Genomic DNA, 57,671 nt, shown 5'->3' on the forward strand with positions numbered 1-57,671 from the left:
TAAACACGGCAGACTGTAAATCTGCTCTCTCCGAGTTCGGTGGTTCGAATCCATCAGCCTCCATTTCTTACCTTTTTTTAGGGGCATAGTTTAAAGGTAGAACAAAGGTCTCCAAAACCTTTGGTGTGGGTTCAATTCCTGCTGCCCCTGCCAATTAAATAGTTGTGGCGGTCGTGGCGAAGGGGTTAACGCACTGGTTTGTGGATCCAGCATTCGCGGGTTCAAGTCCCGTCGTCCGCCCATTATTTTCAAACATCTTGTTGGGGATTAGCCAAGCGGTAAGGCAACGGACTTTGACTCCGTCATGCCAAGGTTCAAATCCTTGATCCCCAGTTTTATATGCGGAAGTGGCTCAGGGGTAGAGCATCGCCTTGCCAAGGCGAGGGTCGCGGGTTCGAATCCCGTCTTCCGCTCCATTTTTACTAAGGCGCCATAGCCAAGTGGTAAGGCAGAGCTCTGCAAAAGCTTTACCCCCAGTTCGAGTCTGGGTGGCGCCTCCACAAACAAGCCGGAGTGGCGGAATCGGCAGACGCACAGGACTTAAAATCCTGCGGTAGGTGACTACCGTACCAGTTCAAGTCTGGTCTTCGGCACCATTTTTACAAAATTTCATATGCCGGCATGGCGGAATGGCAGACGCGCTCGACTCAAAATCGAGTCCGAAAGGGTGGAGGTTCGAGTCCTCTTGCCGGTATTACGAAAAGAAAAGACCTATGAAATGTTATATTTCATAGGTCTTTTCTTTTTCCTACGTATATATTCATACTTTTATTATTCAATTGAAACATTCATCTTGACGTTGTTAACATACAAGGTTACCCTAAAGGGACAATTCTTAATTTGTTAAAAAAGGGTGAGGTATCTTTTGAATTGGCGTAAATCTTTAACCTTTAAATTTGTTGCCGGGTTCGTCATTATAATATCTCCACTGATTATCTTTTTATTATATAACAATTTATATGCGATTAGTGTTGTTCGTGAGAAAGTGTCAGGAGCTAATCGTAACTTTCTAGCTGACTATGTCAAGCAAGTGGATAAGCAAATGAAAGAGACGAACAACTATTTGAATATGGTGAATGAACGGGAACCTGATGTGAATTTGCTGCATTTTATGGAATACGGTACGGATGATTATATGTTGACGAAGCAAAAAATATTTACAAGATTCCAGGTCGATTTGGGCTACTTCCAAGTGATTGATACGATTTTCTTGTATAATATCAAGGACAAGGATATCGTATTGAATACACGATCTGATTACTATTTGAATGAAAAGGTGATTGCCGATTATATTGAAGCTCATCCGAATGATGGGACACAAGCGATTGGATCCTGGCAATTAATTAAGGTTGGCGATGAAACCGCATTCATAAAATTAATTAGAAACAATAATCTAGTCGTAGGGTGTTGGATCAAAGCGAATACCGTGGCGGAACCATTAGCGGTTTTGGATGTTGATAATGGTGGTGGGGCAGCTCTCATGACTTACGAGGGGAATGCCGCGTCTAAAACGAGTCTGACTGCATCGCAAATATCTATGGTGTCGCATTTGCCAGAGCGGTCAGAGGATCCATTTCAAACGGTAACGGATTCGACAAATAATAGTTCTTATCTTGTTGTTGATATTCCCTCGACAATGGTCCCTATCAAATATGTAGTGCTTTTACCCGAAGCCAATATGCTTAAGAATCTGCCTTTTTTTCGTTTGGCCATCTATGTCATTCCATTGGGCGGTTTGCTTATATTATTCTTTTATTTCATTTTCGTCCGCAAGGTTCTCCTTACTCCGATGAAGAAATTGATTCGAGGCATGCAGAGTATTACACGAGGGGATCTGGATGTTAGACTCTTAGGAGATAATACGACGGAGTTTGCTTTTGTTATTCGAACGTTTAATAATATGGCAGGTGAAATCAGCAATCTGAAAATAGACGTTTACGAGCAGCAGCTGTTAACGAAAGAAGCCGAATTTAAACATTTGCAGGTACAAATTAAACCTCATTTCTATTTAAATTCATTGAACATTATTACTAGTCTTGCTGCAACGAAACAGTATGATCTTATTCAAAAAATGGCCAGATACTTGGCTGAGTATTTCAGATTCAATATTTCAACGTCCCAACGGACGGTAACTTTGAATGCAGAGCTCAATCATATTCGTAATTATCTAGAAATCCAAAAGCTTCGCTTCCCGGGCAAACTGACCTATGATATTCATATTTCTGATCAATTGGCCGAGTGCTCCATCTTACCGCTCACGATCCAAACATTAGTTGAAAATTCAATTATACATGGTTTTATGAATCGCCGTGAGCTTTTCGTGATTGAAATTGAAGTTCATGAAGAGATGATGGCAAGAGCAGGCGACTATGGAAAAATCGTTTGGGTGCAAGTGAAGGACAATGGAGTTGGGTTCGCCCCTGAGATGTTGAATAAGCTGCAGAGCGGCAAATTTAATGAAAAATCCAGTGATGGACACTTGGGCCTTCACAATGTTCTTTTACGATTGCAAATGCGTTATGGGGATCAGGCAAAATTATTGTTCAGTAATGGGGAAACGGGCGGTGCAATTGTGACAATCGGTATTCCCGCAATATATGTGGAAGAAGAGGTTGATGAGAACGATGACCTATAATTTATTGGTTGTAGACGATGAGTTCTACGCCGTACAGGGTGTCACTCAAGGTATAGATTGGACAGAGCTGGGGATAGAGCAGGTATACGAGGCTTTTGATGCGGAGGAGGCGAAAGAAAGATTCTCTCAATCGCAAATTGATGTAATGATTTGTGATATAGAAATGCCGAATACGAACGGTCTTGAATTGATTAAATGGGTGAAAGTCAATTCACCAGGGACAGAGACGATCTTTCTCACCGGCCATGCAGATTTTACATATACACGAACTGCGTTGCAATCGGGTTCATTCGATTATATGTTGAAGCCATTCGACTACGATGAGCTTAGGACGGTTGTGGCTCGAGCACTTGAGAAAATTGTAGAATCTCGCGAAGCGAAAAAGTTTAGTGAAGTCCATCAACGGTATTATTCGTTATTTCAGACGCATAAACCATTATTGGAAGAGAAATTTTGGCAGGATTTACTTGCGAGGCGCATACCGCCTTCCCGTTCGTCGCTAGAGTCGCTAATCGCTTCGTATGAGCTGAATTTTTCTTCAGAGAGTGATGTATTACCGGTGTTGATCTCTGTCGAACTGTGGAAAAAAGAGCTGAGCGCCCGGGATGAGGATATTATGGAGTATGCGCTCCGGAATGCGGCTGCTGAAGTGATTTTGGCCGAGGAAACGGGCGCAGTTCTGCAAGATCGTGGCGGGAATAACCTTGTATTATTTTATGTGCAGCGGGATCGTCCGTTGGATATGCAGGGGCTCATTTCACGTTGCGAACGCTATATTCAATTGTGTAATCAGTATTTTTATTGTAATTTGAGCTGTTATATCGGTGAAGCGGCGGAGTTTGGCGGTTTTCTGGAAATGTATGTCCATTTACTGGAAACCGAGAGGAACAACGTGACGCAGACGAACAGGGTGATCCCATTCGGTATGCAGCGGGAAGCATCAGGACAACCACTTTCCATTCCTTGGGTATCCGGTATTTCCGTATTGTTCGATCTCGGCAGTAAGGAAGATGTTGTGAATAAGTTGGATGAGATTTTTGCGATGCTGGAGGCTGAACCAAGCCTAACGATCGAAACGCTGGAATCTTCTTATCATGCACTGGTGCATATGATATTTCAAGTGTTTCATAAACGGGGCTTTACAATACAAGATGTGTTCCCAGCTCGTGATTTATCAGACAGCGCATCGGTTACACGTTCCTTGCTGCAATTCAAAGCTTGGTGTTATCGCGTTGTATTAGGCTGCATTGATTATGTAATCGTCAAAGAAAAGGGAGAAGCATCAGTCATACAAAAAATCTCTTCCTATATTGACGACCATTTACGTGAAGATATTACGCGTGAGCAGATCGCGGATTACGTCCATTTTAATCCAGCCTATTTGTCCCGGTTATTCAAAAAAGAAACGGGTACGTCCTTAACCGATTACATGTTGGTTAGACGTATCGATAAGTCAAAGGATTTGCTAGCTTCGTCCCAGATCAAAATAGGAGATATTGCGGATATGGTAGGGTACGGTAATATTCCATATTTCACAAAAATGTTCAAAAAATCGACGGGACGTACGCCTAGAGAGTATCGAAAAGAACAGCAGCGTGGTTCATAATGTAAGAGCCGTTCCGACAGGAGCGGCTCTTTTTATTGCGCAGGATGGATGCAATGTAGATAAAAAGTAACAAAAGTAGAAGAAATGAGGTCACAATAAGCTATAGAGCGCAAAGGTAAGGCATCCTATAATGAGGATATAAAAGAGAAAAAGAAAAAGAGAAGAAATCGGAGCAGATTGGAGGAAGATCAATGAGCAGCGCAGATACGCAGCAGTTACCTGCACAAATTCGCGATCAATTAACCGTTAGGCCCAAAAAAAAGGTGAGCTATTTTTGGCAGAAGAAAGCGTTGTATTTTATGCTGATACCAGGGGTTCTTTATTTATTACTGAATAACTACCTTCCTATGTTCGGTATCATTATTGCATTTAAAAAAATCAATTACACGGATGGCATCTTCGGTAGTCCATGGTCAGGGTTCGATAATTTCAAATATTTATTCGCAACCTCAGACGCATGGCTAATTACCCGGAACACGCTGCTCTATAATGCGGTGTTCATCGTATTAAATCTTGTTTTCGGGGTAGCAATCGCTATTCTGTTAAATGAAGTAAAACAAAAGCTATTATCGAAGTTTTACCAGTCAGTTGTATTTTTACCATACTTTCTATCCATGGTTGTTGTGGGCTATGTTGTACTCGGGTTCCTTAGTATAGAGACCGGATTTATTAATAAATCGATTCTGGAGCCTCTCGGGCTGGAAGGAATCGATTGGTATTCGGAGTCCAGCTATTGGACGATGATTCTTCCGATTGTAAATACGTGGAAATATGTTGGCTACTCATCCGTTATTTACTTGGCGGCTATCGTCGGCTTCGATCAAGAATTGTATGAAGCAGCGACACTTGATGGCGCAAGTAAAATGCAGCAGTTCCGGTATATTACGATTCCGCTTCTGACACCGCTTATCATTATTACCACGCTGCTTGCCATAGGACGGATTTTCTACTCGGACTTTGGACTTTTCTATCAGGTTCCGTTGAATTCAGGTCCGTTATTCCCTACTACAAATGTTATTGACACCTATGTGTATCGGACTTTCCTTATCAATGGAGATATCGGGATGTCGTCTGCAGCTGGTTTATATCAAGCGGTTGTAGGATTTATTCTAATCCTTGCCAGCAATATTGTCGTGAGAAGGGTAAGTAAAGAAAATGCATTGTTCTAATTCGGAAAGTGGTACGAAGTCAGAATCTTTGGAGGTTAAAAGATGTCAAATACATCTGTATTGAATAAAAAGGTAACTGGACTCGATGTATTCGTCCATATCCTCTTTATTGTCATAGCCATTCTATGTATTGCTCCGCTAATTCTAGTTATTTCGGTCTCGTTTTCAGATGAAACGTCGATTATAGCAAATGGGTTCAAATTTTTCCCTGAACAGTTTAGTTTGAAGGCTTACGATATTTTGTTCAAGGACTTGAGTCAGATCATTCGTTCCTACGGGATATCGCTATTTGTAACGGTTGTTGGCTCCGCGCTTAGTTTGATCCTGATTGCTCTCTATGCGTATCCGCTATCGAGGGAGGACCTGAAGTATCGTAATGCTTTCGCCTTCTTTATCTTCTTTACAATGCTCTTCAATGGCGGTCTTGTTCCTTGGTATCTGGTGTATGTAAATATTCTGCATTTGAAAAATACCGTATGGTCGCTTATCTTGCCGTTATTAATGACACCCTTCTTCGTAATCGTGATGCGGACCTTTTTCTCTACAACAATTCCAACCGCATTGCTGGAATCTGCTAAAATTGACGGAGCTAGCGAATTGAAAACATTTATAAGAATTGTTCTTCCACTCTCGTTGCCTGTCCTTGGTACAGTTGCATTGTTTAACACGGTAAACTACTGGAATGATTGGTTCCTCAGCTTGGTGTTCATATCTGATAGCCATAACATTAGCTTACAATATTTGATGTATAAGACTTTGTTGAACATTCAGTACATTACCTCGAACTCGGCCGTTCTAAACGGGATTTCAAGCGGAGGCGGTCAAATCGACTTGCCATCCAGAACGCTTCAAATGGCAATGGCAGTCGTGGGAATTGGACCTGTCGTGGTCGCCTATCCGTTCTTTCAACGGTACTTCGTAAGAGGGCTCACGATTGGCGCAGTAAAAGGCTAGCCCCGGGTTTTTCCCGGTTTTCATACAGGTTAGTACTAAAAATTATAAACAATTTTTGAGGAGGGTTTTACATGAAGAAAGGCAACAAAACGCTGTTAACCACGTTATCTGGGATGATGGCCGTTAGTATGGTTCTAGCAGGTTGTGCAAAATCAAACGAAACAACGGCTTCGCCAGCAGCAACTGCGGCTGCTACAGCTGCGGCAACCACTGCACCGACAGCTAGCGGTAAAACAGAGCTTGTAACGCTTTACTATCCGGGTGCGGAGCAAAAAGATGTGAAATCCGTTGAGGAAGAAGCCAATAAATATTTGAAAGACAAATTAAATGCAACGATCAAAATTAATGCAATCGATTTTGGTCAATGGAATGATAAACTAAACCTGATGATCGCTTCCGGCGAAGAAGCAGATATCATTTTCACAGCTGCATGGCAAAATTACACAGTTAACGTTGCCAAAGGCGCATTCCTGCCGCTTAACGATTTGTTAACTAAAAATGGTCCTGATATTATTAAGAATTTGGATCCTGCTTTCCTGGAAGGTTCCAAAATTAATGGCAAAAACTACGGCATACCGACAAATAAAGAGCTGGCAGCCACACGCGGTGTTCTCTTACGTAAAGATCTTGTAGATAAATATAAAATTGATCTTTCAACGATCAAAACTTGGAAAGACCTTGAGCCAGCTCTGAAAACAATTAAAGAAAATGAGCCGGGAATTACCCCATGGTTTATCGCTAATCAAGGTAATGGCGGCAGCAGCGGTATTTTGGATAACCTTGACTGGGATTATCTGGGCGATGCTTCGGTACCAGGTGTCATTTCTAAAACTGGAAAAGATACAAAAGTGTTAAATGCTCTGGAAACGCCAGAATACAAAGAAGCAGCTAAGCTAGTTCGTGCTTACTACAAAGCTGGCTATATCAATAAAGATGCAGCAACAACGACTGTATTCCCTAAAGATCAAGCTAAAGCAGGTAAAGTGTTCATGTGGACAGACGGCTTGAAGCCTGGTAAAGACGCAGAAACAGAAGGTTATGTTGGCTCGAAATTGACGCAAATTGATTTGACTGCACCAACGATTTCGACAGGCGATGCATCCGGTGCGATGCTGGCTATTTCCAAAACGTCCAAACATCCTGACCTCGCTATGAAAGTGATTAACCTACTGCACTCCGACAAAACGTTCAATAACTTGATTAACTTCGGTATTGAAGGCAAGCACTATGTGAAAAAATCAGAGAATATTATTGAACTGCCAGCAGGTAAAACGGCTCAAGACACAGGCTACAACCCAGGCGCACAATGGGAATTAGGCAACCAATTCCTTAACTATCTCTGGACGAATGAAGATCCAAACAAATGGCAAAAATTCAAAGACTTTAACGCTAAAGGCGTAAAATCCCCTGCGCTGGGCTTTGCTTTCAACAGTGAGCCAGTTAAAAATGAAATTGCTGCTTGCGCGAACATCGGCAACCAATATGGACCGGCGCTTTCCGCAGGAACGGTTGATCCGGATGAAGTGATTCCTAAATATCTTGAAAAATTGAAAGCAGCAGGCGTTGACAAAATCATAGCTGAAAAACAAAAACAATTGGATGCTTTCTTAGCAGCAAACAAAAAGTAAGGATTTCGTTGCAAAAGAGTTGGGGCCCTTCGCTCCAGCTCTTTTGTGTGATTATCGTAGAACAAGATTCGAAAGGGGCAACTAAGATGTCAACCGTACAATTTCCTTCAGATTTCAAGTGGGGGGCAGCCACTGCGTCATATCAAGTAGAAGGCGCCTATAAAGAGGACGGCAGAGGGCTGTCCATCTGGGATACCTTCTCCCGCATACCGGGCAAAGTATCGAATGGGGATAATGGAGATGTCGCTTGCGACAGTTACCATCGTTATGAAGAAGATATTCAAATGATGAAGGATCTCGGTATCACGGAGTATCGCTTCTCGATGGCATGGCCGCGTATCGTCCCCGATGGCAGTGGGGAGATCAATGCAAAAGGTCTTGATTTCTATCATCGTTTTGTAGATGAATTGCTTAGAAACGGAATTAAACCGGTCTGCACATTGTATCACTGGGATTTGCCGCAAGCTTTGCAGGATAAAGGTGGATGGGCGAATCGAGCAACCATTGATGCTTTCGTTCGGTATGCTGAGATTGCGTTCAAAGAATTTCATGGAAAGATCAAGGATTGGATTACCTTAAATGAGCCATGGTGCATCTCCTTTTTATCCAATTATTTAGGCTTGCATGCGCCAGGCTTCAAAGATCTTCAACTTGCTGTCGATATCTCACATCACTTATTGGTCGCACATGGCAGGACTGTCCGGAGATTCCGTGAGCTTGGTTTCGGTGGAACGATTGGGTATGCGCCGAATGTGACATGGATTGAGCCTTACAGCCCGCTTGATGAAGATGTGCAAGCAAGCAGGAGAGCGACCGGCTGGTTCACGGACTGGTTTTTCGAGCCAGTATTCAAGGGAACCTATCCGGAGTATCTGGTACAGTGGTTCAAAAGCAAAGGAGCCGAACTTCACTTAGAACCAGGCGATTTAGCTGAAATTCATCAGCCGATTGATTTTCTAGGCATCAACTACTACACAGGCAATGTCGGCCGGAATAAAGAAGGCGAAGGTCTCTTTGATTGTGAGGATATCGACATGGGTTATGAGCGAACTGATATCGACTGGCCTATTTATTCAGACGGCTTCTACAATGTATTGCTGTATCTGCAAAATACTTACGGCAACACGCCAATCTACATAACGGAGAACGGCGCTTGCTATAATGACGAACCGGTAGAAGGCAGGGTTCGGGATGATAGGCGGATTGCTTATTTGAGCAAGCATTTGACGCAGTTGAATCGCGTTATAGCTGCAGGTGTCCCGGTGAAGGGCTATTTCGTATGGTCGTTGATGGATAATTTCGAGTGGGCGGAGGGCTACAGTAAAAGATTCGGGATTGTCCACGTGGATTACCGGACATTGAAGCGCACGAAGAAAGATAGTTTCTACTGGTATCAGAAGGCAGCCACAAACGGTTGGTTTACGATTTAATGGAGATGTAAAAGGAGCTGGGTTCGAGTTGAACCCCAGCTCCTTTATTTTTGGCTATGCGCTTCACAGCTTTGTAATTACCAAGCAAACATAGTCATGGTTATGATAACAAGCAGAATAAACAGCACGAGAACAGCCGCGGAAGAAGTATGTCCATGGCCATATCCAACAGCACCAGTAGCAACACCCATTTCATGTCACCCCCCATCTCCCTAGGATGCTCTCTGTCGAATCGGATGAGAGACTGTATATCCTATGGGGCGGATGTGCATTTTGCTTGGGTTTTTCGCCTATATGGTTTTGAAAAATAACGGATTAGGCATATGCCTTTTTTTATGAAAATGCCAGATGTATTGAACATGAGGCAGCAGCCCTCCATATGGTAGAAAAGAGGTTATTTTGCCATTTGGAGGTGCAGGGACTATCGAGTACTTAGATATGTTGGCTAAGCTTGGGGTGGGGAATGCGCATCCCGGAGGATTCGGGGAGACAATCGAACAGCTGCGAAAATATCCGATTGCAAAAGGTCAGCGCGTCCTGGAAGTTGGCTGTGGCACGGGAAGAACGGCTTGCTATTTGGCGGAGCAAGGGCTGGATGTAACGGCTATCGATATTCGTCCGGAAATGATTGCGAAAGCTAAGATTCGGGCAGAAAAGTTGGGGATGCAGGTACGATTTATGGAAGGCGATGTGTGCCAGCTGCCTTGTGAGGCGAACAGCTTCGATGTCGTGATGGTCGAATCTGTAACTAACTTTGCCGACGCACAAAAAGCTGTAGCGGAATATTATAGAGTTTTGAAGCCTGGAGGAAAGCTCTATGACCGGGAAGTGATCCGAATTAAGGAGATGACACCGGTTATACATGGTGCCTTGTGCGGCTTCTATGGAGTTAACAAACTATTCAGCATAAATGAGTGGGCGAATCTGTTGGAGATCAGTGGGTTTACCCAAGTAGACTCCTCAGGCATACATCCTTTCCCTCAGACGATGTTCGAGGATCAAGTGCAGTATCCGGATCCCGTGCATCTATCCGATAAGCAATCGTTCCTGGATCCGCGTATTTGGCAAATTACGGCGGAGTACGATGAATTGGTGAACAAGTATCACGACTACTTGGGATATACGCTGATTTTGGGCACAAAGTAGCCGAACTGTCAGCAGGCAGGAATTTGCCCCCTCTATGGCGAACTTTTTGAGAAAGATTTATCATTGGGGGCTGCTTCTTGTGGACTTGATAGCACTAACTGAACGCATTCCGAACCGGAAGGCAAAAGAAATATATGAGTGGATTTGTCGTCAAACGAACGTATCCAAAACGGATTTGCTTGATCAGAGCGGCATGACGGTCAGTACGCTGACCCGGTTGTTAGATGAATTAGTAAGCCAAGGTCTCATCTTGGAATCTGGGTTTGGGGCGTCAACAGGCGGCCGCAGACCTATTTTGTATGAGAAAAATCCGCATTACGGCTATGTATTCGGTCTGGAGATATCAAGGACACTCTCTAAGCTTGTCTTGGTGGATCTAGGGATGAATAAGCTGGATGCGCGGAGTTGGAACATGAGCGCCGAGCTGACGCCAGAAGTTCTCATCAGCCTTATTACTGAGGAAGTTGAGCATATGCTCGCGGCGCACAAGCTGGATAAATCAGTGGTGCTAGGTCTAGGCATTGGTGCGGTTGGGCCCATAGACCGTTTATCAGGCATTATACTGGAGCCTGCCTACTTCCCGGCAAGTGGGTGGAAGAACATTGAAATCTGCAGGAGGCTCTCAGAAAGCATCGGGATTCCTGTTCTGCTTGATAATGGAGCCAACACGGCCGTCTTGGCGGAATCGTGGATTCAACGCACGCAGAGCTTCAAACATCTCCTATATATTCATGCGGGCATTGGCTTGCGTTCTTCCGTAGTGTCGGAAGGGAAAGTGCTCTATGGGGCTGTTGATATGGAAGGCTCCGTCGGTCAGATGATTATTCAGACTGACGGAGTGGCTCATAGGAATGTGTCCGGCAACTATGGAGCCTTAGAGTCATATGCCTCCCTATATGCCATTGAGAAAGCTGCGCGCTCAGCGCTAAAGCAAGGGAGAGCGACCCTATTGACGCATTTCGTCGATGATCCTGATCAATTGAAGTATTCGCATGTCTTAGAAGCGCTCAAAAAAAATGATCCCCTGGCTGTGGAGATCATTACGGAAGCTGCAACTTATTTTGGCATTGGATTGGCCAATTTGTTAAATATTTTGCACCCGGAGAAAGTCATTCTCGGAGGTCCGCTCATTGCGGGAGGCGACTTGTTTTTCCAGACGGCTACGCAGGTAGCAATTAGAAAGACATACTATTATCCAGCCTATCAGGTTGTATTCAGCAAAGGCCAACTAGGCGAAGAAGCGCTTGCGATCGGCGCGGCCGTGATGGTCATGGATCAATTAGTCAGGCAGTAACGTTACGGAGGAAATTCAAAAGTACCGTATTAAAGGCCTCGGGCTGCTCCTGTGGTGTCAAATGAGAGGCAGCCGGTATGACCTGGAAGTTGGCGCCTTTAATTCGGTCGGCCATTGCTTTCATCACATCGATCGGCGTAATCGGGTCTTGTTCGCCTGCGATTACGAGCGTCGGGATGGTGATCGAATCGAGCAGCTCGACAGAGTCGCCACGGAATGCCATCGCTAGGCTAGCGTGGACAAGCCCTTCCGGATGCATCGAGCCCATGATGCTGTTTAGCTCATCAACGAGCTGGGGTTGGCTTTGCCTAGTTGACTCCGTTAGCAGTTTCGGCAGCATCGCATCCCTTGCTGCTGCAGCGCCTTTCTCATAGAGGGAGGCGGCCATGTTCATCCGATTTTTGCGTCCTTCCTGTCCATCTGCCTCAGGACGTGTATTCGCAAGTACGAGCGCTGAAAACCGTTCGGGTGCTTTGCGCAGTAAAATAAATGCAATATAGCCTCCCATGGAGAAGCCGCCTAGAGTGGCTTTTTGTATGTTCAATTTATCCATAAGCGCTAAGATATCATCGGCATATTGGTCCAACGATACATTCGTCACTGGCACATCGGATTGCCCCATACCTCGCAAATCGGGGGTAATGACGCGAAAAGAGGGGGATAATGCTTGTACCTGCAGGTTCCACATCCGGTGATCCAGAGGGAAGCCATGCAGCAAAATAACAGGTGCCCCCTGACCCTGCTCTTCTACATATATATGTGTGTCGTTAATGTTCACTTTCATCTCATCCATCTCCTTCATTTTCCATTTTCTTAGTTTTCTTTATTTTACACCAATCCTATTCGGGTATCCAAAGTTATGTCATAACATTTTCATTATGGTTAACACATACTTCTCTAACAATTGTTTGGTATTCTCAAATTATCCCGAATCTTTACAATAAATTACATGACATAGAGATCAAGAAATGGGGTCATTTAGATGACAAAGAAGCCATGGTCCACGCAAGAATTAGATAAGTTGATTCGCCTTTCTGCCGAATGTCCGCCCGTCGTAATTGCCAGAGAATTATCCCGTCCGGTGACTTCAGTGCGCAAGAAAATGCGTGAAATCGGCGTGAGTTATGTAAGCGGTGAACAATGGAAAAAGCGACAAGTGCAGTACCTCATTTCTGATGAAGGCGGATCTTATCATAACTTAACGTTATCATCTAAAGAAAATGAGTTTGATTCTCCTGTTTTGGATGAGTTCTGGGCCACGTTGGTCACCATGGCTAGAGTAGCAAAAAAGAGAGGAAAGCGCGTGGATGTGCTTTCTTTCATTGATACGTACCGTAAAATTAGAATTGGCGGGTAACAACTTGTCAATAGGATAAAAGGTGAAATCTCATGTAAAGAGATTTTACCTTTTTCTTTTAAGAGGTTCCCCCTACAATGAGTAGAGATTAACAACAGGGGGATACCACATGACCAGAATTCCAATTATATCTCTAATTCTTAAGTATGATACAGCGATTTGGGTCAGAGTCATTGGCACAATTCTAACCTCGTTAGCCGGATTTATGATGAGGCCTTATCTGGTGTACTATTTGTACGATAAGCTGGATGGCTCCATTTTATTATCTATGCTATTAGTAGGTTTGCAACCTCTCTGCGGGATTTTCGTGAATATGTATGCGGGCGGCTTAAGCGACCGCTACGGGCGTAAGCCCTTATTGCTTGCGGCTTTAATCATTCAGGCCTGCGCGATAGGCGGATACATATTCGCTAATAATGTTTGGGAGTTCGCGGTAATTTCCATTATCAATGGGATTGGGCATGCCATGTTTGGACCGGCTGCAAATGCACAAATTTCAGATGTTGTTCCTCAGGAGAAGCGGGCAGAAGTGTTTGCGCTGCTGCATACCGCACTCAATATGGGCTCTGCGTTTGGACCGCTTATCGGGCTTTTGCTATTTACTTGGAATCCGACAATCATTTTCTTGACTTGTTCGGTTGCACTATTTGCTTATGCGTTGCTTGTGTTTATGAAGGTTCCGGAAACAATGCCGGAGAAGAGTGCCGAACAGAAGGCTGCTTCGAGACAAAAGCAGAAAATCAAATGGATGGATCACAAGCCGTTGTTATGGATCACCCTGCTGGGAGTGCCGGTTTCGATGTTGTACGCGCAGACGGAATCAACGTTCCCCCTTCACCTGCAAAACCATTTTGAGAATTATAAAACCGTGTTTGCTTCCATCGTGACGTTCAATGGTCTTATTGTCATCGCCCTTCAGCTATGGATTGCCAAGCGAACGGAACATGTTTCGGCTTTTATCGTTATCGCGGTGTCTTACCTGTTATTCGCCATTGTTGCGCTAGGTTATGGACTTGTTCCTGCCTTTGCCATTCTTCTTTTTGTTGAATTTTTATTTACCATTGGTGAAATGTTGTATGGCCCACATATTCAAAAAGTGATCTCGATTATTGCGCCGGAGGAACAAAGAGGCTGGTATTTCTCTGTGCACGGGATGAACTGGCAAGTGTCGCGCGCAGTCGGACCCGTGCTAGGCGGGCTTATTTTCAGCCATTTCGGCGGTAACATCATGTTCGCAGCCTTAAGCGTGATCATTGTCATCGCAGGCGTTGCACAGACGATATACATCCGTAATTTGCACAAGAAGAAAGCCGTGTCTAGTGTAGATGTGACTTTGCAAACATAGTGATAAGGCTCCTCCATAAATCGGGGGAGCTTTCTGTTTTGACATACATCCGTAAGCTTCAGCCTCGAATTCTGCGGTATACTAAGTCCAAAGCTAAAACGGAATTGAATTTGTAAAATTGTAAGCTTCTTTTAAGGTTTATGCGTTATGCTTATAAAAAAAGCGTGATTGAAGAAGGAAGTGGCGAGGGTGGATTCAAAAAGAGGCTGGTTAAAGCAATCTTTTGGCAAACGATTGGCAAGCATTCATAGCTGGAATGCTTGGATTCTGCTGCTTTTGACGGTTACCGGTCTTGTACTTAGCCTAGGTGCAATCCGGGGAGATTTGGGAGCTTTCCGTGTGACCCTCAAGCAGCTCCACATTTATCTTGGCGTCGCTTCGCTCTTGCTTCTTGTATTATATGCACCGATGCTGCGCAAGCACTGGCGCCAGATTCGCACGCGCACCAATCAACGCGCGAATTTGGTGTTCGTGCTCGCACTGCTGATCGGTTGGGGCGCGTCTGGAGTGATCTTGTGGCAGTTCCGCCATCTGCCGCCGCTCTGGAATAATACAGCACTCCTCATCCATGATATTCTGACCTGGGTCGGAGTGCCGTATGCCCTGTACCACGCCATCTCGCGCAGCCGATGGCTGAAGCGCCAACAGCGGCCCCAGCAAGCCGCTGTAGCCCCAAGTCCGCCCGCTGCGCAGGCGGTCGAACCCATAGCCGCCGCCAGCTTCGCAGAGGCGGCGGAGCCCAGCCGCGCGGCGTCAGACGCCGCGGCAGCGCGCTCGGCAGCGCAGGCGGTTATCGCCGCGCTGAAGGCATCGTCGATCGCACGCGCATCGTTCCTGCGGCTTGCCGCAGGGCTGCTGCTAGTGATCGCGGTCGGTCCCGCCTTTTACCGGTGGGTAAAAGGCGCGCTCGACACCGGCGGCAAGACGACCGCCGAGGTTGCCGCGTCAGACGGCAACCGGATGCTCCCGCCGCCGGAGCCGCTGCCAGACTCCTCCGCTGTGATCGGCGGAGGAGCTCAGGGGAATTTCCGTATCTACACCGTTACGGAAATTCCGGCCTTTTCTTCGGATACGTGGCAGTTCGCCGTATCCGGGCTTGTCGATCATCCCAGCGTATGGAGCTGGGAACAGTTCCTTACCCTGAAGCGTTCGGTTCAGGTGAGCGATTTTCACTGTGTCACAGGGTGGTCGGTTTACAAATGCACATGGGAAGGTATTCCGCTGAAGCAGCTGCTGGCTGCAGCAGGGGTTCAATCCTCTGCAAAATTCGTGAAGTTTTATTCAGGCGATAAGGTGTATACGGACGCGTTATCGCTGGATCAGGCAGATATGGAAGATGTTATGGTCGCTGTTCTGTTGGATGGCAAACCGATCCCACAGAAGCTGGGAGGTCCAGTCAGACTCATCGTTCCCAAGATGTATGCGTATAAGTCCGTTAAATGGCTTCAGGGCATTGAACTGATCGATAAGGAGCACATCGGATACTGGGAAGTCAGAGGCTATAGCAATGATGCTTGGACAACGGGTTGATCAAGAGCATGTATGAATAGATGCAAGTCCCTGACTTTCCCAGCGTTTTTTGGTATAGTAAATACTAATTGTGCAGATGGGAAATGAGGGATCGCCGGATGGAAATTATGTCAATTAACGTTGGTTTGCCGAAAACGATGATTTACCATGGAAAAGAGCTGGTTACGGGGATTTATAAGTCGCCGGTCAGCTCCTCTTTGTATGTGTCGAAGGTGCAATTGGATGGCGATGGTCAAGCGGATTTAATCAATCATGGGGGCGAGGATAAAGCACTCTGCGTTTATTGTGAGGAGCATTACCTTTACTGGGAGACTGCCATGGATAAAAAACTGGAATTCGGGGCGTTTGGAGAAAATCTTACGGTGCGCGGCTTATCGGAGCAAGAGGTCTGCATCGGCGATACGTTCGAAATTGGCGAAGTTGTTGTCCAGGTATCTCAGCCTCGCCAACCTTGTTTTAAGCTGGCAAAGCGTTATGATGTGGCGGATCTTGCTGTACAAGTCCAGGATACTGGCTATACGGGGTACTATTTTAGAGTGCTTAAAGAAGGGATTATCCCTGTAAATCCCCCGATTAAGCTGCTTGAGAAGGATGAAGCGGGTGTAACAATAGCTTATGCTAATGGCATCAAATATCATGATAAAGCGAATGTCGCGGGTGTAGAACGCATTTTGGCTGTGGAAGCCTTGTCTAAGAGCTGGAGAGAATCCTTCGCTAAGCGTTTGCTTGAACTGCGAGCATGACAATGACGGGGGTAATTTTAGCGGGGGGCTCCAATCGCAGAATGGGCGGAAGGCTGAAAGCGCTCCTGCCGGTTGACGGAGAACCGCTGCTTGTGAGGCAGTTGGCAGAGATGGGCTCGATTTGCAAGCAAGTTCTTATTATTACCAATGCGCCCGAAGCATTGGCAGAACCCCTCTCTACAGTCTCTAATGTGGATGTCCAATGTTTCAGCGACCGTTATGTGCAAACGGGACCTTTGGGAGGACTTCACGCAGCATGTCTGGCTGCAAATGAGCCTTTGTTGTGGGTTGTTGGCTGCGACATGCCTTATATTTCAGCTGCAGCAGCAAAAGCGATGGAACGGCAATGTGTCGAAGCTGGCTGCGATGCCGTGGTACCTGTCATTGATGGACGCGTACATCCGCTTCATGGCATTTACTCCCGAAATATCGGGGAAAGCGCTGAGACTTTGTTGGTGCAAGAACGATACCGATTGATGGGTCTGCTCGAGCAGATTGCATGGACGGCAGCAGACCAAGATTTTTTTAGAGAAAGAGGCATTCCGACTCACTTTGTGATGAACGTGAATACACCTGAAGATTACCAGAAAATATCACATTGAATGTGATGAGTGGGTGAAGACATCCCTTTTTTAGCTGGAAATTAAATGTGCATGCTATGTTTTTGTTAGAAAATATGCCATAATGGACAAAGAGAGAAGGTGAACTCTTATGCCGCAGCTGTTAGTGGATCGGTTTGGAAGGATGCACGATTACTTGCGCATTTCTGTAACGGATCGTTGCAATCTACGTTGTGTATACTGTATGCCTGAAGAGGGGATGGAGTTCGAACCCGAAGACAGGCTTTTATCATTTGAAGAAATAACCGAGGTTGTCCGTGTATTAGCTGGACTTGGTGTGCGTAAGTTGAGATTAACAGGTGGGGAGCCGCTTGTACGCAAAAATCTGGAGCAGTTGATCGGTATGCTGTCGCAAATTCCCGGCATTGAGGATATTGCTTTAACGACAAACGGGATCTTTTTTGCATCGCGGGCTGAGAAGCTTCGTGCCGCGGGGCTTACCCGTGTAAATATTAGCTTGGACTCGTTAAAAGCGGACCGATTCTCGCTCATTACAAGAGGCGGCGATATTCGTCGCGTGCTTGAAAGTATTGAAGCCGCGTATCGTGTAGGTATAACGCCGATTAAGCTCAATGTTGTTCTCATGAAAGGCATTAATGATGACGAAATCGAAGATTTCTTACAAATGACTATCGATCGTGCCATTCAGGTTCGATTTATCGAATATATGCCAATTGGCCATCAAGACGAGAATTGGAAAGCGCGTTATTTACCGCTGACAACCGTACTGGATCGCTGTGCAGAAAAGGGCTGGCTTGCAGTTCCATCCGAAGCTGTCTATGGCAACGGCCCGGCTCAGAGCTTCAAGATTGAGGGTGCTTTAGGCTCGTTCGGATTGATACATCCGATTAGCGACCACTTTTGTGAAACATGCAATCGCTTGAGAATTACTGCAGACGGCAACGTAAAGCCTTGTCTTTATTGGTCTGATGAATTCAACGTTCGGAAATACATTGGCGATGACAAGGCCGTCGAGGATCTGTTCTTCCGCGCGCTTGACATCAAACCGCAAAATCATGAGATGGCTCAGGCGCTCATGAATCAAGAGCAGTCGCATACCCCGACGCTGCGCAGGATGTCGCAGATCGGCGGTTAAGCGTCAGCTGAACCACAGGAGGGGCAGAAGCTTGTGAGCAGCGATTTGAAATTCGGGCGTAAAGTAATCTCTGTCGATGAAGGCAGAGCCATCTTGCGCACACATACTACGCTAATGGAAATAGAGCAGGTTCCATTAGCCTCCGCTTTCAGCAGAAGGTTGGCAGTCGATGTAAGAGCGGATCATCCTGTACCTCATTTTAGAAGATCAGGCGTGGATGGTTATGCTGTCTGCTCAGCGGATATTCGGCAGGCGACTCCTGAAGCTCCTGTCCAGCTCAAGGTCATTGAGCGCATCCCTAGCGGCACGGTACCACAGCTATTTGTTCAGGCTGGCTGCGCTTCACGTGTAATGACGGGAGCTCCTGTCCCGGAGGGCGCTGATACGGTTGTGATGTTAGAGATGACGGATTCCATGCAGGATGAGGGACAAGCAGCGTTAGTTTGTATAAAAAAAGATGTTCCTGCTGGAAGCAACATAACTCCCATCGCTGGCGAGGTTGCCGTGGGGGAGCTTTTGCTGCAGCGAGGAAGTGAGATTGGTCCTGGTGAGGCAGCGATATTGGCTACTTTCGGTTACAGTGAAGTCCCTGTATACCGCAAGCCTGTTGTCGCTATTTTCTCAACGGGCTCAGAGCTTCTAAACGTTCAGGCCCCCATGGAGCCTGGGCGTATACGCAACAGCAACAGTTACATGTTGGCTGCACAAGTAGAGGCTGCTGGCGGCCTACCGATGATCATGCCCGTGTTATCGGACGATGTGCTGCAAGTGCAGGCTGCGCTAGAGGCTGTTATTCCGCAAGCGGATCTTATCGTCACCTCAGGCGGAGTGTCCGTTGGCGATTACGATGTGCTTGTCGATATATTCGGCCGTTTTGATGGCCAACTGCTTTTTAATAAAATTGCTATGCGGCCTGGAACTCCGACAAGCGCAGCTTTGTGGAGGAATAAGCTATTGCTCGCTCTTTCCGGGAATCCGGGCGCTTCATTTGTCGGGTTTGAACTCTTCGTGAAACCGCTGATCCTGCATATGCTGGGCTGTGCTGAGCCTTATCCTGTGGCGATAAGCGCATTTTTGGAAGTTGATTATGACAAACCCTCAGCTTATCCAAGATATGTGAGGGGAACGAAGCGCGTAGAGAACGGCAGTCTATGGGTGAAACCCGCTGGTATAGATAAATCGAGCATTATGGTGTCTATTAAGGATGCGGATTGTTTGATTAGGCTGCCGGCTGGAGGAAAAGGCTTTCAAAAAGGCGACCCTGTTGTCGTAACTAATATCTAGCACTATATAAATAACGACCAATTGGCCTGCTTAGCGCTGCTTCAAAAGAAGCATGCGTTGGCAGGCCAATTGGTTGTTGAGAGAAGAAAATAACATTAGATAAAAGTACGTAGAATGATAACGAGCAGGACATAGAGGACGAGAATTGTTCCTGCGGAAGTCCATAGTCCACCTCCGCCTACAGGCGTTTCACAACCGCAACCAGCTGCATATGACATCGTATTCCCTCCCTCTTTTGCATGCTTTTAAGTGTCGTACCCATTAGTAAGGGAAGATTCCGCGTGTAATGATGACTAACAATAGGTACAGAACAAGAATGGCGCCTGCAGATGTCATGCCGTAACCAACTGCATCACTCATGTGCCATCCCCTTTCCGACTGTCCTGAGATAGCATATGTCCATAGGGCATTCGTTGATTGGACGCATGCCCTGTTACTTCTTCACCCTTGAAATCAGATCTGTCACAGTCAAAAATTGATATCCTTGTTTTTTAAGCTCAGGGAGTACAATTTTCAGTGCTTCAACGGTTTGGGAACAGTCTCCTTCTAAATCATGGAATAAAATAATATCGCCGTTATGAATGTTGGACAGCACGGATTTAACAATTTTATCGACTCCGGGCTTCCTCCAATCCTTCGTGTCTTGGTACCATGACCACATCACGACCGTAAAGCGATCCTGCTTCGCCAGTTCGATCAGAGATTGGTCGTAGAACCCTCCGGGCGGGCGGAAAACATGAGGTATTTGTTCGGTAATGTCGAAAATGATTTCCTGTGTCTGCTCAATCTCTTCCCTTAATTTAAGAGGGCTCACGTGTTTGAGAAAATGATGATCGTACGTATGGTTGGCAATTTCATGGCCTTCATTGACTTCGCGAATAGCAATTTGCGGATACATTTGAACACGCCGACCCAATACGAAAAATGTTGCTTTAGCGTCGTACTGTTTCAGTACATCAAGCACTTGGGGAGTGAATGTAGGGTTGGGGCCGTCATCAAAGGTGAGTGCGACAAGCTTCTGATCAGTTTCTACATTCCAGACAACCTTACTTTGCGGAATCGGCATTGCCGCTGTCGTGATGGACATCATGGTGAGAAGTTGAAGGAATGTGAAAAATCCCTGTAAAGGTTTGCGCATAGCCGTGTCCTCCTGATTCATGCTGAATGAGGATAGTTTCCGGCTTGCCATGCGAACCTATGCAGAGAATGGATATGCTAATAATGGGAAGTGTTTTTGGTGGGTATTATTATCGGAAAAACCGACCGGATTAATAGGTATAATAAGAATAAAATTTAATAATATCACAGATGATGCGAAATTAGCAAGAAAAAGATTGATTACTAGAGTGAAATATAGTACTCTATGAAAGAGGAAAAAAAAGGAGGAATAAAAAATGGAAAAAATGTGTATGCAAATGATGATGAACATGTGTATGGAAGACATGATGAGCCGCATGAAATCAATGAAAATGATGATGGGGAACATGATGGAAATGAAGATGATGGACTGCATGGATATGGATCAAATGATGATGAACATGCAAGAATGCGATGAAATGATGACGATGATGATGAACATGATGCGTGAAATGAAACAAACAACGGCATAATTCATTCTACTAAATGAAACATCGCCTATAAGAATCTCCCAAATTCTTATGGCCACTCGCGGCAGAGCAGTAAACTGCATGCCCACGTAAACATCTGCCTACCAGTCAACTGGTGCAGTTCGTATTAACACTTCATGGCAAAGCAGTCGTCTGCATGCCATACTACTCTTCTTAGCACTTAGCCTCTATTAAAGCTACCTTTTAAAATCCCTTACACTTGATTCGCTTTAATCATTCTTACAATTTCGATACGCTGCAGTTTTAGCTGCCATACCTTTTCTCTTAATTGTTGCTCCTCTATGGTGTCTTGTTTCTTATCTTTAAGTTGTTGAAATATTTTTAGCATATTCCGGTTGATGGCATCGAACATTTGCCATAATTGAAATTCGAATTGGCGTGGAAGATGGAGTTCATATTGAGACAAAGTTTGTAAAATCTGTTGTTGCCAGTCGGAATCGCCGATCTGACTTGCATAATTATATAGATCAAGATGATCATTGATCCAGTTTTGGGCAATGGGGTGTTGATAGGCTATCATCTTGAACAGCTCCTTTTTTTTAATCTTATACCTAGTATTATACTCGGAATTATAAGGAATGCAATAGGCAAATAAAAAAACTGATGCTTTCGAGAAAAAATCTCAAAGTCATCAGTTTTTTTTATTAATTGGACAGTCTGTAAACCTTAATGGTTTGGATACCAAATGTCTTTAACGATTGCTTGGATCCAGGGATGTAAATATCAAGACGATTGCCTTTGATAGACCCGCCTGTGTCTGTTGCGTAAGCGTACATCCCTCCAGCTGGGAGCCCGTTAAAGTCATAGCCTTCAATATACAGCTTGGAGCCAAGAGGAATCACGGATGGATCTACCGCGACGGTTCCGAGCATTAATGAATTTCCCATAAAGTCTGTAGCGCCATAACCGCCATTTTCGGAAGAATCAGCTGAATAGGCTGTAGCTTTAAATTCTTCGTAATCAGGTGAATGATAATTGCCGTCTTTGCTCAGGATAGCAAGTTTGCTGCTGTCATCCCACTGTACGGGGATATCGGCTGCTTCCGAGAGAAAACGTAGTGGCACATAGACGCGGCCATCCTGGTACTCTGCATGTGTATCCATCTCAACGCTTTTATTATCGATGAGTACTTTTTTCTGACCCGAGATCAAAGTGATCGTATGTTGTTCATTATTCAATGTAACTTTAATTTGATCTCCGTCTTTTTGCCAGTTGAGCGCATAGCCAAGTTTCTCCGTGACAAAGCGGATGGGAACTTGTGTTGCATGATTGTTGTCCAGAAACGGCTGCGCATCCGGAAAATTAACGAGATCATCGTTAACTTGCACTTTAACGTCCATTTCGGCAGCTTGTGCGGAATAGGGAGAAATAAAGCCACTTGCTAAGATTGTCATCGACAAAGCAAGGCTCGTTAACCCCTTAGTAATCATATTCAATTGGTAATCCTCCTTCAAATGAGCCTCCGAGGTTAGTTGACGGGTTCGGGAAGAAGGTTCTCCCTAGTCTGCTTCAAGAAACAGCAAATATTCACCCCATGTAAATCGTCCCCCGTACCGGCACTTTGTCTGTGCACCGGACTCGGCTTCAAATATTTTAGCACTAGCGTGCTTCATGAAACAACGGCCAAATAGTGGAAGGTCTTAGATGATACTAGACCTAGGTCTAGGTTGAAAAACAGTCGCGGGTCCGTTTTTGGGGCATTCGCTTTGCTATACGCTAGTAACATAAGAAGAAAACGAAGGGCGGCTCTACGGATGAACATGAACGGAACACGAGGACTGGCTTTATTACTTATCGCTGCAGGTTTTATCATTTGTGTAAGTAAATTAGGCTTTCATTTGCATGTAATGGGCATTCTTTTCCCGCTTGCAATGGTTGGACTAGGTTATGTAGGCATCAAGAACGGTAAAAAGATTGGATGGCTGATTGGCGGTGTGGGTGCCTTGGTGTTGATGGGGAAATTATCAGGTCTCATCGCTTTTGTTTTTGCTGTAGCTTTGATTGCTTACGGCGTTCATTTATTGAGAAAACGTACGAATTCGCCAGGCAGCGAATTTTAAATCATAGGAATACGGGGTGGGGACGATGAAAGTATTGAATCGGATCGGTAAAATGGCAGAAGCTGCTGCGAATGAAGCAGCGGAATATATGGATGCACGCGGGAGTGGTGGTTCTACTGCTGCCTCGCAAGGGATGATTTCCGCTAAAGAGCGGTGCTATGAGGAGGCGTTGCAGCGGGCATTCGAGCTACGCGAGCAAAGCGTGAACGCGGAGGAGATGGCGCAGCTGCGCGGCGAGCAGGCCGAGCTGGCGATGCGCGCCGGCGACGAGGAGCTTGCTCGTATTGCGCTGCAAGAGAGGCTGAACCAAGAGGCGGCGGCAGTGCGCTACCGTCAGCAATACGCGAGCTGCCAGGACGAAGTCCTTGCCCTCGCGGAGGAGCTGCAGCAGCTCCGAGGTGCAAGAGCTGCAAAGGCGCAGACTGGCGGCTTCACAGCGCCGCCTAAAGCTGGTGAGCAGCCGCGGAGCGGGCCGCATGAGCACGGCGCTCGCGACTCCCTGCGCGAGCTGGAAGTCGCCGGCCGCGAGCTCGGCCGCGAAGCGCTGCTCGGGCTCCGCGAAGCGGGGCGCCTGTCGCGCGATACGCTGAAGGAGGCCGGCGGCAACATTCAGCAGGAGGTGCGCGCGCTGCGCGGCAAGCTCCAGCATGAATGGCAACAGCGGCGGTTCAGCGACGATAAGGACGCGCGCGGGAAGAAATAGCCCGCGCGCCCGGAGCGAACCGCGCCGGCGCCGCAAGGCGCGGGATCAAGCAGCGCAAGCATTTGCTGCTTGGAGGCCGTCCATTCTTGTGGTATGCTAGGAAGGGTTTATTTCCATCTATTTAGATGAACAAGATTGATAAGGCGCAGCAAGAGGAGGTGCAACTATGGGAGAAGAAACCAAAAATCATCGTAACCGGAATACAGCGCTTTTGCTGATTGGAGCCGGTCTTTTTTTGCTTCTGGATCATACCTTTGGCTTTTTTCCCATTCTTGCGATTGTCCTGATTCTGCTTGGGATTCATCGCCTCCGCTCGCGCAGAGAACGCAAGGGCTATGTACTAATTGGAGTGGGAGCCGTAATTTTGTTCGGGGACCACATCATGATCGTTTTATCTGTCGTTCTCATTTCGCTTGGTTTGTTTTTCATCCGTTCAAAGCAAGTGCATCGGGATGAGACGTATATTCAAAAGCAGAAGCTGGTGGACAGCGTCAGACTTGGCAGGGAACCTTGGATTTTACGCAATAGCAGCACGTGGTACATTATCGGAGAAACCTATATCGATCTGTCTCTAGCCATTTTGGAGCAAAAAGAGACGACGCTTATTTTACAAGGCGTTATTGGAGATGTGGACGTTAAAGTGCCGGATGATATTGGCATTTCCGTTACATCATCGGTGACCATGGGCCAAATACAAGTTTCCGGCGAACGGGAAACTGGTGTGATGAACAAGCTGGAGTGGCAGTCGGCTAATTATGAGTATTGCGATCATCGTGTGAAACTTGTTCTCTCTTATATCGTAGGAGATATTAATATCAAAGTTTTGTAAGACATGTATGTTTGTGGAACAAGTTTTCTTACAGAAAACTCAGCCTATGCTTACGAAGAAAGTTTTCTTACAGAAAACTCTTAGGAGGGTCATCGCGCATTGGACGGCTATAAACGAAGATTAACGAATATGATATGGCGCAGCATGGGCGAATCGATCCTCTTTAGCTTAATTGTTCTGGGCGTCATTATTTATTTTCTTAACTCTAAACATATGATCGAGCCTTTTAAGACATGGCAGGAGGGCGTGCAGTTTTCTCTTATGCTGATTGGTGTTGTTGCTGGTATTGGCGCGATTAGCGGCTTTTGGAACAGTTCCCGCATCACGCGGCGGCTTGAACCGTTGATGGAGACAATGATCCTGCTTGAAAAAGGGACATTTACTCGCGGCGGGTTCCAGAATGGAGAAGACGAAATCGGCCGGCTCGGCGAACAGCTCGCTCGCATCATGAAAAGGTGGGAGGAGCAGGTAACTTCCCTGCAGCGCCTCTCTAACGACAATGCGGAGCTTGCCGAGAAGGCGAAGTTCTCAGCGGTCATTGAAGAGCGTCAGCGCTTGGCGCGGGAGCTTCACGATGCGGTTAGCCAACAATTGTTTGCTATTTCGATGACGGCGACTGCTGTTGGCCGCACGCTGGACAAGGATTTTGAAAAAGCGCAAAGGCAAATTCATCTGATCGAAGAAATGGCTTCTGTTGCGCAGTCGGAAATGAGAGCGCTATTGCTGCATTTAAGACCCGTTCATTTGGAAGGCAAGCGACTCTCTGAGGGCTTGGTCGAGCTGTTAAAGGAGCTGGCCGCTAAGGTCCCGATGGCGATATCTTGGGATATGGATGAAGAAATCCGTCTGCAGAAGGGAATTGAAGATCATCTGTTCCGCATTGTGCAGGAAGCGTTATCTAATGCGCTGCGCCACTCCAAGGCAAATAAACTGGAAGTGAAGCTGCAGCATCGTTCGGATGGCGTCCGCTTGGCGATTCGGGATGATGGCGTCGGTTTTGAACTGGATGCGAAGAAACATACATCGTACGGAATCGTATCGATGAAAGAACGCGTCAATGAGATTGGCGGTTCTCTACATATCATTACTGCACCGGATCGGGGGACACGCATTGAAATCCGCGTACCGATTTTGGGCGCTGATTATACTTCCGATGCCAGTTCTTCTGGAGAAAAACTCAGCTAATGAGCATCCCTTCCGAAAACATGGTACATGCCTATGACGCAAGTTTTACTAAAGATAAACTCTTTAGGAGGAGAAGCGAATGGATTCGAATATTAAGGTGCTGCTAGTCGACGATCACGAAATGGTAAGGATCGGACTGGCAGCTGTGCTTGGAACAGAAGATGGAATTGAAGTGGTCGGCGAAGCAAGCAATGGGCAAGATGGCATCCGGCTAGCTCAGGAGTATCGACCCGACGTCGTATTGATGGATCTTGTGATGGAAGGTATGGACGGAATCGAGACGACTCGTAAACTGCTGCAGCTGTATCCGGAGTGCAAAGTAATTGTGCTTACTAGCTTTTTGGATGATGAGAAAATGTACCCTGTAATTGAGGCAGGTGCATTCAGTTATTTGTTGAAAACATCCCGAGCCTCGGAAATTGCACAGGCAATAAGAGCCGCGGCCAAAGGCCAATCTATTCTGGAGTCGCAGGTTGCCTCCAAAATCATGAACAGGTTTCGTCAGCCTAAAGCGGCTGCGGAGCCTCATGAAGAGCTGACGGATCGCGAGATGGAAGTGCTTCGGCTGATCGCCAAAGGGAAATCGAATCAGGAGTTAGCCGATGAGCTGTTTATCGGTATCAAAACCGTCAAGTTTCATGTGACGAATGTACTAGCCAAATTAGGCGTAGAAGATCGAACGCAAGCGGCCATTTATGCTTTCAAGCATGGATTGGCTGAATAATGAATAGATAAGGGAGCAGGAACGATGAATCTGTTAAAGCAAATATGGAGCTGGTTTGGTTCTATTGCCATTTCATTTGTAATTGTCGTATTTCTGGGTGTATTCGTGTTTCAATCGACGAAGGTTATGGGACATTCCATGGATCCCACGCTGCACGATCAGCAAAGAGTCTACGTGTCCAAGCTGTCTCATACGTTCAAATATGAACCAAACTACGGAGACATTGTCATTATCGACAGCAGAGTCGAGCTCAAACGGACGTTCAAAAACGATTTGCTGGACAGCCCGCTGCTTAGTTTGTTCACTAAGGGTGACGATAAGCATGTATGGATCAAACGTGTGATCGGCAAGCCGGGAGATCAACTTGAAATCAAGGATGAGAAGATGTACCGCAACGGTGAGCTTCTGGATGAACCGTACATTAATGAGGTCATGAGAGGCAATGGGAACAAAAAGTGGACGGTTCCGGATGATCATGTTTTCGTCATGGGAGATAATCGGAACAATAGCATGGACAGCAGGGTGATTGGAGCTGTGCCGCTGGATCATGTGCTGGGCAAAAAATTATTTTAAGTCGTTTGTGGGAAGCGTCCGTAGAGGAACGCTTCTTTTTTTTGACCAATAAAGTATATGTCGTCAGGCATGTGTGTGACGAGCTCGCAGAGCGGAGAGATTCCGCACGCATCGTGTGGTACGAGCATTTGAGAGGATGGACGTAGAAGATCCGGAAGTGCGACAGCGGCTTGGAGTGTTGAAATACCGCCTCGATCTGCGAGAGATCGTCTGGTTTGCATGGGTGGGCGGAACATAGATGCCTTATGAGGCGATATTTTCGGTTGTAGGGACATTTCGCAGAACTACCGTGCGTTATTTGCAGGAAATGCTGGGTTTTAGTAGGGGTGTAGGCACGGTTTCGCTCATTTAACGCACTCTAGTTCCTCTTCAATGAGGAGAAGGGGGACGTTACCGTGGAATAAGGCTTCGTAGTTCCGTCGATATCGCTGTGCATGAGGAATTGGCGGTCCGGCAGTACCTCCTCGGCTTTCCTGCGAAGCTTGCGAGACGAAATGGACCTGGGATCACAAGTTGAAGATGAAGCGCACACATGTTATTGTAAGTATTACCAACTATTTCAATGGGAATAGCAGAATTATGGAGGGATTGTATGAGCAAGACGAACATCTCAAAGAATTTAACAGAATTAATCGGAAATACTCCGATGTTGGAGTTAGTTGCTTTTAATAATAGCCATGGGCTGGAGGCGGAACTGGTGGCCAAGCTGGAGTCGTTTAATCCTGCTGGAAGTGTGAAGGACCGCATCGGCTTTGCCATTATTAAAGATGCCGAAGAAAAGGGGCTGCTTCATAAGGATTCCGTCATTATCGAAGCGACAAGCGGCAATACGGGCATAGCGCTTGCTTTTGTGGCAGCAGCTAAAGGGTATAGACTTATTATTGTGTTGCCGGAGACGTTTAGTATAGAGCGGAGGAACCTCCTCCAGGCGCTTGGAGCGGAGCTGCTGCTGACTCCGGGATCAGAGGGGATGCCGGGCGCTCTGCGTAAAGCGGAAGAGTTGGCTTCGCAGATTCCTCATGCTTTTGTTGCAAATCAGTTTGATAATCCCGCTAATCCTGATATTCATCGTCACACCACAGCAGAAGAAATCTGGAGAGATACGGGTGGAAACATCGATATATTCGTAAGCGGTGTCGGTACTGGCGGCACGATTACAGGTGTGGGCGAAGTATTGAAGCAACGAAATCCGTCTGTTCAAATAATTGCGGTTGAACCCTTCGAGTCACCTGTATTGTCCGGCGGCAGTCGAGGCGTGCATCAGATTCAAGGACTAGGGCCGGGGTTCGTGCCAGGTAATTTCAAAAGATCCGTGGTCGATGAGATTTATTTGGTGAAAAACGAAGAAGCCTTCGAGGCGACGCGTCAATTGGCGCGCACGGAGGGCTTGTTGGTTGGCGTTTCCTCTGGTGCAGCGATCCATGCGGCGACTCAATTAGCGAAAAGGCCCGAAAATAAGGGGAAGCGCATTGTGGCGCTGCTGCCTGATACGGGTGAGAGGTACTTGTCCACACCATTGTTTCAGGTTGTTGAGTAGGCGACCGTTTAAAGCCGCCTATCCAGCAGCAGTCCGCTCATGGGTACCGGCAGGTAGGACTGAAGTTTGGAGCGATACTGACGATAAGGTTTTAAGGGCGAGTTAGCAAGTTGGAACAAGGCTTCCGATGGAAGCTGCGTTAGCTGCCCCAAGCTGGTTGATAGGGATGCAGCCAAGTTCTTTATGTTTCCAAGGCTAGTTTGAATAGGATTGTTGCGTTCGGCTGCCTGTTTCTGAAGTTGGCCTTCTTGCAGCTGAAGGGTGCCATCGGCCTGTTCGGAGATGCCTAAATCGGTTAGCGAGTAGGGTTTTGCCGCTTGCTCAAGCCCTTTTAGAAGAGAACGATTGAGGTATTCAGGGGTTTCCCGTAAGTTGTCTTGAAATGTGTTGTAGGCGTCGATGAAGTCGCGAATGGCAGTGTTTTCACCCTCTGCACCCTCGGTAAAGGAAGAATCCCTGTCTTGCATGAAAGCCGCTCGTGAATAGACTAGTGATTGCGCGGATTGTTTGACAGTAGAAGCAGACTGTACAAGTCCGGCAAGACCTTCAGCTGCAGATTGTACCAGTTGCTTATAGGCTGAACGATCGTACGGCAGGTCAAGAGGCTGTCGCGTTGTATTCGATCTGCTGCCGGAGACGCCACGCACAGCACTAACATTGTAGTAGTCTTTGTGTGTTTTATAGCTTTTTATTGCTGTAATGGGATAGGCATTAATCATAGGAATCACCTCACTTTTGCATATCATTACTATAGCATTCGTAGCGACTGGGGTAAATTGGTACTTGCTTTTATAGTTTTCATTGAAGAATGGGGATCAAGCGGAGTCAAGCGGGGGTTCACCTACATAAGATAGCATTATTGCTTCTTGTGGAGGCGGTGTCTTATGATACGCAAACGAGTGGCTTCCGTTGACGATCCGGTTATACACAGACTAGTTGTTGAGCAGTTAGTGCCCTATTCCAGAATAATTGACGCAAGCGCTTCAGCTACATTCACAGAAATCCGCAAACGGTTGAACCGGAATGTAACCTTCGTCGCATCCAAAGGCACGCGGCATCCATTCGGTTTCATCACGATGATTCGCAAATCGCGCGTTTTATATGTGGATATGCTTGCGGTTGATCCGCGGGAACAAAGCAGAGGCTGGGGCCGACAGTTAATGATGGTTGCAGAGTCATATGGGAAGGCAGAGAGATGTCGATCGGTAGAACTGCTGGTTGATGATAGCAATGCACGAGCCTATCAGTTCTATCTGCGTAGAGGCTACTCGGTGAAACAGTTTTTGCCTGAACTCGGATGTATGATGATGACGAAGCCAATCCGATAAAAAAGGGAAGGGCCATGGATTAGGATATCCATGGCTTCGTTCTATCAAGAGAACAATGCGACCACGCTCTCTATGTCGAATGTCAGTGCGCCTTGACGATAATCGAATCCACCGAAAGGGGGGATTCCGAAGACGGGATATTCGCCGGAAGCGGGGGGTTGTTCCAGGACTTGTGATTTTGCTTTGCTTTGTTTGTTCTTAACTTTTGCTGTTTTTTTAGTTGTTTTTTTGACGGTTTTGCTGGCAACCGCAGCGGGCGGTTCATTTAGAATAAGCTTGCCTTTTTCTACACGGCTTAACACGCCGTAAATTTCTGTTCCATCATTTAAGAACATCAGAACAGGCTTATTGTAATGAGCAAAGCAGGATTTTTCTGTAATCGGATAAATGGGCTGCATCATGATCTTGCACCTCCGCGTTTGTAGACTACGATTAGCCTATTCAGCGGTGCCCGTTTCGGTATAGACAAATGTCTACTTTTGCATAAGAAAAAGTTATCAGACAAATTGCACAGAAAAGTTGAATACCAGTCCTATTTTAGGTATGCTAAGCATAATACCCAATCCAATAGAGAAAGAATGATGCATAGATGAGTGGAGCTGTGTTTTATATTTTCGGTGCAACAGGAGACCTTGCAAAAAGAAAGTTATTTCCGGCATTTTATAGTTTATACCGTGAAGGCAAGCTAGGGGACAATTTTGCGGTAGTTGGCCTTGCTCGCAGACCGCGCACGAACGACCAGTTTCGTGAGGATGTGAAGCAATCCATTCATGATTTTGCCCGTTACAAAATTACGAATGATGCAGAGTGGGATAGCTTCGCAAAACGATTTGAATATATGTCTTTGGATATTAACAATGTGGCTGGGTTTCGTGAGCTGAACACATTGACCGCGAAGCTGGATGAAACGTATCAAACAGGCGGTAATCGGTTGTTCTATTTAGCGCTGGCGCCTGAGCTTTTTGGCAATGTGTCTTACAATTTGAAAGAAGGCGGCTTGCTGGAGACAAAAGGCTGGCATCGTCTTGTTATCGAGAAGCCATTCGGCTATGATTTGCCATCCGCGGAGCGCCTGAATGGACAGCTTCGTCAAGTTTTCGAGGAGAAAGATATTTACCGTATTGACCATTACCTCGGGAAGGAAATGGTGCAGAACATTGAATTCGTTCGTTTCGCGAATGCTTTCTTCGAGCCGCTTTGGAACAATAAATACATAGCTAATATTCAAATCACACTAAGTGAAACAGTCGGTGTTGAAGAACGCGGCGGGTATTACGATCATTCGGGCGCACTGCGCGATATGGGGCAAAACCATATGCTGCAGATGCTGATGATGATGGCGATGGAACCGCCAAGCCGTTTGCATCCGGAAGATATCCGAGATGAGAAGGTGAAGGTGCTGCGTTCTCTACGCCTGTTTGAATCCGGAGACGAGGTACGGGCCAATGTTGTCCGCGGCCAGTATGCCAAAGGCACTTCGAAAGGCAAAACGCTGCCGGCTTATCGCGAAGAGGATTCCGTGAATCCGCAATCGACGACAGAGACGTATTTCTCTGCACGCGTGCACGTGGATAATTTCCGCTGGGCTGGCGTACCTTTCTACATTCGGACCGGTAAAAGGCTGCCTGTGAAAACGACGGAGGTTGTCGTTGAGTTCAAAAACATCCCCAATAACGTATATTTGGCGAAAAAGCACGATTTGCAGCCGAACTTGCTCGTGTTCCGCGTCAATCCGATGGAAGGCATTTACTTGAAAATGAATGCCAAGCAGCCAGGATCAGAAGGTGTGATCGTACCGGTTGCGATGGATTTCTGCCAAAGCTGCCAAATCGGCATCAACACGCCGGAAGCTTATGAGCGTCTGCTGCATGATGCGACGCGCGGCGATTCAACGTACTTTACCCGTTGGGATGAGGTAGCACTTGCTTGGTCCTATGTAGACCGTATTGCTGCTGCATGGGCAGAGACTTCGGATGATCTGAAGCAATATCCTGCTGGTTCCTGGGGGCCTGCCGAAGCGAGTGACTTGCTGGCTCAGGATGGCTTCAAGTGGTGGCCGATCAATGGCCAAAATGAAGGCGAAGTCGATTGGGAAACAGAGATGCAGAAAGCATCCGTGTTGACCTAACAGATAGGCAAGACATGCCAGCGGGCTAAACTGTCCGTTGGTTTTTTTTATGTTATAATAGAGTTTACGGAGTAAGGATTTTAACAAAATTTGAGGTGCAGCATGTCGCGAAGAGCTTTTATCAGATGGTTGATGATGATTGGAGCCGTCCTGGTCGGATTAAGCGCATTATTTAGTCAATTGGTGAAAAAAGTGTTCATGACTGGTGATGAGGCTCCCGTATCTTCCATTCATTCGGAGGATGCTGCAGCAACTGCGCAACCTTCTGTCGAGCCATTGTCAACGGAGCCGCTGATGTCGTATTTTATTTTAAGCGATCTACATGTGAGCGCTGGAGATCCGCAAACTGTCAAAAAGCTAAGGCAAGCATTCGATGACATTAAGAATTTCGATGCCCCTGTTGATGCCATTATGATGACGGGCGATCTGACCGATACGGGTACAGAACGCGATTATAAAGAGCTGCATAAAATTGTAAGCGAATATAAACTTCCGCCTGTTCATGCGAATATGGGCAATCATGACTATTATTCCATTTGGATTAATAAAGCGAATAGCTGGGATCAGGATGCCGTTCCAAACGGGAAGACGGATGCCATGGCGAGAGAGCAGTTCAAGAAATTTTTTGGATATGAGAAAACCTATAACGAGTATACAGCGAATGGGCATTCGATCTTGCTCCTCTCTCAAGAGGCCTATGTGCAGGAGAAGCCCGAGGTCGGGGAAGGCGCTTGGTATTCAGATGAACAGTTGTCTTGGTTCAAAGAGAGGATGAAAGCCGTCTATCGGCCGGGCAAACCTGTTTTCGTCATGACGCATCAGCCTCTGCCTCCTAGCGGTACTGACGGGGCGACGCATCAACTGATTCGCGCGATTCAGTTCCGCGACATTCTTAAACCGTATAAGAATGTGTTCGTTTTCTGCGGACACCGCCATCAGGATTTTCAAAACGGCACCCCGCATTATGTAAAGGAAACGTTCCACTATTTCCATAATTCCTCGGTTGGCCGTACGTTGAACCGTGCGTATCAACAGGAAGCTAAAAATAAAGCACAAGGTCTTTATGTGCAGGTGTACGCCAATAAAGTGGTTATTCGAGGCAGAGAATTCAGCAACCGCACATTTATTGACGAAGCCAATTGGAGCATTGATCTGAAAAAAGCCTAGATGAAGAAGGGACTAAACTGATGACAACGCAATTAAGTAAACAACTCGAGACGGAAGTCGCCAAGCGACGCACGTTCGCGATTATTTCTCACCCGGATGCGGGGAAAACGACTTTGACCGAAAAGCTGCTCTTATTCGGGGGCGCGATTCGTTTGGCGGGAACGGTTAAAGGCCGTAAGGCTAGTAAACACGCCACTTCGGACTGGATGGAGATCGAGAAGCAGCGTGGAATTTCGGTAACGTCAAGCGTTATGCAATTCGATTATGAAGGGCATCGCGTTAACATTCTGGATACGCCTGGCCACCAGGATTTTAGCGAGGACACCTACCGTACGCTTACTGCTGCCGACAGCGCAGTGATGTTGATTGACGTAGCCAAAGGGGTCGAGGCGCAGACGAAGAAGCTGTTCCAAGTGTGCCGGATGCGGGGCATTCCTATTTTCACCTTTATCAATAAACTAGATCGTGAAGGCCGCGATCCGTTCGAGCTGCTTGAAGAGCTTGAAGAGGTACTCGGTATCCGTTCTTACCCGATGAACTGGCCAATCGGTTCCGGGAAGCAGCTGTGCGGCGTATATGACCGTGAGAAGACACAGTTGGAGCTGTTCCAAGGCGATGATCATAAGCAGATTGAAGTCCGTAAAGTAAGCGGCGTTGACGACCCCCTTGTGAAGCAGATAGCCGGTGAGTTTCTGCATAAGCAATTAAGTCAGGATATCGAGCTGCTTGACGTGGCAGGCGATCCTTTTGATATGGAAAAAGTGTTAAAGGGCGAGCTGACGCCGGTTTTCTTCGGCAGTGCGGTTAACAATTTCGGGGTACAAACGTTTCTGGAGAACTTCCTGCAGTTAGCGCCGAAACCGGAGCCACGCAAAAGCTCAGCAGGCATAATCGAGCCTACGAAGGAAAAGTTTTCCGGCTATGTATTCAAAATTCAAGCGAATATGAACCCCGCACACCGTGACCGTGTGGCATTTCTTCGCATCGTATCGGGGAAATTCGAGCGCGGGATGTCCGTGAAGCATGTGCGTGCAGGTAAGGATATTAAGCTCTCCCAGCCTCAGCAATTTCTTGCGCAGGATCGCGATATTGTTGAAGAGGCTTTTCCAGGCGACATTATCGGGTTGTTTGATCCGGGTATTTTCCGGATTGGCGATTCGCTTAGCCAAGGCGAGGAGATTACGTTCGATGAGCTGCCGACGTTCTCGCCGGAGCTGTTCAGCAGAGTTTCGATTAAGAATGCTTTGAAGCAAAAGCAATTTCTAAAAGGCATTGATCAACTGACCGAAGAGGGAATGATTCAAATCTTCACCACGATTGGTTTCGAGGACATGATTCTCGGCGTCGTTGGCCAACTGCAATTCGAGGTTCTTGAACATCGGATGAAGTCTGAGTATGGCGTCGATATCCAGTTGCAACGGCAAAACTACCAATTCGCGCGGTGGATCGTGGATGAGAAAGTGGATCCCGGCAAATTCCGCATCAACTCGCAGCTGGTGAAAGATAAGAAAGGCAACTACGTTGGTTTGTTCGAGAGTGAGTACGCTTTACGTTCAGCAGTGGAGAAAAATCCTACAGCGCAGTTTTTAACAAGCGCGCCATAAGCGCCATCATGGAGAGGTTGTTCCTTGGAGTTCTGGGGAACAGCCTCTTCTTTGTTTTTAGTAGCCAACCTGCGTTTTGCTTCATACAATAGGTACGGGTTAATTACTGAGCCAACAAACGATTCCCGAAGGAAGTGACTTGCCACTTGCATATTTTGATTGTTGCTCCTGAACAAATTCCGGTTCCACCAATTGTTGGCGGTTCAGTTGAAATATGTATTCATTCGATCGCACGCAAGCTGGCAGAAGAGCATCAGGTAACCATCATTAGCAGAAGGCATAAGCGCTACCAGCATGTTACGAAGCGAGGCTCGCTCACCATAATCAGAGTACCTGCCGGAAATAAAGGCAAGTACTTGAAAAACGTTCTTACCGCGATCAAAGGGCGAGTCTTTGATTGGATCCAAGTCGATAACAGACCCCGGTATGCTGCTGCTATTAAGAAGCATTTTCCTAATAAACCCGTATCTTTGTTTCTGCATTCGTTAACGTTCGTGAAGCCGCCTTACGCTTCGCGCGCTGTGACTTCCCGGCATATGATGAAGGCAGATTGGATTATTGCAAACAGCAACTCATTAGCAGAGGAACTTGCTGCTCTGTTTCCAGGCCAGAAAGACAAAATCCAAACGGTTCATCTTGGCACGGATGTGTCTCGGTTTCGCCCGGTTTCCCCTCAGAAATCTGCACGCTGGAGGAAGCAATATCGTTTAAGCAAGGGCTTTCATGTGCTGTATTCAGGGCGTTTGATTAAGCGAAAAGGAATCTCAGTGCTGATTAAAGCAGTGCACATAGCAAGAAAGAGAGTTCCAGAAGTAAGATTACTCATTGTAGGCGGCGAGCTGGCGTCAGGATTTAGGGATATGTTGAAAAAGCGAGCCAGATTACTCGGGGTGCCTACAAAGTTTCTTGGCAGAGTTCCGTATAGCAAGATTCATAAGGTTTATGGAATCGCGGATTGCTTCGTCTGCCCGTCTCAAAAGCATGAAGCCTTCGGCCTTGTAAACGTGGAGGCGATGTCATCGGGGTTGCCGGTTATTGCGTCGGCAAATGGCGGTATTAAAGAAGTGATTCAGGATGGGCACAACGGCATTCTGGTTCATTCGTATCGCAAGCCGCAGGAATTCGCGGAAAGTATCGTGGACGTTGCCCAGCGTAGAACCTGGGCCCAAGATCTAGGCAAGCAGGCGCGTATCGATGCCGTGAAGCGATTCAGCTGGCAGGCTACAGCGCGGTCACTGGCCGACTTCTACAAATTGAAGCTGGAGGCTAACAATGAAAAAGACCCCGAGGAAAAAAATAAGCATCAACAGATCTAGATATATACACAGCAAATGGGCAAAAACAAAAGCGATTGAAGCGGTAAAAGAATTGCGCCAATACGTGCCGGTGACTAGAAAGATGTCCAAAGAGACACTGTTAGACATGTTGAATGAATATAGGATGGTCTACATTAAACCGAATTCCGGCATGTTTGGCAATGGCGTGATCAGGGTTGAATGGGCAGAAGGCGCAGCGGAGAAACCATACTCTTTTCAGTCGGGGGTTCGATTAAAGAGTTTCGATAGCTTTGAGGAGATGTATACAGCTATTCTCAAGGTAACGAAAAAAAAGTATTATTTGGCTCAAAAAGGTATTCATTTGTTGAAATACAGAGGAAATCGCTTTGATTTGCGGGTGATGGTGCAGCAATCGCCGCTGCGGAAGTGGGAAACGACAGGCATCATTGGAAGGGTCGCCCACCCAAGTAAAATTGTAACGAATTTCCACAGCGGCGGGACGCTGAAGCCAGTAGAACAGCTGCTTGCCAAGTATTTGTCTGTAAATGAGCAAAAAAGATATGTGAAAAAGCTGCGTGTCCTAGGCGTGCAGGTGGCTAAAGCGGTGCATGCCCGATACCAAGGGGTTAAAGAGATCGGTGTAGACGTTGCCCTGGACAAAGAACTGCACCCTTGGGTTCTCGAGGTGAATACGAGTCCAGATCCTTTTATTTTCAACAGATTGAAGGATAAGCGGATATTTTCAAAAATCAGGCGATATGGCAGGGCGTACGACCGGTTATAACACATAACCGGTTTATTCCTGTTGAAGCCGAATACATAATGGTGAAACGATATTGACAAAAAGGAGAGTACAATGAGAAAATGTACGCGTGTACATTGCTTATGCAAGTTATTGGCAGCAAATGGGCATACTTCGTTATATCTCAGCTCTATTATGGTCCTCAGCGCTTCAATCAGTTGCGAAGAAATGCGGATAACATCAGCATCAAATCGTTAACGGATATCCTTCGACATTTGGAGCATTATCAAGTCGTAAATCGTCAAGTATTCCCAACCATTCCTGTAAGAGTCGAATATTCTTTAACGGAAAAAGGTAAGGAATATCGAGCAATCCTCTTTCAAATGCGCCAGTGGGGAGAAAAATGGATGACACATCCACATGAATAAAAGCCAGTCGTTCTCCCCAGAGAATCGGCTGGCTTTATCTATGGAATGTTGCGGTACGGGTATTTGACAGGATGGAGGTAAAAGATCCGGAAGTGCTACAGCGGTTTGGATCGCCCGATATCGCCTCGATCTGCGAGAGATTGTCTTTTTACACGGATGAGCGGAACGTGAGTGCGTTATGAGGCGGTATTTTCGGTTGTGGGGACATTTCGCGGAACTACCGTGCGTTATGAGTAGGAAATGCTGGGCTGTAGGCACGTTTTCGCTTATTTAACGCACCCTAGTTCCGCTTCAGTGGGAGAAAAGGGACATTACCGTGAAATAAGGCATCGTAGTTCCGTCGACATTGCTACGCATGGCGAATAGGCGGTCCGGCAGCACCTCCTCCGTTTCTTGCGAAGATTCGGAGACGAAATGTCCCCGGAATCTTACAAAGTGTCATGTGTAGGAATACCGGGTGACCGGGTTGAAGACAGGTTAGGGAAAAGAGAAGAAAGCAGCACAATGCAGAACAGAACAGGGAATGGGTGTGGCGTGGAAAAGAAATAGCGCGGTTGAAACTCGATACCCAATTCCCTCCCCATTCCTGGACGTATGGGTTTAGACAAGGACCTGAGACTGTGCGGCACAGCCTCAGGTTTTTCTTGTTGAATGCTTATTGCAAATGGCCCTTGAGCGTTTCTACAAGCTCGTTTTGAGTATTCTCTTCACTATGCTGCCAAATAATTTCGAAAAGCACGCCAAGTCCGGGCAGCACACGTTCTTCTCCGCCGATGGATTCTTCAATAATTTCCTGAAGTTCATCATTCGATTTATTTTGGACGCGCTGCAAGATGGCCTGTCTCAAATTAATGTTCATTATGGAACCTCGCTTCCATTTCGTTATCCCTTCTAATATGCGCAAGTATCAGCGGCTTCATGCTACCACACTTCTCCACTGCTTGCTCACGAAGGGGCTTGATGGCATGAGGGATGAGGTGTGTTATAATTGTTAGATGTCGACATGACTGAGGAGGAGAAGTCACGAATGAGAAAACAATTTGCTATCATCGGAATGGGAAGATTCGGTTCGAGTATTGCAAAAACGTTGTCGCAACTTGGCTTTGAAGTGCTCGCGATTGATCATAGAGAACAAACCGTTCAGGATATATCTTCTATAGTTACCCACGCGGTTCAAGCAGATTCCACAGACGAAGAAGCGCTGCGGGCTCTGGGCATTCGTAATTTTGACGTTGTCGTTGTTGCGATTGGTGAGGATATTCAGGCGAGTATTCTGACTACATTGATTTTGAAAGAAATGGGGATTGCCACAATTGTGGTGAAAGCTGTTAACGATCTGCACGGTAAAGTGCTTAAGAAAATCGGCGCAGACAAAGTCGTGTATCCTGAAAGGGATATGGGACAGCGCGTTGCCCATCATTTGATTTCATCTAATATCATAGATTATATAGAGCTGTCTGCCGAGTATAGTATCGTTGAAATTAAGGCCTCTAAGCATATCGTTGGAAAAAACCTGAGACAGCTCGATATTCGCGCTAAATTCGGCTGTAACGTAATTGCGATTAAGCAAGACGAGAAGCTGATCATCCCGCCTAGTGCGGAGGAACCATTGAGCCACAATGACATATTGGTCATCGTAGGGAAAAATATTGATTTAAAAAATTTCGAAGTGTCGTTCGCGGGGTAGAATCGAGATGAGTATCATGCATGCAGAAATTAGCTCGGTACAAAATAGCAGAGTGAAAGATTGGTCCCAACTATTAGAACGCCGTGGTCGGGATAAACAAGGGAAGTACCTCATCGAGGGTTATCATCTTGTGGAAGAAGCGCTCAAAACTGGGGCGCCTGTAGAGACAATTGTTTATAGTCTGGACAAGGGGCTGCCTCACGACTTATCAGAGCTTGCGCCAGAGGGTGTGGAATGGGTCGGCGTTAGCCAAGCTGTGCTGGAGAAATGCTCCGATACGCAGACGCCGCAGGGTGTTTTCGGCGTTGTGGCGAAAAGTAGCCTTGGTTCGGACGAACTCCTGTCCGGCGCATTCGATTTGGTTGTCGTGCTGGACGGGGTTCAGGACCCCGGCAACCTTGGCACGATCATCCGCAGCGCCGATGCAGTCGGCGCAAGTGCGGTCGTGCTCGGCCGCGGCACGGTCGATCTGTACAATCCCAAGACGATCCGCTCGACGATGGGATCGATGTATCATCTGCCGATTGTGGAGGCAGATTTGCTCCAGCTGCTGCCGCGCGCGCGCGAACGCGGCGTGCGGCTGGTGACCACGAGCCTGCAGGCGCAGCGCTCGTGCTATGACACGGACCTGCGGCAGCCGTCGTGGCTGATCCTCGGCAACGAAGCCAAGGGCGTGTCCGCTGAGGTTGCCGCGCAGTCGGATGTGCAGGTGATCATCCCGATGCAGGGCAAGGCGGAATCGCTGAATGTGGCGATGGCGGCGACGGTGCTGCTGTTTGAGGCTTCTCGGCAGCGGCTAGTTTACACCCCATAAATAAACGCTTATCAGCCCCAACCAATCCCCCAATTATCTCCTCACTCAAAGCAGGAGATAATTGGGGGGGGGGACTACTGGGATAGCGAATGAAAAACAGAAGTAAGCGCAGGGGGAAGCTAAAAAAAAGCAGTTGTAATCAATTGTTCCCACCCTTCAATTTACCTCTCTTTTTCCTCAAACCCACCAAAGGACTGGAAGTTAATCGGGCAATTCCCCCCGACTGACCTCCCGATTAAATGTGATTAGAATGGTTTCGAATTTGAAGTATCTTTGAGTATGTAATCGATCTCCATAACCACTCAAATGGGCCGTAAAGGAAGTATTTGAGCCACAGACGGCTTGCTGCCATTTGCGTAATAATTAATGCAATGGCGATTAGATAACAGAATACCATATTAAATTTATCAAATAGACCCAATCCGTAGCCATAGAAAAGTGTGGTAAGAAGTATCGACTGCATCAAATAATTTGTAAAAGCCATTTTTCCCATATATTCAAATGGTTTTATCAATTTCTTCCACCATGCATGTCGAGTGAGTAAAACAAAGCCACTGATGTAAAAAAAACAAATGGCTGGATCGGAAATGTATTGTCTCGCACGTCGAATGATATAATATAACCCCTGTGTAACCTCTTGTCCCCTATACAATTCCAAAGCCAAATAATGATTCATGACCAGGAGTGGCACGCCAGTAAGAAAACTTCCCAAACAGACTTTTTTCCAAAAACGGACGTGACTTTCGGAATCGTGTAAAACCCCCGACTTCGCAAAGGCAATTCCAAATAGGAACATAGCCAGAGTGCCAGCCAATACACTGGTTCCAGATAACTCCCAGTTTGAGACTCTCGCCTCAGTGATCTCCTTATATGAGCCAGAAGTGTACAATAATTTAGTCTTCTCATATTTTTCTTTTCCTGACAGTTCCGCCTTAAATGTGCTCTGAGCAGGAGGGGGGTTCAGTTCAGGTATAATAGCAAGAGATCCAAAAATAAAAAGTAGTAAAAATGCCATGCTTATTAAGAACTTAACGGATCGGTTTCGAAAAAATAACATTACAAACCCGACGACTGCGTACTCGACTAAAATATCACCATCCCAAATGAGAACAGCATGGGCAAAACCCAAGATTGCCAATGTTGATAGACGTTTGATATAAAACGGCAAAAACGGCTGGTTCTTTGCTTGGATTCTATTCATCATGATCACCATGCTGAAGCCAAATAAAAATGAAAAAATCGTGCGGAAATGTCCAAGAAATATCAAATCCAGCATATGGAATGCTCCTAGATTCCACGCATTATGCAAGATCATCCAGGTGCTATAGTGTCCCAGCATAGGATGAGAGAACTCCCAGATATTGTTGGCGAATAGGATTCCACAAACAGCGATGCCTCTTAATGCATCAATGTTAGTTAACCGTTGTTCCTTCGCTATAGGAAGAAGCGTACTGTTCAAAGGATTCTCCTCCTGTAATTTCTATGTGTAATTATATTGACAATCATTGCTGTTAGGATTCCTGCAGTTATAGGTATGACAGCGATCGTTGTATACAATTCGTTTTGGAGAAAGATGTCCCAATGATTCTTGAGTGCTATTGGGTGAAATAACAATTGCTTAACAAAGGTAGTCACAGGCATACAAGTTCCAAGTAAGTATACAATCCTAGACTTCGGGGTTTTTGAATTCGTCGCTACTAGAAAGAAAGAAGCTGAGAACAATAGCATAGAGGAGAAATAGTCGTTTCTTATGATAATGTCAATAAAGGAGATGCAGGTGGCTAATGTTAACAGTCGATACCAGGATAATCGTACTCTTTGCCGACTTTGATTGAAATATTGGTTGAGCTCGCTAGCTATTTGGTCCCGATCTCCAAAATTAGCTATCGCAATTCGAGTGGCTTCTCCGCTTGAATAACCTTGGGAGACAAAATGTTCCACTGCGTCTTCTAAATGACCAATTATCTCTTCTCTGGCAACTAGCGATGGAGTATTTTCTGTCAAAAGTAAGGAATTCACATACTGTTCCAACTCTTTATTCATGACCAAGGACCCTTCCAATTGAGAATATGAACATTTGCCACTTCTTTTCTTTCTGATCTAGGGCTTTTAAACCTTCAGGGGTAATTTGATAGTATCGTCTTTTTCTTCCATTGATCTCCATCCAATGACTTGAGACCAATTCTTCCTCTTCAAGCTTGTATAAAACGGGATACAATGTCCCCTCTTTTAATAGCAAGACATCTCCACTTTTCTCTTGAAGGAGCTGAATAATTTGGTAGCCGTACAGATTCCCTTCTTGTTTCAAAAGTGATAGAACTAACATGGCGCTGCTTCCCCTAAGTAGATCCGATTCAATACTCAAGTGAATTCCTCCTATACATAGTCTGACTAAGTATAAGTGTATACCTAGGCAGACTATGTGTCAATAATTCCCAATTTAACATTTATCTGTACCTCAAAATCTGTTAGTTGCTCAATAAAACTCAAAACCGAGCCGACCGATTTTCAGGTTTTATTCGAGTATCTTCGCTCGGTTGATGTTAAACTTACTATTATTGATTTTCTACGCAAATGAGAAAGGTGGCATTCGCATGAAACTAAGAGTTCTTGGCAGATGGGGCGCTTATCCAAAAGCAGGGGAAGCAACCGCGGGTTACCTATTAGAAGTAGGTAGCCACAAAATTTTACTTGATTGCGGAAGTGGCGTATTGGCTGTCCTACAGAATTTTATTGAACTAAGTGAATTGACATCTGTATTTCTCTCACACCAACATCATGATCATATGGCAGACTTGGGATGTCTTCAGTATGCATGTCTAATTGATATGGATCTGCAACGTAGAGATAAGCCGCTAAGGCTCCTGATTTCAGAAAAGAATGAAGAAGATTGGTCAATTCCTGCTATGAAGGGCACGTATGCAATAGGAGTAAACGAAAGTGCTGCTGTATCCATGGAGGATGGTGTAAAGCTATCTTTTTTCCGAACGAACCATGATGCTTATTGCTTAGGAGTGAGGGTAGAAGCTGAAGGAAAAGTATTGGTATATACCGCGGATACTCGTTATGACGAATCGCTTATTCCTCACCTCAGAGATGCGAATTTATTGATTACGGAAGCTTCATTTTATGCCGGCTTCGATGCAGGCCAGTACGGTCATATGAATGCTCATGAAGCGGGGAAGCTAGCGGAAGCGGCTGGTGTAAAGAAATTGCTGTTATCACATTTACCTCATTTTGGTCATATTCAGTTATTGAAGGAAGAAGCTGCTGCTAAGTTTAATGGAGAAGTATTGTTGGCGGATTTTGGCTTGCAAGTTGTCGTCTAATTTTGTTGATTCCTATATAATGTCGAATTTCTTGACCCTCCCGCTTATAGCAAACCAAAGTTTGCAGCTATAGGTGAGGAGGGTGATTTTTTTGCAATTCTATTGTAATTACTTTATATGTTAAACATTATTTTGAAGAAAAATACAGATTCAGTCACCCTCTTTAAATTACTACTAAGATATCATGTAAAGGAAGCGATTACATCAATTGTAGATCTAATAATCTCTGTAGGGGTTGACGATATATACAAAGAATTATCTTGCGTAAGCCCGCAATTTTGTAAATAACACGATTGTGGCAAGGTAATTACACACATCATTAGACGACCGGAGGGGAACTAGTTGGCTTTCAAACTTCGCACTAGACTGTTGATCAGCTTTTTTTCGATCATCGTACTGTTCTTGATAACAGTGAGTGTTACTACCACAATGAATCAGCGTATCGCTAAGCTGACTGATGAGATTCTCGCTTCCCAACAGCGCATGGAAGTCATTCATCGGTTGAATTTGTTTGCTAGGACGGCTAACGATAATGGCGCGCACTTCATGCTTGCGCCTAGCCATTTGAAAGGCGGATACAAATCACGTTTTGAAGAAACCGTGCGCTTTCTCGATAAGGAACTGGTCCGTCTGAAAGATATGACAACAGATCCGAACAGCCTTCAACAAATCGAAGCATTCCAGGCCAAATGGACTGCGAGTAAAGAAGACAAGCTGAAACTTATGGGCAAGCTGGAGCAAGGGGATTTTGTGACGGCTCAAGAGCAATATACGAAGGATTCATTCGACCCTATCGCGTTCGCTTTGCTTTCCTTTCTTAAAGACGAGCAAAATCAGATCGAACGGTATAAGAGTGAAATCCACAGCATGAACGAAAAAGTGCAGCTTTTGAACTATGTTCTTGTTGGGGTCGCAATCTTACTATCGGTTGGCATTGCCGTCCTGCTGTCGAACTATTTGATCTCGCGTACCCGACGCTTAATCCAATTGGCCGGTTCCGTTGCTGAGGGCAACCTGCAAATACAGGATCTGCGTTTTAAAGGGAAGGACGAGCTAACGGAATTGGCTAATGCCTTTAACACGATGACCCAGTCCTTGCGGTCGGTTATAGGCAGCGCGGATCAAGTCTCGATGCAGGTTGCGGCCTCCTCTGCTGAGCTTCAAGCTAGCGCAGAGCAAACCAGCCATGCTACGGAACATATCGCCACCATCACGGGGGAGATCAATGAAGGAACTGAGCGCCAAGCTTCGCTTGTTGGCGGTAACTTGTTGACGATCACCTCACTGTCGGAGAAAGTGAATCAGATCGCAACCAATGGTCATGCGGTGCTCAGAACCGTTAACAATACAACGAATACAGCGCTTCAGGGTAAGAACGATCTTAACAATGCGATGGAACAGGTGCGTGTCATTGAAGGCAGCAACGGAAAGCTCTCTCAAGTAATTGAAGGCTTGCATCGACAGGCCGTCCAGATCGGCGACGTTACGCAAATTATCATGGACATCTCCAATCAGACCGACTTGCTTGCACTTAATGCTGCCATAGAGGCTGCTAGAGCTGGGGAACAAGGACGTGGATTCTCGGTCGTAGCGCAAGAGGTAAGAAAGCTTGCCGAGCAATCCCGCGTGTCTGCTGATCAAATTAGAAGCCTGATCGCAGGCATTCAGCAGGAATCAAGATCAGCCGCAGTGGAGATGGAACACGGCACTTTGGAAGTGCAGAAGGGAATCCAGCTCATTGAAGTGGCAGGCGAATCTTTCGAAGGCATACTACAGATGATCCGGCAAGTGGAATCCGACATTCAGGGAGTAACAGACTCAACGAACACTATCATGGAGGACACTGAGAAAGTGGTCTCAGGCATTTCGGTTATCTCCCAAATTGCCAAAGAGAATTCTGCAGGTACACAGGGCGTCGCGGCTTCTACCGAGCAACAATTGGCCTCCATGGAGGAAATTACCTCTTCATCGAGCTATCTGGCTGCGCTTGCTGATGAGTTGAAGACATTAATCGGCAAGTTCCGTTTATAAACTTATAAGGATCGAAGGTGAGTACATCATGAAAAAGCTTCCTATTTTGTTTATCCTTTGTCTCTCATTAGGGATGATATGTACGGCCTGTTCCAGCCAGCCCAAGGTGGGGCCTATTTCTTTGACCTTCATGAGTACTTATGAGGGGAAAGAAGCGGAATTCGTCAAAGCGCGTATTGCTCGTTTCGAAGAGTCGCATCCGAATATCAAAGTGAATGTAACCGACGTGAATTTTGGGGCGGCCTCGAATGTTTTCAAAACGGCTCTGCTTGGCGACCAGCCGCTTGATGCTATGCGGTCGGATAATTCCTGGGTTCCAGAATTTGCGGATTTAAATTTATTGCATCCGCTAGATGATATGATCACGGAGTCCGATCGAACTGATTTCAATGCAACGGTCATGCGTTCGGTTCAGAGCGGAGGAAAAGTTTACGGCATGCCTTCCGTCATGGAAGCGCCGGCCTTGCTGTATAACAAACGGATTTTGCAGGAAGGCGGTTTCTCGAACCCGCCGCAAACGATGGACGAACTGCTCGCGATGGCCAAGAAACTGACGAATAAGAACCGATACGGCATCTTCCTCTCTGATGATTCTTATTTTGCCCTGCCATATATTTGGGCTTTCGGCGGCGGGACAATTACTGATGACAAGCAGGTACAGATCACCTCTGCGGATTCTCTGCAAGGACTCCAGTTCATGTTGACATTGAAACAAGAAAAAGTAACTCAGCCGTATCCTGATTTCAACGATGCTTATAACAAGATGATGCTAGATTTTAAGGAAGGCCGTTCGGCCATGATTATTAACGGCCCCTGGGCGGTTGCCGACCTGTTGTCTGGCAGTGAATTCAAGGACGCAGGCAATCTCGGAATTGCCGCGATCCCGAAGGGGCCAAAGGGACAAGGCTCACCGGCCGGTGGGCACAGTCTCGTAATTTCTAAATACAGCAAATATCCGAAAGAGACGTATGAACTCATTTCTTATCTCACCAGTACAGAAACTCAGATTCTACAGGCCAAAGAGGTCAAAGCGCTCCCGACCAGAACGAGCGCTTATCAAGATGCAACGCTGGCTGCGGATCCGATCTTTCAAGGGTTCAAAAAGCAGCTCGACGCTGCAAAGGCCCGTCCTCTGATCCCGGAAGGCGCTCAAATGTTCTCGGATTTCACGCCTAATCTGGGTCAAATTCTTCTCGGGAAGCAGTCGGTTCAAGCGGGTGCCCAGAAAATTGAAGCCTCCTGGAAGAGTCTTTTGAAGCTGAGCCAATAGACCGTTTGAGCAGCATACATAACAAAAAAGGAGCGGGACTGCTTAAACAGTTCTGGCTCCTTTTTTGTTTAAATCCTTTACGAAACTAAAGCGTTAGGGATACCCTTTTCTAACACGGCAGAAAGCATATGCCGTCAGGTATGTGTGCGTGACGAGCTCGCAGAAGAGAGAGACTCCGTACGCATCGTGTGGTACGAGCATTTGACAGGATAAACGTAGAAGATTCGGAGGTGCCGCAGCTGTTTGGATCGCCCCATACCGCCTCGATCTGCGATAGTGCGTCTATTTGCACGGGTGAGCGGAACGTAGGTGCGTTAAGAGGCGGTATTTTCGGTTGTAGGGGTATTTCGCGGAACTACTGTGCGTTATGAGCAGGAAATGCTGGGTGGTAGGCACGTTTTCGCTCATTTAACGCACCCTAGTTCCTCTTCAGGGGGAGAAAAGGGACGGTTACCGTGGAATAAGGCTCCGTAGTTCCGTGGATATCGCTGTGCATGGGGCATGGGAGGTCCGGCAGTGCCTCCTCCCGTTTTCTTGCGAAGCTTGCTGAAGCGAAATGTACCCGGAATCTTACAGAGGTATTCATGGGCAGGAATACCGGATGGAAGACAGGTTAGGGAAAAGAGAAGAAGGCAGCACAAAGTAGAACAGAGGGAAGAGGGAATGGATCTGGGGTGGAAACACGACTTTAAAGGCGGTTGGAAGCCCATACCCTATTCCCTCCTCAACCCACAAACGTATCGCATAGCACAGCAAGATGATAAGTAACATTGGAATGATGAGGATCGATCTGCGCTATACGCAGCCGCACGATCCGAATTCGGAGATCGACGTGTATTTCTCTATGGGCCCCTAAATAGAAATTATTGAAAATTTCCAAGCTATCCATTATGCTGTAAACAGTTGAGATGAGAACAGGTTAGCTGAGCTGAGATAAGATGAGACTAGTCGAGAGATGTGAAGTGTATTTGTGTTGGATTATTTGTTCATACAAACCTTCTCTGCGGTTGCTCCTGTTCTCCTCTAATTTAGAGGAGGTCATTCATATGAGTATTTTGTTATCATTCAACGCTATTCCCCGCCAAAAAGCCTACACCACCCAAGGCAACATTGAAGTATTCCGCAATTTGGAACCGGTTGAAATTGCAACTGCCACTCAAGCCATACTCAAAGAAATCGACTTTAAAAAAGGTGCGTTATTTTCCAGCGGCTATGAATACCCAGGGCGTTATTCGCGCTGGGATATTGGTTTTATTAACCCTGCTTTAGAGCTGAAAGCAAGTGGAAATAGCTTCTGTATTTCGGCTGAAAATCAGAGAGGAGATATACTATTAAGTGCCATTTTCCTCCATTTGAAGAATCATGCCGATATTGAAAATCTCATGTATGCTGAAAACCAAATTTCAGGAAACATAAGGAGACGTGCAGAGCTTTTCCATGAGGAGGAAAGAACAAAACAGCCCTCTATTTTTTCTATCATTCGCTCGGTTAAGGAACTCTTTTACTCTCCGGATGATTCTTTTCTCGGTTTGTATGGCGCTTTCGGCTATGATTTGGTGTTTCAATTTGAACCTATGGAGCTCAAGCATAACAGGGACGCGACGGAATCAGATGTCATCCTGTATTTCCCTGATGAAATCATTATCGTTGACCATCATTTGAATGCCGCGTATCAGCTGAGCTACGAGTTTAGCTTCAATGGTCAAAAAACGGATGGCCTCGAAAGAAGCGGAGAGCTCCTGCAGCCGAAATTAAGCGGGCAAGTGCCCTTAGAAGGATATGTCCAAGGCAATTACGCAAATGTAGTGCGGGAAGCAATTAAATCGTTCAAAGTAGGGGATATGTTTGAAGCTGTCCCCACCCATACGTTCTATGAAACATGTTCCAGTCTTCCGTCAAGTGTATTTTCCCGACTACAGGTAATTAATCCAAGCCCCTATGGATTCATTATTAATTTGGGAGGCGAATATCTGGTCGGCTCTTCCCCCGAGATGTACGTGAGGGTAGAAGGCAGAAGGATGGAAACTTGCCCGATATCAGGCACCATAAAACGCGGGAATAACGCGATAGAAGATTCAGATCGCATTAGAGAATTGCTAAATTCGGCTAAAGATGAATCCGAGCTGACGATGTGTACCGATGTGGATCGAAACGATAAATCACGGATTTGCGAACCTGGTTCCGTTCAAGTCATCGGGAGAAGGCAAATTGAAATGTACTCTCACCTCATTCATACCGTTGATCATGTGGAGGGGACCCTTCGTCCTGAGTTTGACGCATTGGATGCGTTTATGACCCACATGTGGGCAGTTACAGTCACAGGCGCACCTAAGCGCGCGGCTATTCAGTGGATTGAGAACCACGAAAACTCGCAAAGGAACTGGTATGGCGGGGCTGTCGGTTACTTTTCATTCAATGGGGATCTGAACACGGGGTTGACCTTACGGACCATCCGAATCAAAGAAGGTGTAGCCCAAATTCGTGTTGGTGCAACACTGCTCTACGACTCTGTACCTGAGGATGAGGAACAAGAGACTATCACAAAAGCGGCTGCCCTCGTTCAAGCTGTGCGTGAATCAAGTACATGGGGGACTGAGAAATCGAAGCCGATTCCACCGGATAGGGGGCATGGCAAAAGCATACTGCTTGTAGATCATGAAGATTCTTTTGTCCATACGCTGTCAAACTATATGAAGCAAACCGGCGCGAACGTAACGACTCTGCGAGCACCCTATGCGCGGGATATGCTAAAGGAAAAGCCGTTCGATATGGTCGTGCTTTCGCCTGGCCCCGGTCAACCATCGCAGTTTTCCTTAAACGAGACAATCGCTCTTTGTCTGGAGAAGGAAATACCTATTTTCGGAGTCTGCTTGGGACTGCAAGGAATTGTTGAATACTTTGGGGGAACCTTGGATATTTTAGATTATCCTCAGCATGGTAAATCCAGTTTAGTCAAGACGAACGGAACGAGCCCCATGTGGCAGGGATTGCCACAAGAGTTTCATGTTGGCCGGTACCATTCTTTGTACGCCAAAGAAGTGCCAAGCTGTTTAAGTGTCAGTGCGATTTCAGAGGATGGAATTGTCATGGCCGTCGAGCATAAAACGTTGCCAATTGCAGCTGTACAGTTTCATCCCGAATCCATCGCCACCTTGCGCGGAGAAGTAGGACTGCGATTAATTGAAAATGTACTATCTGAGCGGCTTATTCAGAATTAGGAACTACGATGCAATTGTTGAAAAGAGGGTATCACTTTGAGGTTAATCGGTGAATTAAGTGAAATTAATCGCTATCCGATAAAATCGTTTGCAGGAGAGCGGTTGGAGACTTGCCGCATCGAGCCTTATGGCTTATATGGCGATCGCTGCCATGCGTTTATTGATGAAACTAAGGAAGGTTGGGAGAGCTTTATCACGGCTAGAAATATCCCCAATATGCTTACTTATAAGGCGAAGCTCGATAATGAAGATGTTCAAAATGGGCTTGATCCTTTTAAAGTGAGCATAACCTCACCGGATGGGCGTACCTATCATTGGAATGACGAGCTGCTAGCTGAAATGCAAAAGCATTCGAACGTCCACATGTCGATGATGAGTTATAGCCCGCAAGTGACCGAGCTCATGGCCGTTGATACGGGGAGTATTTTGATCATCACAGATACAACGCTGCGGAGACTTGAAATGTTATGGGGGAAGAGCTTGGACCATCGCCGCTTTAGAGCAAACTTGTTGGTTTCAGTAAATGAAAATGCTGGCAATGAAGGAGAATGGTTAGGAAAGCGCTTGTCCATTGGCAGTGCGGAATTACAAGTCGACAGTTATTGCGAGCGTTGTTCCATGATTATGCTTGACCCTGATACGCTTGAGCGTGACGCTTCTCTGTTAAGGAAAGTGAATGAGGAGATGGGTTTACATTTCGGCGTGTACGCTTCGGTTAAAAAGACAGGCCAAGTACACATTGGCGAGAAGGTATATGTAGTGGATTGAACTTGAACGAAAACTGGATGGAATGAGAATCCTCGCTAGCTGAGTCGTTTTGCCTAAGTGCAGGCAGGATAGGCTTGGCTTTTTTTGTCATGTTAAATCATATTATGCATAAATATAATAATTTACATGAAAACCATTTACAGGAAATGGGACAAGGTCTATATTAGAGGTGTAAGGAAACTGGTTTCCTTGCTATCGAAATCTTTACTATTTTCTGAGGAGGGGGTGGCTACAGGCGGACATTGTAAATAGGGTTGCAACGTCGCTGGTGCAGAGTTTTATCGGTAGGTATTTCTAAATAATAGACAGGAGTGAATGAAAAATGAATGCTGTAAAAAAAATGTTATCTGTTGTACTTGCTTTTACCTTTTTCTTAAGTGTGGCAGTAGTAGGATTTAGTGGTGAAGCTAAAGCTTCGGATCCGAATGTTCAGCTCGCGTATGCAAATACCAGTATTGATTACAGCGGAGGAAGCAGCGTCTACAGTCTGACAGGCGGAGTGGAAGTGAAAAATCTTGCGTACACCAAACAAGTCAGCGTCGCCTATACAACAGGCAATGGGCAATGGAATGAGCAACCTGCTTCTTATGCAGCGTCAAATGGCAATGGCTATGAAACGTGGACGTTCAATATCGTTGCTCCTGCATCTTCTGCCTTTGAATTCTCCTTTAAATATGTAGTCAACGGCCAAACGTACTGGGATAACAACGGAGGCAGCAATTACAAGGTTGGAGGGACCGGACAACCGGATCGTATTCTCGGTACATCGGCTCTGCAACTGTCCGAAAAACATTATTATTCGAATCGCTCAGGACTCTATATATACGGAAAAGTGTATTTGAAAAATCTGGCTCCGACCAAAACAGTCAACGTGGTGTATTCGTATGATAACTGGGCAACGACACAAACGGCCACAGCTACTTACGACAGCGCGGTCGCCGGATCGAATAATGCTTTTGAGAACTGGACATTCTCGTTTACTGCCAACGGACAACCCGTACAGTTTGCCATTTCATATACAGTCAATGGTGTGACCTATTGGGATAACAATCATGGTGCTAATTATTCCCTACATTTTAATTAATAGAGATCTTATATAAAAATAGAGAGATTGAAATCGGATAAATGTGATAAAAAGGAGAGATATCCATGAAGATTGTTAAAAGAATGTTCGCAGCTTTATTCGCGTTTGCGTTGATTCTAGGGTCTACATGGTTAAATGCGCCTGTTTCTGCTGCGGGAGGTCCTGTTGAACTGATTAAAGCATCGATTTATTCCTACAAATTCGGGTTTACTTCCTTCAGCGGCGATATCGAGGTTCAGAATCTTGCCTACCAAAAAAATGTAACGATTCATTACTCCCCGGGTGATGGCCAATGGTATGATACTAGCGCATCGTATGCAAGGCCTGCGGATGCATCGCATGAGATTTGGCATTTTGACATCTCGACGCATCAAATGACGGATGAGCATCCGGAGCTGAAAAACGCCGATACGATACAGTTTGCCATTAAGTATGAAGTCAACGGCCAAACGTATTGGGACAACAACGGCAATCAGAATTATTCCGTGAGCCGGTATAACATGGAATCCGTCATTTTGGGTGCTCCTCAGGTGCTGCGCTTGAATGAACTATTGACTAATGGCATTTTCAACGGCAATCTGTTCGTGAAAAATGAGGGATACGCCAAAACGGTTAAAATCGTATACACGACAGATAACTGGCAAACAACGCATGAAGGCCAAGCCTATTACTATGGGGCAGCGAACGGCAGCAATAGTGTAGAGAGTTGGAGCTTTGGCATTTATGTGGATCCGAACGCGGCACAAATCAAGTATGCGATCTCTTATAGCGTCAATGGTCAAACCTACTGGGATAACAATTATGGCAATAATTACACGGTAAACAAATAAGAAAGAAGCCGAACAGGCACGAATGCGGGAAGCTCGCTTCGTGTCTGTTTTGTTGTTTGTTCAGAATTTGGATTGTTTACATTGTTAAGCAAGAGGAATAAACTTAGATAATCTAGCCATTTCTACAACAAGACTTAGGAGGCAAGTGGTGACTTTTTTCAAAAAGAGCATGTGGAGTTTGATGATTGTTTTTGGCGCGGTCGTTGTGTATACCGTCCTGCCAGTTGATCACAAATATACAATGGTGACTGACGTGAACTCTCAAAGCAAAGAGCCTCAGGAACGCGTTCTTCCCGGCGAGCAATTTATTCGATCGAACATGATGAATGAGAACGGGACGCTAAGAACGAATTTGGTTGCCAAAGTTACGACAGATCCGCAGACGGCCATGGGTCAGGACGCTTTATCCGAATCTATGGGATTATGGCTGCAATATGCGTATGAAAAGGGCGACGTTTCTTTATTTCGCCATGCTGCGGATGTCATTCAACAAAAATTTATGAAGTCGGACGGCTGGATTGCTTGGAAGATCAGTTCGAGCGGCAAGCCGGTTACAACCAATGCCCTTGTCGATGATTTGCGAATCGCTTATTCCTTCTACAACGCCTCGGTTAAATGGAAGGATGCTGATTTCAAGAAAACAGCGGATACGATTACGAAGAGCGTGACGAAAAGGCAGGTTGTTAACGGCACCTTCCGGGATTTCTATGATAATGAGAAAAAGTGGCCAAGCAATGTGATTACACTGCCCTATCTGGATGCTTACGCCATTGTCAATTTATATGAACAAAGCAAGATTACGGAAGACCTGTATCAGAAAACGAAAACATTCATGATCGATCTTCCAGTGAAAAACGGTTTCTATCCCATTAACTATCATGTGGACGAAAAACGCTTTGAATACCAAGATGAGGTTAATCTGTTAGATCAGCTGTTTGTTGAATATTCCCGTGCGAAGTTTGGAGAAAAGGACTCGGAGTTGTGGTCGTTCCTCAAGGAATCTTTTCAAAACGATCATGTTCTATACGGAAAATATGACTTGGCCACAAAACAAAGAGCTGTAGATTATGAATCCCCTTCTGTATACGGCCTAGCCATTTTGTGTGCCTTGGAGCGGGGGGAAAGCGAGCTTGCGAAAGATCTGTATTATCGAATGATTCGCTTCCAAACCTTGAATCCGACCAGTGAATATTACGGCGGCTATATGAATTACGGGCCGACGACGGATACGCACATTTTTGACAACTTGGTTCCCTTGCTCGCAGAAAGGAAGCTTTATAATGCAAGGATTTTACAATAAAACGCGTACTTTTTCCATTGTTCAGAGCTGCTTCTTGCTCTTTGTAGTTGCTTTGTGTTTATATGTGACCGGGTTTCAGGGAATTTCATGGACAACAACTGCGCTATTTGCAAGTGTGCTTCTCATTGCTTTCGTAAGCTTGCTCGGCGGACTGCTGTTCGGTCTGGGCATCTCCCTCGCCGCGATGTTTCTGCTTGGGTCTGTGCTCATTTGGAATGTGTATGTTTCCTCCACTGCTATCTTATCCGTCAGAGAAACGGTGATTTGGATGATTGCCATTGGCGTTTCCGCTTTCATGGGGGGCATTCTCCACAGGTGGGCTACCACGGTAACTCATGAGAACGAGGAGATGGCCAGTAAATTCGATGAGCTCGTCACGATTGATGAAACGACCGGTTTCGATAATAAAAAGAGATTCTATTTTGAGCTAGAGGAAGAATTTAAGCGTTCGATACGCACGGGTACCCCGTTCACGCTTCTGCTAATCCAGTTTAAGTATGTGAAAGAATATGAACGTATATATGGGAGCGAAGAGAAGAAGCATTTGATCAAGTCGCTCTCTGATGTGCTGTGGAAGCAAACGCGGATCAGTGACCGCAAGTTTAGGATAGAGGATGACACCTTTGCCATTATTTTATTTAATACGGGGGCAGAGAGTGTTCATTATGTGCTCGATAAAATTGAGGATCCGCTGAAGGTTCATCAATTGGCGAACCGGAAAAAAGAAGTGACCATTACCGTTTCCTTCGGCGCGGCCAGCTTTGACCGTGAGCTAAATGATTACTCGGAGTTGATTCAGCTTGCTTACGAAGAACTTGAAGCTTTTACACAATAAAATCATACATCGGTCAATTCTTGTGAGCTTGTTGATCATTTTGAGCCTTAACTTCATGCCTCAGTCCAAGGCATTCTCGGCCGTCTCAACTAGTCGGGTATTGGTCATCTACTCGACAGAATCCGGCACGATGAACGAGTCGGTTCGTCTCTTGGACCTGCTGCTGGGCCAGTTTACGGGTCAGATTACATTCAAAGCAGATGAGGCTGTGACGAGCGGCGATTTGCAGGAAGTCACTCATCTGGTCTATTACGGGAATACTGCAAAGAAACTCCCATCTGCCGTTGCACCGCTCATTGGGGAATTTAAGGGTTCTGTCTTAGCGATTGGAGAAAACGCAGATCAACTCGGCGCCCGCTTTTCTTTTATGAAGACCCGGCCTGACACGGTCATTAATAAAATTTCTAAAACGGATCCTTCGACCCATGAACCGGTGTATCAGCTTCTGGATGTTAATTATGCCATTACACATGTCGAATTGTTGCGTGGAGAAACGATTTTACAGGGCTGGAAGGGGGATATCCCCTTTCCTCTATTTGTCCAATATGAAAACAGCGCTTATCTGGCATCGTCCGATTTGTATGTCCCCTTCAATCGCTTCTTGAGCGAAGGCCTTGCGGCTTTTCTCGGCAAACCGCTCCTATCGGAGCGAATGGCCTATATCCGCCTTGAAGACATTCATCCCATGTCTGACCCGAAGCTGCTGAAACAAACCGGCGATTATTTGGCTGATAAGGGGATTCCCTTCATGATAGCGGTCATTCCGGTCTACACGAATTCGGAAACCAACCAGCAGATTCATCTAGCGGAATCGCCGCAGCTCGTCGAGGTACTGCGCTATTTGCAAGGGCGCGGGGCAAGTATTCTTTTGCACGGATATACCCACCAATACAGATCTTCCGAGACAGGGGAAGGCTTTGAATTCTGGGATGTGAAGAATAACACACCAATCTGGGGGCCCGCTGATCACGAGACAACGGTGAAAAAGCGGTACGAATTTTCATCCAAAGCGGATTATGACCATTATATGGATGGGCTCAATGCCTTCGAGAGCGCTTATGTAGAGACGAGAGTGCAGAGCGGTATTCGCGAATTAACGGAACTTGGTTTATATCCGCTTGCTTTTGAAGCTCCCCACTATGTCATGAGCCAAAACGGGTACGAGGTGGTGTCCCGCTACTTCAACTATTTGCTTGGCCAGACACAGATCAGCGATAGCGATTGGCAGCACATGGGTGTCTCTGCTTTTATGTCGAAACCGTCCTTTCTTCATGGAATGGCGCTGCTTCCCGAAACCATAGGCTTTTATGATCATACCTCACTCACGCCAGAGGCGGATATAGATCAAAAAATTAATGACATGGAATTCGTTGAAGGCGGCATGATGGGCATGTTTTATCATCCCTATTTGGGCTTGGAGAAACTCAAAACGTTTATTTCGCATCTGGAGCGTGTACCGAACGTATCCTGGCTGGATTTAAGAAAAATGAACATTTCTGTGCATGCGCCTAACCTGACTATCTCAACAGATGCACAGGGGAAAATTCATTATGACAACACATCGCCTCCTGTGGAAACGCCGCACATTGTGCAAGGCATTAAGCGTCTAGGGAGCTTGCAGTTGATCCTGTGGGGCATGGCGATACTCGTGGCGATGATGGTTTTGATGTTCTTCCTGTACACCCTTAGCATGAGAATGAACCTGCGCAAACAACTATTTGAGGAGCGAAACATCAGTGGCTAATACTTTGTTCTATGCCTCATTGACTGTCATCTGGCTCATGCTGTTATACCATATGTTTCTCATGCAGGGAGGCTACATGCACTATCTCCGCTATAGGCGGCCCATTGCTGAATGGGAAAAGAAGCAGCATAACTGGCCTAAAGTTAGTGTGATGATCCCTGCGCATAATGAAGAGGTTGTCATTGAACGGACAATTAAAGCGATGCTCAAGCTCGAATACCCAAAAGATTTACTGGAGATTATTGTTATCAACGATAACTCTAAGGATCGAACAGGAGAGATCGCAGACAGCTACGCAAGCCGCTATCCTAGGTTGAAAGTCGTGCATCTCAAACCTCCCAATATAGGAGGCGGAAAGTCTGGCGCATTGAACCAAGGGTTTAAACACGCCACGGGTGACGTGATTGTTGTTTATGATGCGGATAATACCCCGGAGCGTAAAGCGGTATACTATTTGGTACTAGCGATGCTGAACGATCCGAAAGCCGGAGCCGTCGTCGGTAAATTTCGCGTCATCAATGCGGCTCAAACGCTGTTGACACGTTTCATTAATATTGAAACGATCTGCTTTCAATGGATGGCGCAAGCGGGCCGTTTCCATTGGTTCCGTGTGGCAACCATCCCTGGAACTAACTTCGCTATACGGCGCAGCATCATAGAGGAGCTGGGTGGATGGGATGAGAAAGCTTTGGCGGAGGATACCGAGCTGACGATTCGCGTCTACAATATGGGCTATCACATCCGCTTCTTCCCTGCCGCGATCACGTGGGAGCAGGAACCGGAAACGATGAAAGTATGGTGGAAGCAGCGCACACGCTGGGCGCGAGGCAATCAATACGTCGTGCTTAAATTCATGGCAAAACTGTTTACATTAAAACGGAAAAGTATCGTATTCGATCTGATTTACTTCTTTTTTACGTATTTTCTTTTCTTTTTCGGCGTTATCGTTTCGGATGGTTTATTTCTCGTTAATTTATTCGTAGACTTGCATCTGAATGTGGGGATCATCTC

General features: G+C 46.2%; 56 protein-coding genes, 7 tRNA genes and 1 riboswitch (1 of these 64 running past the window's edge). Of the genes, 50 read left to right on the forward strand and 13 right to left on the reverse strand.

The annotated features are described in order from the left end of the window. Positions 1–79: 79 nt before the first annotated feature. The 13 genes from ABRS97_RS15340 to ABRS97_RS15400 all read left to right on the forward strand — a co-directional run bounded on the left by ABRS97_RS15340 (position 80) and on the right by ABRS97_RS15400 (position 9,422). A tRNA-Trp gene (locus ABRS97_RS15340) sits at positions 80–153 on the forward strand. Positions 154–167: 14 nt separating this feature from the next. Then, positions 168–240, forward strand: a tRNA-His gene (locus ABRS97_RS15345). 21 nt (positions 241–261) lie between these two features. Continuing rightward, a tRNA-Gln gene (locus tag ABRS97_RS15350) sits at positions 262–333 on the forward strand. A gap of 8 nt (positions 334–341) precedes the next feature. After that, positions 342–416, forward strand: a tRNA-Gly gene (locus ABRS97_RS15355). Positions 417–426: 10 nt separating this feature from the next. Next, a tRNA-Cys gene (locus ABRS97_RS15360) sits at positions 427–500 on the forward strand. 7 nt (positions 501–507) lie between these two features. Beyond that, positions 508–596, forward strand: a tRNA-Leu gene (locus ABRS97_RS15365). 19 nt (positions 597–615) lie between these two features. Beyond that, positions 616–694 (forward strand) — tRNA-Leu (locus tag ABRS97_RS15370). 171 nt (positions 695–865) lie between these two features. Next, a complete protein-coding gene (locus ABRS97_RS15375) occupies positions 866–2,635 on the forward strand; it encodes a sensor histidine kinase (RefSeq protein ID WP_367815265.1) in 1,770 nt (589 codons plus the stop codon). Beyond that, the gene (locus ABRS97_RS15380) at positions 2,616–4,241 is read left to right on the forward strand and encodes a response regulator transcription factor (protein WP_367859119.1); all 1,626 of its coding nucleotides are present in this window, start codon (positions 2,616–2,618) and stop codon (positions 4,239–4,241) included. Before ABRS97_RS15375 ends, ABRS97_RS15380 begins: the two co-directional genes overlap by 20 nt. A 191-nt stretch (positions 4,242–4,432) precedes the next feature. Continuing rightward, positions 4,433–5,410: an ABC transporter permease gene (locus tag ABRS97_RS15385; RefSeq protein WP_483312465.1), complete on the forward strand. Its 978-nt coding sequence runs from the start codon at positions 4,433–4,435 to the stop codon at positions 5,408–5,410. A gap of 42 nt (positions 5,411–5,452) precedes the next feature. Then, positions 5,453–6,364, forward strand: a complete 912-nt coding sequence (locus tag ABRS97_RS15390) for a carbohydrate ABC transporter permease (RefSeq protein ID WP_367815269.1) — start codon at positions 5,453–5,455, stop codon at positions 6,362–6,364. A gap of 71 nt (positions 6,365–6,435) precedes the next feature. Continuing rightward, a complete protein-coding gene (locus tag ABRS97_RS15395) occupies positions 6,436–7,992 on the forward strand; it encodes an ABC transporter substrate-binding protein (protein WP_367815270.1) in 1,557 nt (518 codons plus the stop codon). Between the two features lie 86 nt (positions 7,993–8,078). Then, a complete protein-coding gene (locus ABRS97_RS15400; protein ID WP_367815272.1) occupies positions 8,079–9,422 on the forward strand; it encodes a GH1 family beta-glucosidase in 1,344 nt (447 codons plus the stop codon). 77 nt (positions 9,423–9,499) lie between these two features. Here the strand turns inward: ABRS97_RS15400 and ABRS97_RS15405 are convergent, their stop codons facing one another. Further along, the gene (locus ABRS97_RS15405; RefSeq protein ID WP_367815273.1) at positions 9,500–9,613 is read right to left on the reverse strand and encodes a YjcZ family sporulation protein; all 114 of its coding nucleotides are present in this window, start codon (positions 9,611–9,613) and stop codon (positions 9,500–9,502) included. Between the two features lie 208 nt (positions 9,614–9,821). Between ABRS97_RS15405 and ABRS97_RS15410 the strand changes: the two genes are divergently transcribed. Together ABRS97_RS15410 and ABRS97_RS15415 are read left to right on the forward strand one after the other, a co-directional pair. Beyond that, positions 9,822–10,568, forward strand: a complete 747-nt coding sequence (locus ABRS97_RS15410; protein ID WP_367815275.1) for a class I SAM-dependent methyltransferase — start codon at positions 9,822–9,824, stop codon at positions 10,566–10,568. Between the two features lie 34 nt (positions 10,569–10,602). Next, complete coding sequence (locus ABRS97_RS15415) at positions 10,603–11,862, forward strand: ROK family protein (protein WP_367815277.1); 1,260 nt, start codon at positions 10,603–10,605, stop codon at positions 11,860–11,862. Here the strand turns inward: ABRS97_RS15415 and ABRS97_RS15420 are convergent. Further along, positions 11,852–12,646, reverse strand: coding sequence for an alpha/beta fold hydrolase (locus ABRS97_RS15420; protein WP_367815279.1), 795 nt, complete (start codon positions 12,644–12,646; stop codon positions 11,852–11,854). The two genes, ABRS97_RS15415 and ABRS97_RS15420, sit on opposite strands and share 11 nt — an antisense overlap. Positions 12,647–12,844: 198 nt before the next feature. Here ABRS97_RS15420 and ABRS97_RS15425 point away from each other — a divergent pair, with 198 nt between their 5' ends. From ABRS97_RS15425 to ABRS97_RS15455, 7 genes are all read left to right on the forward strand, one after another. Then, positions 12,845–13,219 (forward strand): hypothetical protein, encoded by a 375-nt coding sequence (locus tag ABRS97_RS15425; protein WP_367815281.1) that lies wholly within the window; start codon positions 12,845–12,847, stop codon positions 13,217–13,219. 109 nt (positions 13,220–13,328) lie between these two features. After that, positions 13,329–14,564: an MDR family MFS transporter gene (locus ABRS97_RS15430; RefSeq protein ID WP_367815283.1), complete on the forward strand. Its 1,236-nt coding sequence runs from the start codon at positions 13,329–13,331 to the stop codon at positions 14,562–14,564. 189 nt (positions 14,565–14,753) lie between these two features. Then, the gene (locus tag ABRS97_RS15435; RefSeq protein WP_367815285.1) at positions 14,754–16,094 is read left to right on the forward strand and encodes a molybdopterin-dependent oxidoreductase; all 1,341 of its coding nucleotides are present in this window, start codon (positions 14,754–14,756) and stop codon (positions 16,092–16,094) included. Between the two features lie 83 nt (positions 16,095–16,177). Beyond that, positions 16,178–16,837, forward strand: a complete 660-nt coding sequence (locus tag ABRS97_RS15440) for an MOSC domain-containing protein (protein WP_367815287.1) — start codon at positions 16,178–16,180, stop codon at positions 16,835–16,837. Positions 16,838–16,839: 2 nt separating this feature from the next. After that, entirely contained in the window at positions 16,840–17,439 is a 600-nt protein-coding gene (gene mobA, locus ABRS97_RS15445) for a molybdenum cofactor guanylyltransferase (protein ID WP_367815288.1), read from the forward strand. 109 nt (positions 17,440–17,548) lie between these two features. Then, positions 17,549–18,553, forward strand: a complete 1,005-nt coding sequence (gene moaA, locus ABRS97_RS15450; RefSeq protein WP_367815289.1) for a GTP 3',8-cyclase MoaA — start codon at positions 17,549–17,551, stop codon at positions 18,551–18,553. A gap of 33 nt (positions 18,554–18,586) precedes the next feature. Beyond that, the gene (locus ABRS97_RS15455; protein ID WP_367815291.1) at positions 18,587–19,837 is read left to right on the forward strand and encodes a molybdopterin molybdotransferase MoeA; all 1,251 of its coding nucleotides are present in this window, start codon (positions 18,587–18,589) and stop codon (positions 19,835–19,837) included. Between the two features lie 95 nt (positions 19,838–19,932). Here the strand turns inward: ABRS97_RS15455 and ABRS97_RS15460 are convergent, their stop codons facing one another. From ABRS97_RS15460 to ABRS97_RS15470, 3 genes are all read right to left on the reverse strand, one after another. Continuing rightward, entirely contained in the window at positions 19,933–20,055 is a 123-nt protein-coding gene (locus tag ABRS97_RS15460; protein WP_367815293.1) for a hypothetical protein, read from the reverse strand. A gap of 43 nt (positions 20,056–20,098) precedes the next feature. Further along, positions 20,099–20,197 (reverse strand): dihydroorotate dehydrogenase, encoded by a 99-nt coding sequence (locus ABRS97_RS15465; RefSeq protein ID WP_367815295.1) that lies wholly within the window; start codon positions 20,195–20,197, stop codon positions 20,099–20,101. 73 nt (positions 20,198–20,270) lie between these two features. Next, positions 20,271–20,975, reverse strand: coding sequence for a polysaccharide deacetylase family protein (locus ABRS97_RS15470; protein ID WP_367815297.1), 705 nt, complete (start codon positions 20,973–20,975; stop codon positions 20,271–20,273). A gap of 256 nt (positions 20,976–21,231) precedes the next feature. Between ABRS97_RS15470 and ABRS97_RS15475 the strand changes: the two genes are divergently transcribed. Further along, positions 21,232–21,447 (forward strand): hypothetical protein, encoded by a 216-nt coding sequence (locus ABRS97_RS15475; RefSeq protein WP_367815299.1) that lies wholly within the window; start codon positions 21,232–21,234, stop codon positions 21,445–21,447. Positions 21,448–21,658: 211 nt separating this feature from the next. On the opposite strand, the gene ABRS97_RS15480 is transcribed toward ABRS97_RS15475, so the two are convergent. Beyond that, on the reverse strand, positions 21,659–21,985 hold the full coding sequence (locus ABRS97_RS15480; protein WP_367815301.1) for a hypothetical protein: 327 nt from the start codon (positions 21,983–21,985) through the stop codon (positions 21,659–21,661). 124 nt (positions 21,986–22,109) lie between these two features. Next, the gene (locus ABRS97_RS15485; protein ID WP_367815661.1) at positions 22,110–22,895 is read right to left on the reverse strand and encodes a stalk domain-containing protein; all 786 of its coding nucleotides are present in this window, start codon (positions 22,893–22,895) and stop codon (positions 22,110–22,112) included. A 12-nt stretch (positions 22,896–22,907) separates the two neighbouring features. Continuing rightward, positions 22,908–23,059, reverse strand: a riboswitch (cyclic di-AMP (ydaO/yuaA leader). A gap of 160 nt (positions 23,060–23,219) precedes the next feature. On the opposite strand from ABRS97_RS15485, the gene ABRS97_RS15490 reads away from it, so the two are divergent. From ABRS97_RS15490 to cysK, 7 genes are all read left to right on the forward strand, one after another. Next, on the forward strand, positions 23,220–23,525 hold the full coding sequence (locus ABRS97_RS15490) for a LiaF transmembrane domain-containing protein (RefSeq protein WP_367815303.1): 306 nt from the start codon (positions 23,220–23,222) through the stop codon (positions 23,523–23,525). A 25-nt stretch (positions 23,526–23,550) separates the two neighbouring features. Continuing rightward, positions 23,551–24,228, forward strand: a complete 678-nt coding sequence (locus ABRS97_RS15495) for a PspA/IM30 family protein (RefSeq protein ID WP_367815305.1) — start codon at positions 23,551–23,553, stop codon at positions 24,226–24,228. Between the two features lie 166 nt (positions 24,229–24,394). Beyond that, a complete protein-coding gene (gene liaF, locus ABRS97_RS15500) occupies positions 24,395–25,057 on the forward strand; it encodes a cell wall-active antibiotics response protein LiaF (protein WP_367815306.1) in 663 nt (220 codons plus the stop codon). Positions 25,058–25,156: 99 nt separating this feature from the next. After that, entirely contained in the window at positions 25,157–26,242 is a 1,086-nt protein-coding gene (locus tag ABRS97_RS15505; RefSeq protein WP_367815307.1) for a sensor histidine kinase, read from the forward strand. Between the two features lie 79 nt (positions 26,243–26,321). Further along, entirely contained in the window at positions 26,322–26,966 is a 645-nt protein-coding gene (locus ABRS97_RS15510; RefSeq protein ID WP_367815308.1) for a response regulator, read from the forward strand. Between the two features lie 24 nt (positions 26,967–26,990). Then, on the forward strand, positions 26,991–27,539 hold the full coding sequence (lepB, locus tag ABRS97_RS15515) for a signal peptidase I (protein WP_367815309.1): 549 nt from the start codon (positions 26,991–26,993) through the stop codon (positions 27,537–27,539). 592 nt (positions 27,540–28,131) lie between these two features. Continuing rightward, positions 28,132–29,076 (forward strand): cysteine synthase A, encoded by a 945-nt coding sequence (gene cysK / locus ABRS97_RS15520; protein ID WP_367815310.1) that lies wholly within the window; start codon positions 28,132–28,134, stop codon positions 29,074–29,076. Between the two features lie 8 nt (positions 29,077–29,084). Here the strand turns inward: cysK and ABRS97_RS15525 are convergent, their stop codons facing one another. Beyond that, positions 29,085–29,822 (reverse strand): hypothetical protein, encoded by a 738-nt coding sequence (locus ABRS97_RS15525; RefSeq protein ID WP_367815311.1) that lies wholly within the window; start codon positions 29,820–29,822, stop codon positions 29,085–29,087. A gap of 138 nt (positions 29,823–29,960) precedes the next feature. On the opposite strand from ABRS97_RS15525, the gene ABRS97_RS15530 reads away from it, so the two are divergent. Continuing rightward, positions 29,961–30,404: a GNAT family N-acetyltransferase gene (locus ABRS97_RS15530; protein WP_367815313.1), complete on the forward strand. Its 444-nt coding sequence runs from the start codon at positions 29,961–29,963 to the stop codon at positions 30,402–30,404. Between the two features lie 44 nt (positions 30,405–30,448). Here ABRS97_RS15530 and ABRS97_RS15535 read toward each other — a convergent pair whose 3' ends face one another. Then, entirely contained in the window at positions 30,449–30,805 is a 357-nt protein-coding gene (locus ABRS97_RS15535; RefSeq protein ID WP_367815314.1) for a hypothetical protein, read from the reverse strand. Between the two features lie 188 nt (positions 30,806–30,993). On the opposite strand from ABRS97_RS15535, the gene zwf reads away from it, so the two are divergent. From zwf to ABRS97_RS15565, 6 genes are all read left to right on the forward strand, one after another. Beyond that, positions 30,994–32,532 carry a glucose-6-phosphate dehydrogenase gene (gene zwf, locus ABRS97_RS15540; RefSeq protein ID WP_367815316.1) on the forward strand — a complete coding sequence of 513 codons (1,539 nt, stop codon included), beginning with the start codon at positions 30,994–30,996 and terminating at the stop codon, positions 32,530–32,532. A 102-nt stretch (positions 32,533–32,634) separates the two neighbouring features. After that, positions 32,635–33,699, forward strand: coding sequence for a metallophosphoesterase family protein (locus ABRS97_RS15545; protein ID WP_367815318.1), 1,065 nt, complete (start codon positions 32,635–32,637; stop codon positions 33,697–33,699). Between the two features lie 20 nt (positions 33,700–33,719). Next, positions 33,720–35,303: a peptide chain release factor 3 gene (locus ABRS97_RS15550; RefSeq protein ID WP_367815320.1), complete on the forward strand. Its 1,584-nt coding sequence runs from the start codon at positions 33,720–33,722 to the stop codon at positions 35,301–35,303. Between the two features lie 146 nt (positions 35,304–35,449). Then, on the forward strand, positions 35,450–36,619 hold the full coding sequence (locus ABRS97_RS15555) for a glycosyltransferase family 4 protein (protein ID WP_367815322.1): 1,170 nt from the start codon (positions 35,450–35,452) through the stop codon (positions 36,617–36,619). Then, positions 36,576–37,364, forward strand: a complete 789-nt coding sequence (locus tag ABRS97_RS15560) for a YheC/YheD family protein (protein ID WP_367815323.1) — start codon at positions 36,576–36,578, stop codon at positions 37,362–37,364. The genes ABRS97_RS15555 and ABRS97_RS15560 overlap by 44 nt, the downstream gene beginning before the upstream one ends. A gap of 80 nt (positions 37,365–37,444) precedes the next feature. Continuing rightward, positions 37,445–37,750: a winged helix-turn-helix transcriptional regulator gene (locus ABRS97_RS15565; protein ID WP_367815325.1), complete on the forward strand. Its 306-nt coding sequence runs from the start codon at positions 37,445–37,447 to the stop codon at positions 37,748–37,750. A 655-nt stretch (positions 37,751–38,405) separates the two neighbouring features. Here the strand turns inward: ABRS97_RS15565 and sspI are convergent. After that, positions 38,406–38,609, reverse strand: coding sequence for a small acid-soluble spore protein SspI (gene sspI, locus ABRS97_RS15570; RefSeq protein ID WP_367815327.1), 204 nt, complete (start codon positions 38,607–38,609; stop codon positions 38,406–38,408). Positions 38,610–38,777: 168 nt separating this feature from the next. Between sspI and ABRS97_RS15575 the strand changes: the two genes are divergently transcribed. After that, positions 38,778–39,437, forward strand: a complete 660-nt coding sequence (locus ABRS97_RS15575; RefSeq protein ID WP_367815328.1) for a potassium channel family protein — start codon at positions 38,778–38,780, stop codon at positions 39,435–39,437. Between the two features lie 7 nt (positions 39,438–39,444). Then, positions 39,445–40,251, forward strand: coding sequence for a TrmH family RNA methyltransferase (locus ABRS97_RS15580; RefSeq protein ID WP_367815330.1), 807 nt, complete (start codon positions 39,445–39,447; stop codon positions 40,249–40,251). Between the two features lie 235 nt (positions 40,252–40,486). Here the strand turns inward: ABRS97_RS15580 and ABRS97_RS15585 are convergent, their stop codons facing one another. Genes ABRS97_RS15585 through ABRS97_RS15595 form a run of 3 tightly spaced genes read right to left on the reverse strand, consistent with a single transcriptional unit; the run spans position 40,487 to position 42,616 of the window. Beyond that, a complete protein-coding gene (locus ABRS97_RS15585; RefSeq protein WP_367815332.1) occupies positions 40,487–41,710 on the reverse strand; it encodes a DUF418 domain-containing protein in 1,224 nt (407 codons plus the stop codon). Then, entirely contained in the window at positions 41,707–42,294 is a 588-nt protein-coding gene (locus ABRS97_RS15590; protein WP_367815334.1) for a permease prefix domain 1-containing protein, read from the reverse strand. Before ABRS97_RS15590 ends, ABRS97_RS15585 begins: the two co-directional genes overlap by 4 nt. Next, positions 42,287–42,616, reverse strand: coding sequence for a PadR family transcriptional regulator (locus ABRS97_RS15595; protein ID WP_367815336.1), 330 nt, complete (start codon positions 42,614–42,616; stop codon positions 42,287–42,289). Before ABRS97_RS15595 ends, ABRS97_RS15590 begins: the two co-directional genes overlap by 8 nt. Before the next feature lie 229 nt (positions 42,617–42,845). Here ABRS97_RS15595 and ABRS97_RS15600 point away from each other — a divergent pair, with 229 nt between their 5' ends. The 11 genes from ABRS97_RS15600 to ABRS97_RS15650 all read left to right on the forward strand — a co-directional run. Then, positions 42,846–43,580, forward strand: a complete 735-nt coding sequence (locus tag ABRS97_RS15600) for an MBL fold metallo-hydrolase (RefSeq protein ID WP_367815337.1) — start codon at positions 42,846–42,848, stop codon at positions 43,578–43,580. A gap of 342 nt (positions 43,581–43,922) precedes the next feature. Continuing rightward, entirely contained in the window at positions 43,923–45,611 is a 1,689-nt protein-coding gene (locus tag ABRS97_RS15605) for a methyl-accepting chemotaxis protein (protein ID WP_367815339.1), read from the forward strand. Between the two features lie 28 nt (positions 45,612–45,639). Beyond that, positions 45,640–46,881 (forward strand): extracellular solute-binding protein, encoded by a 1,242-nt coding sequence (locus ABRS97_RS15610; RefSeq protein WP_367815341.1) that lies wholly within the window; start codon positions 45,640–45,642, stop codon positions 46,879–46,881. Between the two features lie 1,046 nt (positions 46,882–47,927). Continuing rightward, the gene (locus ABRS97_RS15615) at positions 47,928–50,099 is read left to right on the forward strand and encodes an anthranilate synthase component I (RefSeq protein ID WP_367815343.1); all 2,172 of its coding nucleotides are present in this window, start codon (positions 47,928–47,930) and stop codon (positions 50,097–50,099) included. A gap of 36 nt (positions 50,100–50,135) precedes the next feature. Further along, positions 50,136–50,867 carry an MOSC domain-containing protein gene (locus ABRS97_RS15620; protein WP_367815345.1) on the forward strand — a complete coding sequence of 244 codons (732 nt, stop codon included), beginning with the start codon at positions 50,136–50,138 and terminating at the stop codon, positions 50,865–50,867. A gap of 322 nt (positions 50,868–51,189) precedes the next feature. After that, on the forward strand, positions 51,190–51,951 hold the full coding sequence (locus tag ABRS97_RS15625) for a hypothetical protein (protein WP_367815347.1): 762 nt from the start codon (positions 51,190–51,192) through the stop codon (positions 51,949–51,951). Positions 51,952–52,016: 65 nt separating this feature from the next. Beyond that, complete coding sequence (locus ABRS97_RS15630) at positions 52,017–52,781, forward strand: hypothetical protein (protein WP_367815349.1); 765 nt, start codon at positions 52,017–52,019, stop codon at positions 52,779–52,781. Positions 52,782–52,929: 148 nt separating this feature from the next. Further along, positions 52,930–54,081 carry a transcriptional regulator gene (locus ABRS97_RS15635; RefSeq protein ID WP_367815351.1) on the forward strand — a complete coding sequence of 384 codons (1,152 nt, stop codon included), beginning with the start codon at positions 52,930–52,932 and terminating at the stop codon, positions 54,079–54,081. Further along, positions 54,062–54,916, forward strand: coding sequence for a GGDEF domain-containing protein (locus tag ABRS97_RS15640; RefSeq protein ID WP_367815353.1), 855 nt, complete (start codon positions 54,062–54,064; stop codon positions 54,914–54,916). Before ABRS97_RS15635 ends, ABRS97_RS15640 begins: the two co-directional genes overlap by 20 nt. Beyond that, positions 54,882–56,660, forward strand: a complete 1,779-nt coding sequence (locus ABRS97_RS15645; RefSeq protein WP_367815355.1) for a DUF2334 domain-containing protein — start codon at positions 54,882–54,884, stop codon at positions 56,658–56,660. Before ABRS97_RS15640 ends, ABRS97_RS15645 begins: the two co-directional genes overlap by 35 nt. After that, positions 56,653–57,671: the 5' portion of a glycosyltransferase family 2 protein gene (locus ABRS97_RS15650; protein WP_367815357.1), read on the forward strand. 259 nt of this gene lie beyond the right edge of the window; the window shows 1,019 of its 1,278 coding nt (coding positions 1–1,019); it begins with the start codon at positions 56,653–56,655; its stop codon lies beyond the right edge, outside the window. The genes ABRS97_RS15645 and ABRS97_RS15650 overlap by 8 nt, the downstream gene beginning before the upstream one ends.

The organism is Paenibacillus tabacirhizosphaerae (genome assembly GCF_040812395.1).
Classification (GTDB): Bacteria; Bacillota; Bacilli; order Paenibacillales; family NBRC-103111; genus Paenibacillus_E.

What these genes read in the sequence shown, in the direction of transcription:
- ABRS97_RS15380 (WP_367859119.1), top strand. Translation starts at nt 2,616, where the DNA reads ATGAGAACGATGACCTATAATTTATTGGTTGTAGACGATGAGTTCTAC.
- ABRS97_RS15385 (WP_483312465.1), top strand. Translation starts at nt 4,433, where the DNA reads ATGAGCAGCGCAGATACGCAGCAGTTACCTGCACAAATTCGCGATCAA.
- ABRS97_RS15390 (WP_367815269.1), top strand. Translation starts at nt 5,453, where the DNA reads ATGTCAAATACATCTGTATTGAATAAAAAGGTAACTGGACTCGATGTA.
- ABRS97_RS15395 (WP_367815270.1), top strand. Translation starts at nt 6,436, where the DNA reads ATGAAGAAAGGCAACAAAACGCTGTTAACCACGTTATCTGGGATGATG.
- ABRS97_RS15400 (WP_367815272.1), top strand. Translation starts at nt 8,079, where the DNA reads ATGTCAACCGTACAATTTCCTTCAGATTTCAAGTGGGGGGCAGCCACT.
- ABRS97_RS15405 (WP_367815273.1), bottom strand. Translation starts at nt 9,613, where the DNA reads ATGGGTGTTGCTACTGGTGCTGTTGGATATGGCCATGGACATACTTCT.
- ABRS97_RS15415 (WP_367815277.1), top strand. Translation starts at nt 10,603, where the DNA reads ATGGCGAACTTTTTGAGAAAGATTTATCATTGGGGGCTGCTTCTTGTG.
- ABRS97_RS15420 (WP_367815279.1), bottom strand. Translation starts at nt 12,646, where the DNA reads ATGAAAGTGAACATTAACGACACACATATATATGTAGAAGAGCAGGGT.
- ABRS97_RS15425 (WP_367815281.1), top strand. Translation starts at nt 12,845, where the DNA reads ATGACAAAGAAGCCATGGTCCACGCAAGAATTAGATAAGTTGATTCGC.
- ABRS97_RS15430 (WP_367815283.1), top strand. Translation starts at nt 13,329, where the DNA reads ATGACCAGAATTCCAATTATATCTCTAATTCTTAAGTATGATACAGCG.
- ABRS97_RS15440 (WP_367815287.1), top strand. Translation starts at nt 16,178, where the DNA reads ATGAGGGATCGCCGGATGGAAATTATGTCAATTAACGTTGGTTTGCCG.
- mobA (WP_367815288.1), top strand. Translation starts at nt 16,840, where the DNA reads ATGACGGGGGTAATTTTAGCGGGGGGCTCCAATCGCAGAATGGGCGGA.
- moaA (WP_367815289.1), top strand. Translation starts at nt 17,549, where the DNA reads ATGCCGCAGCTGTTAGTGGATCGGTTTGGAAGGATGCACGATTACTTG.
- ABRS97_RS15460 (WP_367815293.1), bottom strand. Translation starts at nt 20,055, where the DNA reads ATGTCATATGCAGCTGGTTGCGGTTGTGAAACGCCTGTAGGCGGAGGT.
- ABRS97_RS15465 (WP_367815295.1), bottom strand. Translation starts at nt 20,197, where the DNA reads ATGAGTGATGCAGTTGGTTACGGCATGACATCTGCAGGCGCCATTCTT.
- ABRS97_RS15470 (WP_367815297.1), bottom strand. Translation starts at nt 20,975, where the DNA reads ATGCGCAAACCTTTACAGGGATTTTTCACATTCCTTCAACTTCTCACC.
- ABRS97_RS15475 (WP_367815299.1), top strand. Translation starts at nt 21,232, where the DNA reads ATGGAAAAAATGTGTATGCAAATGATGATGAACATGTGTATGGAAGAC.
- ABRS97_RS15480 (WP_367815301.1), bottom strand. Translation starts at nt 21,985, where the DNA reads ATGATAGCCTATCAACACCCCATTGCCCAAAACTGGATCAATGATCAT.
- ABRS97_RS15485 (WP_367815661.1), bottom strand. Translation starts at nt 22,895, where the DNA reads ATGATTACTAAGGGGTTAACGAGCCTTGCTTTGTCGATGACAATCTTA.
- ABRS97_RS15490 (WP_367815303.1), top strand. Translation starts at nt 23,220, where the DNA reads ATGAACATGAACGGAACACGAGGACTGGCTTTATTACTTATCGCTGCA.
- ABRS97_RS15495 (WP_367815305.1), top strand. Translation starts at nt 23,551, where the DNA reads ATGAAAGTATTGAATCGGATCGGTAAAATGGCAGAAGCTGCTGCGAAT.
- liaF (WP_367815306.1), top strand. Translation starts at nt 24,395, where the DNA reads ATGGGAGAAGAAACCAAAAATCATCGTAACCGGAATACAGCGCTTTTG.
- ABRS97_RS15510 (WP_367815308.1), top strand. Translation starts at nt 26,322, where the DNA reads ATGGATTCGAATATTAAGGTGCTGCTAGTCGACGATCACGAAATGGTA.
- lepB (WP_367815309.1), top strand. Translation starts at nt 26,991, where the DNA reads ATGAATCTGTTAAAGCAAATATGGAGCTGGTTTGGTTCTATTGCCATT.
- cysK (WP_367815310.1), top strand. Translation starts at nt 28,132, where the DNA reads ATGAGCAAGACGAACATCTCAAAGAATTTAACAGAATTAATCGGAAAT.
- ABRS97_RS15525 (WP_367815311.1), bottom strand. Translation starts at nt 29,822, where the DNA reads ATGATATGCAAAAGTGAGGTGATTCCTATGATTAATGCCTATCCCATT.
- ABRS97_RS15530 (WP_367815313.1), top strand. Translation starts at nt 29,961, where the DNA reads ATGATACGCAAACGAGTGGCTTCCGTTGACGATCCGGTTATACACAGA.
- ABRS97_RS15535 (WP_367815314.1), bottom strand. Translation starts at nt 30,805, where the DNA reads ATGATGCAGCCCATTTATCCGATTACAGAAAAATCCTGCTTTGCTCAT.
- zwf (WP_367815316.1), top strand. Translation starts at nt 30,994, where the DNA reads ATGAGTGGAGCTGTGTTTTATATTTTCGGTGCAACAGGAGACCTTGCA.
- ABRS97_RS15545 (WP_367815318.1), top strand. Translation starts at nt 32,635, where the DNA reads ATGTCGCGAAGAGCTTTTATCAGATGGTTGATGATGATTGGAGCCGTC.
- ABRS97_RS15550 (WP_367815320.1), top strand. Translation starts at nt 33,720, where the DNA reads ATGACAACGCAATTAAGTAAACAACTCGAGACGGAAGTCGCCAAGCGA.
- ABRS97_RS15560 (WP_367815323.1), top strand. Translation starts at nt 36,576, where the DNA reads ATGAAAAAGACCCCGAGGAAAAAAATAAGCATCAACAGATCTAGATAT.
- ABRS97_RS15565 (WP_367815325.1), top strand. Translation starts at nt 37,445, where the DNA reads ATGTACGCGTGTACATTGCTTATGCAAGTTATTGGCAGCAAATGGGCA.
- sspI (WP_367815327.1), bottom strand. Translation starts at nt 38,609, where the DNA reads ATGAACATTAATTTGAGACAGGCCATCTTGCAGCGCGTCCAAAATAAA.
- ABRS97_RS15575 (WP_367815328.1), top strand. Translation starts at nt 38,778, where the DNA reads ATGAGAAAACAATTTGCTATCATCGGAATGGGAAGATTCGGTTCGAGT.
- ABRS97_RS15580 (WP_367815330.1), top strand. Translation starts at nt 39,445, where the DNA reads ATGAGTATCATGCATGCAGAAATTAGCTCGGTACAAAATAGCAGAGTG.
- ABRS97_RS15590 (WP_367815334.1), bottom strand. Translation starts at nt 42,294, where the DNA reads ATGAATAAAGAGTTGGAACAGTATGTGAATTCCTTACTTTTGACAGAA.
- ABRS97_RS15600 (WP_367815337.1), top strand. Translation starts at nt 42,846, where the DNA reads ATGAAACTAAGAGTTCTTGGCAGATGGGGCGCTTATCCAAAAGCAGGG.
- ABRS97_RS15610 (WP_367815341.1), top strand. Translation starts at nt 45,640, where the DNA reads ATGAAAAAGCTTCCTATTTTGTTTATCCTTTGTCTCTCATTAGGGATG.
- ABRS97_RS15615 (WP_367815343.1), top strand. Translation starts at nt 47,928, where the DNA reads ATGAGTATTTTGTTATCATTCAACGCTATTCCCCGCCAAAAAGCCTAC.
- ABRS97_RS15625 (WP_367815347.1), top strand. Translation starts at nt 51,190, where the DNA reads ATGAATGCTGTAAAAAAAATGTTATCTGTTGTACTTGCTTTTACCTTT.
- ABRS97_RS15630 (WP_367815349.1), top strand. Translation starts at nt 52,017, where the DNA reads ATGAAGATTGTTAAAAGAATGTTCGCAGCTTTATTCGCGTTTGCGTTG.
- ABRS97_RS15640 (WP_367815353.1), top strand. Translation starts at nt 54,062, where the DNA reads ATGCAAGGATTTTACAATAAAACGCGTACTTTTTCCATTGTTCAGAGC.